This window comes from Mesorhizobium humile (genome assembly GCF_033977215.1).
Taxonomy (GTDB): domain Bacteria; phylum Pseudomonadota; class Alphaproteobacteria; order Rhizobiales; family Rhizobiaceae; genus Mesorhizobium; species Mesorhizobium humile.
Map to the genome: position 1 here is coordinate 167261 of NZ_JAVIIV010000008.1, position 55649 is coordinate 222909.

The 55649-nt window shown below is 63.5% G+C and carries 53 protein-coding genes and 2 tRNA genes (1 of these 55 cut by a window edge); 30 read left to right on the forward strand and 25 right to left on the reverse strand.

The window, feature by feature from the left end; translation table 11 throughout:
- Window positions 1–1546 carry the 3' portion of a cytochrome P450 gene (locus RFM52_RS14730; RefSeq protein WP_320295638.1) on the forward strand. The gene continues 2681 nt to the left of window position 1, outside the view, so the window shows 1546 of its 4227 coding nt (coding positions 2682–4227); the start codon falls outside the window, past its left edge; the stop codon is at window positions 1544–1546.
- A gap of 126 nt (window positions 1547–1672) precedes the next feature.
- Here RFM52_RS14730 and RFM52_RS14735 read toward each other — a convergent pair whose 3' ends face one another.
- Window positions 1673–2356: a Crp/Fnr family transcriptional regulator gene (locus RFM52_RS14735; RefSeq protein WP_320295637.1), complete on the reverse strand. Its 684-nt coding sequence runs from the start codon at window positions 2354–2356 to the stop codon at window positions 1673–1675.
- Between the two features lie 752 nt (window positions 2357–3108).
- Here RFM52_RS14735 and RFM52_RS14740 point away from each other — a divergent pair.
- From RFM52_RS14740 to RFM52_RS14750, 3 genes are all read left to right on the forward strand, one after another.
- Window positions 3109–6612, forward strand: a complete 3504-nt coding sequence (locus RFM52_RS14740; RefSeq protein ID WP_320295636.1) for a S8 family serine peptidase — start codon at window positions 3109–3111, stop codon at window positions 6610–6612.
- Entirely contained in the window at window positions 6605–8131 is a 1527-nt protein-coding gene (locus RFM52_RS14745; RefSeq protein WP_320295635.1) for an MBL fold metallo-hydrolase, read from the forward strand. Before RFM52_RS14740 ends, RFM52_RS14745 begins: the two co-directional genes overlap by 8 nt.
- A 99-nt stretch (window positions 8132–8230) precedes the next feature.
- Window positions 8231–8401 carry a hypothetical protein gene (locus tag RFM52_RS14750; RefSeq protein WP_320295634.1) on the forward strand — a complete coding sequence of 57 codons (171 nt, stop codon included), beginning with the start codon at window positions 8231–8233 and terminating at the stop codon, window positions 8399–8401.
- Window positions 8402–8491: 90 nt separating this feature from the next.
- On the opposite strand, the gene RFM52_RS14755 is transcribed toward RFM52_RS14750, so the two are convergent.
- Window positions 8492–8566: transfer RNA gene (locus tag RFM52_RS14755), tRNA-Val, on the reverse strand.
- Between the two features lie 119 nt (window positions 8567–8685).
- Window positions 8686–9366 carry a phosphoglycolate phosphatase gene (locus RFM52_RS14760; RefSeq protein WP_320295633.1) on the reverse strand — a complete coding sequence of 227 codons (681 nt, stop codon included), beginning with the start codon at window positions 9364–9366 and terminating at the stop codon, window positions 8686–8688.
- 177 nt (window positions 9367–9543) lie between these two features.
- Here RFM52_RS14760 and rpiA point away from each other — a divergent pair, with 177 nt between their 5' ends.
- The 3 genes from rpiA (at window position 9544) to gor (ending at window position 12385) form a co-directional block, all read left to right on the forward strand.
- Window positions 9544–10239, forward strand: coding sequence for a ribose-5-phosphate isomerase RpiA (gene rpiA, locus RFM52_RS14765; RefSeq protein ID WP_320295632.1), 696 nt, complete (start codon window positions 9544–9546; stop codon window positions 10237–10239).
- Between the two features lie 21 nt (window positions 10240–10260).
- Window positions 10261–10878 (forward strand): DUF2059 domain-containing protein, encoded by a 618-nt coding sequence (locus RFM52_RS14770; RefSeq protein WP_320295631.1) that lies wholly within the window; start codon window positions 10261–10263, stop codon window positions 10876–10878.
- A gap of 118 nt (window positions 10879–10996) precedes the next feature.
- Window positions 10997–12385 (forward strand): glutathione-disulfide reductase, encoded by a 1389-nt coding sequence (gene gor, locus RFM52_RS14775; RefSeq protein WP_320295630.1) that lies wholly within the window; start codon window positions 10997–10999, stop codon window positions 12383–12385.
- Between the two features lie 53 nt (window positions 12386–12438).
- On the opposite strand, the gene mgtE is transcribed toward gor, so the two are convergent.
- The 3 genes from mgtE to RFM52_RS14790 all read right to left on the reverse strand — a co-directional run bounded on the left by mgtE (window position 12439) and on the right by RFM52_RS14790 (window position 16836).
- Window positions 12439–13803: a magnesium transporter gene (gene mgtE / locus RFM52_RS14780; protein ID WP_320295629.1), complete on the reverse strand. Its 1365-nt coding sequence runs from the start codon at window positions 13801–13803 to the stop codon at window positions 12439–12441.
- A 382-nt stretch (window positions 13804–14185) separates the two neighbouring features.
- Window positions 14186–16078, reverse strand: coding sequence for an ABC transporter ATP-binding protein/permease (locus RFM52_RS14785; protein WP_320295628.1), 1893 nt, complete (start codon window positions 16076–16078; stop codon window positions 14186–14188).
- Between the two features lie 356 nt (window positions 16079–16434).
- Entirely contained in the window at window positions 16435–16836 is a 402-nt protein-coding gene (locus RFM52_RS14790; protein ID WP_320295627.1) for a DUF6252 domain-containing protein, read from the reverse strand.
- A 253-nt stretch (window positions 16837–17089) separates the two neighbouring features.
- Between RFM52_RS14790 and RFM52_RS14795 the strand changes: the two genes are divergently transcribed.
- Window positions 17090–17524, forward strand: a complete 435-nt coding sequence (locus tag RFM52_RS14795) for a hypothetical protein (protein ID WP_320295626.1) — start codon at window positions 17090–17092, stop codon at window positions 17522–17524.
- An 82-nt stretch (window positions 17525–17606) separates the two neighbouring features.
- Here RFM52_RS14795 and RFM52_RS14800 read toward each other — a convergent pair whose 3' ends face one another.
- Window positions 17607–18287: a DsbA family oxidoreductase gene (locus RFM52_RS14800; RefSeq protein ID WP_320295625.1), complete on the reverse strand. Its 681-nt coding sequence runs from the start codon at window positions 18285–18287 to the stop codon at window positions 17607–17609.
- A 107-nt stretch (window positions 18288–18394) separates the two neighbouring features.
- On the reverse strand, window positions 18395–20215 hold the full coding sequence (locus RFM52_RS14805) for an extracellular solute-binding protein (protein WP_320295624.1): 1821 nt from the start codon (window positions 20213–20215) through the stop codon (window positions 18395–18397).
- A gap of 294 nt (window positions 20216–20509) precedes the next feature.
- On the opposite strand from RFM52_RS14805, the gene RFM52_RS14810 reads away from it, so the two are divergent.
- Window positions 20510–21130, forward strand: coding sequence for an invasion associated locus B family protein (locus RFM52_RS14810; protein ID WP_320295623.1), 621 nt, complete (start codon window positions 20510–20512; stop codon window positions 21128–21130).
- Between the two features lie 93 nt (window positions 21131–21223).
- Here the strand turns inward: RFM52_RS14810 and hspQ are convergent, their stop codons facing one another.
- Window positions 21224–21547 (reverse strand): heat shock protein HspQ, encoded by a 324-nt coding sequence (gene hspQ, locus RFM52_RS14815; RefSeq protein WP_164772605.1) that lies wholly within the window; start codon window positions 21545–21547, stop codon window positions 21224–21226.
- A 310-nt stretch (window positions 21548–21857) separates the two neighbouring features.
- Between hspQ and RFM52_RS14820 the strand changes: the two genes are divergently transcribed.
- Window positions 21858–22820: an AEC family transporter gene (locus tag RFM52_RS14820; protein ID WP_320295622.1), complete on the forward strand. Its 963-nt coding sequence runs from the start codon at window positions 21858–21860 to the stop codon at window positions 22818–22820.
- On the opposite strand, the gene RFM52_RS14825 is transcribed toward RFM52_RS14820, so the two are convergent.
- Window positions 22797–24008, reverse strand: coding sequence for a UbiH/UbiF family hydroxylase (locus RFM52_RS14825; protein ID WP_320295621.1), 1212 nt, complete (start codon window positions 24006–24008; stop codon window positions 22797–22799). The genes RFM52_RS14820 and RFM52_RS14825 overlap by 24 nt on opposite strands.
- Window positions 24009–24109: 101 nt before the next feature.
- Between RFM52_RS14825 and RFM52_RS14830 the strand changes: the two genes are divergently transcribed.
- The 8 genes from RFM52_RS14830 (at window position 24110) to RFM52_RS14865 (ending at window position 32535) form a co-directional block, all read left to right on the forward strand.
- Window positions 24110–25000, forward strand: coding sequence for a DUF2182 domain-containing protein (locus tag RFM52_RS14830; protein WP_320295620.1), 891 nt, complete (start codon window positions 24110–24112; stop codon window positions 24998–25000).
- Window positions 25001–25013: 13 nt separating this feature from the next.
- Window positions 25014–25628, forward strand: a complete 615-nt coding sequence (locus RFM52_RS14835; protein WP_320295619.1) for a DUF1326 domain-containing protein — start codon at window positions 25014–25016, stop codon at window positions 25626–25628.
- Window positions 25625–26443 carry a phosphatidylcholine synthase gene (gene pcsA / locus RFM52_RS14840; RefSeq protein ID WP_320295618.1) on the forward strand — a complete coding sequence of 273 codons (819 nt, stop codon included), beginning with the start codon at window positions 25625–25627 and terminating at the stop codon, window positions 26441–26443. Before RFM52_RS14835 ends, pcsA begins: the two co-directional genes overlap by 4 nt.
- A 135-nt stretch (window positions 26444–26578) precedes the next feature.
- Window positions 26579–27556, forward strand: a complete 978-nt coding sequence (locus tag RFM52_RS14845; RefSeq protein ID WP_320295617.1) for a quinone oxidoreductase family protein — start codon at window positions 26579–26581, stop codon at window positions 27554–27556.
- A 247-nt stretch (window positions 27557–27803) separates the two neighbouring features.
- A complete protein-coding gene (locus RFM52_RS14850; RefSeq protein WP_320295616.1) occupies window positions 27804–29369 on the forward strand; it encodes an ABC transporter ATP-binding protein in 1566 nt (521 codons plus the stop codon).
- Complete coding sequence (locus RFM52_RS14855; RefSeq protein ID WP_320295615.1) at window positions 29366–30496, forward strand: ABC transporter permease; 1131 nt, start codon at window positions 29366–29368, stop codon at window positions 30494–30496. Before RFM52_RS14850 ends, RFM52_RS14855 begins: the two co-directional genes overlap by 4 nt.
- Window positions 30496–31416: an ABC transporter permease gene (locus tag RFM52_RS14860; protein ID WP_320295614.1), complete on the forward strand. Its 921-nt coding sequence runs from the start codon at window positions 30496–30498 to the stop codon at window positions 31414–31416. Before RFM52_RS14855 ends, RFM52_RS14860 begins: the two co-directional genes overlap by 1 nt.
- Before the next feature lie 51 nt (window positions 31417–31467).
- Window positions 31468–32535: a BMP family ABC transporter substrate-binding protein gene (locus RFM52_RS14865; RefSeq protein WP_320295613.1), complete on the forward strand. Its 1068-nt coding sequence runs from the start codon at window positions 31468–31470 to the stop codon at window positions 32533–32535.
- An 83-nt stretch (window positions 32536–32618) separates the two neighbouring features.
- Here the strand turns inward: RFM52_RS14865 and rimO are convergent, their stop codons facing one another.
- The 3 genes from rimO to RFM52_RS14880 form a co-directional block, all read right to left on the reverse strand.
- Window positions 32619–33932, reverse strand: a complete 1314-nt coding sequence (rimO, locus tag RFM52_RS14870; protein ID WP_320295612.1) for a 30S ribosomal protein S12 methylthiotransferase RimO — start codon at window positions 33930–33932, stop codon at window positions 32619–32621.
- Between the two features lie 181 nt (window positions 33933–34113).
- Window positions 34114–34800 carry a TerC family protein gene (locus tag RFM52_RS14875; protein WP_320295611.1) on the reverse strand — a complete coding sequence of 229 codons (687 nt, stop codon included), beginning with the start codon at window positions 34798–34800 and terminating at the stop codon, window positions 34114–34116.
- A gap of 168 nt (window positions 34801–34968) precedes the next feature.
- Window positions 34969–35376 (reverse strand): DUF930 domain-containing protein, encoded by a 408-nt coding sequence (locus RFM52_RS14880; protein ID WP_320295610.1) that lies wholly within the window; start codon window positions 35374–35376, stop codon window positions 34969–34971.
- Window positions 35377–35671: 295 nt separating this feature from the next.
- Between RFM52_RS14880 and RFM52_RS14885 the strand changes: the two genes are divergently transcribed.
- A complete protein-coding gene (locus tag RFM52_RS14885; protein ID WP_320295609.1) occupies window positions 35672–35803 on the forward strand; it encodes a hypothetical protein in 132 nt (43 codons plus the stop codon).
- A 143-nt stretch (window positions 35804–35946) separates the two neighbouring features.
- Here RFM52_RS14885 and RFM52_RS14890 read toward each other — a convergent pair whose 3' ends face one another.
- The 3 genes from RFM52_RS14890 to RFM52_RS14900 all read right to left on the reverse strand — a co-directional run bounded on the left by RFM52_RS14890 (window position 35947) and on the right by RFM52_RS14900 (window position 37057).
- On the reverse strand, window positions 35947–36144 hold the full coding sequence (locus RFM52_RS14890) for a hypothetical protein (protein ID WP_320295608.1): 198 nt from the start codon (window positions 36142–36144) through the stop codon (window positions 35947–35949).
- Between the two features lie 78 nt (window positions 36145–36222).
- Window positions 36223–36822: a hypothetical protein gene (locus RFM52_RS14895; RefSeq protein ID WP_320295607.1), complete on the reverse strand. Its 600-nt coding sequence runs from the start codon at window positions 36820–36822 to the stop codon at window positions 36223–36225.
- A gap of 145 nt (window positions 36823–36967) precedes the next feature.
- Window positions 36968–37057 (reverse strand) — tRNA-Ser (locus tag RFM52_RS14900).
- Window positions 37058–37665: 608 nt separating this feature from the next.
- On the opposite strand from RFM52_RS14900, the gene RFM52_RS14905 reads away from it, so the two are divergent.
- From RFM52_RS14905 to RFM52_RS14935, 7 genes are all read left to right on the forward strand, one after another.
- A complete protein-coding gene (locus tag RFM52_RS14905) occupies window positions 37666–38931 on the forward strand; it encodes a septal ring lytic transglycosylase RlpA family protein (RefSeq protein WP_320295606.1) in 1266 nt (421 codons plus the stop codon).
- A gap of 128 nt (window positions 38932–39059) precedes the next feature.
- Window positions 39060–40238, forward strand: coding sequence for a D-alanyl-D-alanine carboxypeptidase family protein (locus RFM52_RS14910; RefSeq protein ID WP_320295605.1), 1179 nt, complete (start codon window positions 39060–39062; stop codon window positions 40236–40238).
- A 72-nt stretch (window positions 40239–40310) separates the two neighbouring features.
- The gene (gene tmk, locus RFM52_RS14915) at window positions 40311–40985 is read left to right on the forward strand and encodes a dTMP kinase (protein ID WP_320295604.1); all 675 of its coding nucleotides are present in this window, start codon (window positions 40311–40313) and stop codon (window positions 40983–40985) included.
- Window positions 40982–42037 (forward strand): DNA polymerase III subunit delta', encoded by a 1056-nt coding sequence (locus RFM52_RS14920; protein ID WP_320295603.1) that lies wholly within the window; start codon window positions 40982–40984, stop codon window positions 42035–42037. Before tmk ends, RFM52_RS14920 begins: the two co-directional genes overlap by 4 nt.
- Before the next feature lie 90 nt (window positions 42038–42127).
- Complete coding sequence (gene metG, locus RFM52_RS14925; RefSeq protein ID WP_320295602.1) at window positions 42128–43675, forward strand: methionine--tRNA ligase; 1548 nt, start codon at window positions 42128–42130, stop codon at window positions 43673–43675.
- Entirely contained in the window at window positions 43675–44469 is a 795-nt protein-coding gene (locus tag RFM52_RS14930) for a TatD family hydrolase (RefSeq protein WP_320295601.1), read from the forward strand. Before metG ends, RFM52_RS14930 begins: the two co-directional genes overlap by 1 nt.
- 3 nt (window positions 44470–44472) lie before the next feature.
- Window positions 44473–45285 carry an MBL fold metallo-hydrolase gene (locus tag RFM52_RS14935; protein WP_320295600.1) on the forward strand — a complete coding sequence of 271 codons (813 nt, stop codon included), beginning with the start codon at window positions 44473–44475 and terminating at the stop codon, window positions 45283–45285.
- 25 nt (window positions 45286–45310) lie between these two features.
- Here the strand turns inward: RFM52_RS14935 and RFM52_RS14940 are convergent, their stop codons facing one another.
- Both RFM52_RS14940 and RFM52_RS14945 read right to left on the reverse strand, forming a co-directional pair.
- The gene (locus RFM52_RS14940; RefSeq protein ID WP_320295599.1) at window positions 45311–45703 is read right to left on the reverse strand and encodes a Rid family hydrolase; all 393 of its coding nucleotides are present in this window, start codon (window positions 45701–45703) and stop codon (window positions 45311–45313) included.
- Between the two features lie 59 nt (window positions 45704–45762).
- Complete coding sequence (locus RFM52_RS14945) at window positions 45763–46638, reverse strand: LysR family transcriptional regulator (RefSeq protein ID WP_320295598.1); 876 nt, start codon at window positions 46636–46638, stop codon at window positions 45763–45765.
- Window positions 46639–46861: 223 nt separating this feature from the next.
- Between RFM52_RS14945 and RFM52_RS14950 the strand changes: the two genes are divergently transcribed.
- Window positions 46862–47779, forward strand: a complete 918-nt coding sequence (locus RFM52_RS14950) for an NADP-dependent oxidoreductase (RefSeq protein WP_320295956.1) — start codon at window positions 46862–46864, stop codon at window positions 47777–47779.
- Window positions 47780–47816: 37 nt separating this feature from the next.
- On the opposite strand, the gene RFM52_RS14955 is transcribed toward RFM52_RS14950, so the two are convergent.
- Together RFM52_RS14955 and RFM52_RS14960 are read right to left on the reverse strand one after the other, a co-directional pair.
- A complete protein-coding gene (locus RFM52_RS14955) occupies window positions 47817–48134 on the reverse strand; it encodes a hypothetical protein (protein ID WP_320327853.1) in 318 nt (105 codons plus the stop codon).
- A 49-nt stretch (window positions 48135–48183) separates the two neighbouring features.
- The gene (locus tag RFM52_RS14960) at window positions 48184–48744 is read right to left on the reverse strand and encodes a lysozyme inhibitor LprI family protein (RefSeq protein WP_320295596.1); all 561 of its coding nucleotides are present in this window, start codon (window positions 48742–48744) and stop codon (window positions 48184–48186) included.
- Between the two features lie 106 nt (window positions 48745–48850).
- Between RFM52_RS14960 and RFM52_RS14965 the strand changes: the two genes are divergently transcribed.
- Complete coding sequence (locus RFM52_RS14965) at window positions 48851–49762, forward strand: agmatinase (protein ID WP_320295595.1); 912 nt, start codon at window positions 48851–48853, stop codon at window positions 49760–49762.
- A gap of 184 nt (window positions 49763–49946) precedes the next feature.
- The gene (locus RFM52_RS14970; RefSeq protein WP_320295594.1) at window positions 49947–50708 is read left to right on the forward strand and encodes an outer membrane protein; all 762 of its coding nucleotides are present in this window, start codon (window positions 49947–49949) and stop codon (window positions 50706–50708) included.
- A 74-nt stretch (window positions 50709–50782) separates the two neighbouring features.
- On the opposite strand, the gene RFM52_RS14975 is transcribed toward RFM52_RS14970, so the two are convergent.
- From RFM52_RS14975 to RFM52_RS14995, 5 genes are all read right to left on the reverse strand, one after another.
- Window positions 50783–51193 carry a hypothetical protein gene (locus RFM52_RS14975; protein ID WP_320295593.1) on the reverse strand — a complete coding sequence of 137 codons (411 nt, stop codon included), beginning with the start codon at window positions 51191–51193 and terminating at the stop codon, window positions 50783–50785.
- A 3-nt stretch (window positions 51194–51196) separates the two neighbouring features.
- A complete protein-coding gene (locus tag RFM52_RS14980) occupies window positions 51197–52072 on the reverse strand; it encodes an aldose 1-epimerase family protein (protein WP_320295592.1) in 876 nt (291 codons plus the stop codon).
- A gap of 177 nt (window positions 52073–52249) precedes the next feature.
- Window positions 52250–52966, reverse strand: a complete 717-nt coding sequence (locus RFM52_RS14985) for a Bax inhibitor-1/YccA family protein (protein WP_320295591.1) — start codon at window positions 52964–52966, stop codon at window positions 52250–52252.
- Window positions 52967–53001: 35 nt separating this feature from the next.
- Window positions 53002–53775, reverse strand: a complete 774-nt coding sequence (locus RFM52_RS14990) for an anti-sigma factor family protein (RefSeq protein ID WP_320295590.1) — start codon at window positions 53773–53775, stop codon at window positions 53002–53004.
- Window positions 53772–54305, reverse strand: coding sequence for a sigma-70 family RNA polymerase sigma factor (locus tag RFM52_RS14995; protein WP_430699254.1), 534 nt, complete (start codon window positions 54303–54305; stop codon window positions 53772–53774). The genes RFM52_RS14990 and RFM52_RS14995 overlap by 4 nt, the downstream gene beginning before the upstream one ends.
- Before the next feature lie 133 nt (window positions 54306–54438).
- On the opposite strand from RFM52_RS14995, the gene RFM52_RS15000 reads away from it, so the two are divergent.
- Window positions 54439–55623 (forward strand): amino acid aminotransferase, encoded by a 1185-nt coding sequence (locus RFM52_RS15000; protein WP_320295588.1) that lies wholly within the window; start codon window positions 54439–54441, stop codon window positions 55621–55623.
- Window positions 55624–55649: the final 26 nt, after the last annotated feature.

Below are 55649 nucleotides of genomic sequence, written 5' to 3' on the forward strand. Positions count from 1 at the left end.
GGCCACCGGCAACGAGGCGCGCGACTGGCTGAGCCTGTTCGGTTCGCTGCCGCGGCCGCAAGCACAGCCGGCGGACGCGACCAGCCTGCCCGAACCACCGGCTGCGCCGCTCGAGGAGCTGGAATCCGGGGAAATCCAGTCCATTTTCTTCGGACCCTTCGGCGCGCTCGGCTATGCGCATATGCTTGCGATCCAGGTGCCGGAAGGGTTGACCGCGGCGAGGCGCAAGGCCTGGCTCGATTCCGTCATCGACAAAACCAGCTTCGGCGACGGCGTGCCTGCCGGCCGCGCCATGACCGTGGCGTTCGGCCCCAACGGGCTGCGCCGGCTTGGGCTGGAAGGCGGCGTCGACGACGAGCCGCTGGACACGTTTCCCGTCGCCTTCCGGCAAGGCATGGGAACGCCCGAGCGCAGCCGCATCCTCAACGACACCGGCCCCGACGCGCCCGACAAATGGCAGTGGGGTTCGGCCGACAAGCCCATCGACATCGTCATCGTCTGCTACGCCGAGACACCGGCCACGTTGAAGGCCGAGATCTCGGCCATGAAGCGACAGACGACGAGCGCCGGCATGTCCGTGGCCGCCGAGCTGCCACTGATGGTGCGGCGCGACGGCAAGCGGGCGGTCGAGCATTTCGGCTTCGTCGACGGCGTCTCGCAGCCGATCGTCCGGGGCACGCAGCGCGCCGCCAAGGGAGCCGCGCCCATGCATCTGCTGGCACCGGGCGAGTTCCTGTTCGGCTATCGCGACGAGCATGGCTTCTACCCGGCTTCGCCGTCTGTGGACGCGGCGCTGGATCGGACTGGCATCCTTTCGCAGGTGCGGCGCAACCGCCAGATACCGGGGCAGCCGCCTCCGCCGCGCGATTTCGGCCGCAACGGCACCTTCCTCGTCGTGCGCCAGTTCGAGCAGCATGTCGAATTGTTCGACGATTATTGCAGGAAAGCGGCGACGCAGGCAGCCGAGGAGACCGGCGACGCCGCCATCGATCAACGCTGGGTGGCGGCAAAGATGCTGGGCCGCTGGCAGGACGGCAGCTCGCTGGTGCGCAATCCGAACGGACGCCCGGGCCGCGGCATCGACAATGATTTCGCGCTCGGCGCCGAGGACCCGCAGGGGCATGCCTGTCCGCTCGGCTCGCACATACGCCGGTCCAACCCGCGCGATTCGCTTGGCGAGGACCGCGAGACGCAGATCAGGATCGGCAAGCGCCACCGCATCCTGCGCGTCGGCCGCACCTACGAGAAGAAGGACAAGGGCGGCAAGACCGAGAAGGGCCTGCTCTTCATGTGCCTCAACGCGGATATCGAACGCCAATACGAGTTCATCCAGCAGACCTGGGTCTCATCGAACTCGTTCCAGGGCCTGGTCGGCGAGACGGACCCGACGATCGGCGCGCGAGGCGGCGGCGGCCGGTTCTCGATCCCATCCTGGGAAAAGGTCACCGTGCTTAAGGATGTGCCGCAGTTCGTCTCCACCAAGGGCGGCGGCTATTTCTTCATGCCGAGCCGCTCGGCGCTGCGCTATATGATCTCGCGGCTCTGACGGGGTGCGTTGAAAGCCGTTCGTCGCTTCCGGATGCGGTGAGCCGACGGAGCTGCGGCGAAACTGCCGAGAAGGCTACGGCCGAATCGCCGAGCCGGCTACGGCGAAAACGCCGAGCCTGACTGCTCAGTCGTCGTCTTGCGATTCGGCGATCTGGTTCAGGGCGGCGGCGTTGGTGATGCGCAGGCCACCGCGCCGGATGGCGATCATCTGCCGGCTGCGCCAGTCGTTGAGCGTCTTGTTGACGGATTCACGCGTCGCGCCGAGGAATTCGCCGAGCTCCGACTGCGAAATCGGAATCCAGCCGGCGCTGTCGGCCATGACGCCGCTCAGGAACACCAGCCGCTTTGCCAGCCTGGCCTCGATGCCGAAAAAGGCCTGGTCGCCCAGCTCGCCGCTGACCCAGCGCAGCCGCGCGCATAGCAATTCGATCATCCCGCGTGCCAGAGGCGGATTTTTCTCAATGCGGTCAAAGAGTTGCGACCGGCTCAGCGAAACCAGCTCGCATGCCGTGAGGCAGATGGCTGTCGCCGTGCGTGGGCGTCCATCCAGCGCTCCGATCTCTCCGACGAGACTGCGCGACAGCTCGATATTGGCCACCAGCTTCTGCCCGCCGGGCGAGTAGATCGAAATCTCGACAGTGCCGCTCATCACGCCATAGATGCGGTCTGATGTATCTTCCTGGACGAACAAATGCTGGCCGGCGGCATAGCGCTCCAGCTTGCAGCCGCCGAACAGCAGGTCGAACTGGCGCGGGTCGATGCGCGCCAGGCGCGGCAGGTTCCTGTCGTCCGCGCCGTTTGTAGCCATGATACGATTCCGCCTCTCGTTAGACGGAAATTGTAGGATAAGTGCGTGCTCGATCAAAGCGTCGTCTCCTTCTATGGTGGCTGAACGAACTCGGCAGGCGGCGGACAGAGTTTCGATGTCACGCCCGACACGCCGAAAACGGACAAGCCGGCAAACTGTAAGGAGACCGGGCGCACTGGCGGTTGCGGGCCGATCCTTGGACGCCGTCCGCGCGCTTGGGTGGGAGGTGCCCAGCGCGCAGACAGCAAACCTGAAAATGGCTAGGTGATCGAAATCTCTCCTCGAGAACCGCATATCCGGCAGCAGCTTCGGACGCCGTACTTGGTAGGAGTCGTCGACGCCACCGTTACAACATCTGAGCGCAAGCGGTGTTCGACGTATGTGAAGGTGCTCACAGATATGCGCGTCGGGCGGACCGATGGTTATTTTAGAAATGCATGGCCCACGCCTCGACCGATCTTTTCGTCGCAGCCGGCATGGTTGCCTAGTCGGCAAAAAGATCAGTCGAAGCGTGGCTGGAACCTTGGCTTGACCGCAGCGGACGGTCGGGCGCCATGGTTCATTTTGGGGGAGGGCACGCCGTGGCAGCCGCGAAGGGACTCCTTGTAAAGGTTCGTGGCGACGGCGCGGGACTCTCGGTGCGAGGCGGGCCACCGCGGATTGGCGGGATCGAAGCCGAGCCGATCCTTACTCTCCCACCCAGCCCTCTAAGCGCCGGTACGGCCGCGGCCGCGGATCGCGGCGCCACCTGGTTGCGGTTGGCCACGGATGCCGCCGATAGCGACAATCCCTGGGACCACGCCCACGACCTTGTCGCACGGACTCCGGCGCTGGCGGCCGCAGGCGCCGAGGTGCTCGCGGTCGAGCCCGATATCGTGCAGCAATGGGACTACAAGGACAGCGCCGGCGATCGCGGCATGGCGGCGAGCGCGGCTCCGACATGCGCTTTCGACGACCAGGATCCGAGCGGTGGACAGGCGACGGTGTCGGGCCGGATCGCCTGGAATGCCGCGCCGGACTTCAGCCAGTTCAAGGCGGCGCGCGAAAGGGTCGGCGCCAAGCAGGCCAACATCACCATCGCCCATCTGGACACCGGCTTCGACCCCGGTCATGAGACCCTTCCGGCAGGACTTCTTACAGCGCAGCAGCGCAATTTCGTTGATAAAACCCGTCCGAACGATGCGACGGACCGCGCGCCAGCCGGCACGCTGACCAGCAATCGCGGCCACGGAACCGGCACGCTCAGCCTGCTCGCCGGCAACAAGCTCGACGGCACGTCGCCGCACTGGCCGGGCTTCACCGATTTCGTCGGCGGCGCACCGCTGGCGAAGATCCTGCCGGTGCGCATCGCCGACTGGGTGGTGCGGCTGACCACCGGCACCATGGTGCAAGGCATCGACTATGCGCGCCAGCAGGGCGCGCAAGTGTTGTCGATGAGCATGGGCGGCCTCGCCTCGCAGGCTCTGGTCGATGCAGTCAACCTTGCCTACGACCACGGCCTTGTCATGGTCACGGCGGCCGGCAACAATTTCACCGTCACGCCCAGCAGCATCGTCTATCCCGCGCGCTACAACCGGGTGCTCGCGGCCTGTGGCGTGATGGGCGACGGGCGTGCCTATGCCGGGCTCGCCCTCGGTACCATGCAGGGCAATTACGGGCCGCCTTCGAAGATGGATACGGCGCTGGGAGCCTACACGCCGAACGTGCCCTGGGCCGAGATCGATTGCCGCAAGGTGGTCGACATGGACGGCAGCGGCACCTCGGCCGCGACGCCGCAGGTCGCTGCCGCGGCCGCTCTGTGGCTGGCTGAGCATTGGGACGTGGTGAAGGATTATCCCGAGCCGTGGATGCGGATCGAGGCGGTACGCAAGGCGCTGTTCGCGAAGGCCTCGAAATCGACGGCGAAGATGAATGCGACCGAGACGAAGCAGAAGATCGGGCAGGGCGTCTTGCGGGCCTTCGATGCGCTGGACGTCCCGCCGCCGGCGGCGAACAGCCTGACGAAGCTCGCTCGAGCCACCTACACATGGAGTTGGCTGGACCTTTTGACCGGTGGCAACTCTTTGGCGGCGCCCCCGCCGGCGACGCTTCGGCAGCGGATGATGTTTGCGCTTGAATTGACGCAGATGGCGCAAGGCGCCGCGGCAGTCGAACAGGCGATCGCCGACCCGGACGGCGATCCCGGCAATATTTCGGCCGCGGCGCGCAACCGCTATCTCGAAGCGGCGCTCGACCAGGGCAATCCATCAAAGCCGCTGAAGGCCTTTCTGGAAGGTTTGCTCGGCCGTCCAGGCGCCAGCGCGGCGGTTCCCGTGCCGGTCATGGGCCCCGCGCCAGCCATCAGGCGCAAGCCGCGGCCGCTGCCGCCGCCGCAACGGCGCCTGCGCATCTACGCGCTCGATCCTTCCGTGGCGAAACGGCTGGACTCGGTTTCGGTCTACCAGGCGACGCTTTCGGTGCCGTGGGACGACGAGCCGTCGACCGACAGGCCGCTGCTGCCGGGCCCGATCGGCGAATATCTCGAGGTGGTCGATGTCGACCCCGCGTCCGACCGCGTCTACGATCCGGTCGACCTCAACGACAAGGTGCTTCTGGCGCAGGACGGCCTGCCGCCTTCTGAGGGCAATCCGAAATTCCACCAGCAGATGGCCTACGCCGTCGCCATGACCACGATCGGCCATTTCGAGCGCGCGCTTGGCCGGCGGGCGTTGTGGGCGCCGCACTATGCCGAGGCTCCCGGCCGGACCGGCGACATGACCGTGAAGGCGCACTACGTGCCGCGCCTGCGCATCTATCCGCATGCGTTGCGCGCCGAGAACGCCTATTACAGCCCGGAAAAGAAGGCGCTGCTGTTCGGCTATTTCCCGGCGACCAGCAGTGAGGGCGACGTCACCACGCCCGGAACGACGGTGTTCTCATGCCTTTCCAGCGATATCGTCGCGCATGAGATGTCGCACGCATTGCTCGACGGGCTGCATCGCCGCTTCCAGGAGGCGTCCAACCCGGACGTGCCGGCCTTCCACGAGGCTTTCGCCGACATCGTCGCGCTGTTCCAGCATTTCACGCTGAAGGAACTGGTCAGCTTCGAAATCGGCAAGGCGAGGGGCGAATTGTCTGCCGCCTCGCTGCTTTCCGGTATCGCCAAGCAGTTCGGCGAAGGCAGCGGCAGGGCCGGGCCGTTGCGCGAATATGGCAGCGCCGGCATGGCCGATCTCGACTACGACAAGACTTTCGAGGCGCATGACCGCGGCTCGATCCTGGTCTTTGCCGTCTACCAGGCCTTCCTGGCGATAGCCGATCGGCGGACCGACGACCTGATCCAGCTGGCCACTGGCGGCTCCGGCATCCTGCCGGCGGGAACCCTGCATCCGAGCCTGGTCGAACGCCTGACCGACGAGGTCGCCAAGACCGCGAAGCAGATGCTGACCATGTGCATTCGCGCGCTCGACTATTGCCCTGCCGTCGACATCACCTTCGGCGAATATCTGCGCGCGCTGATCACCGCGGACCGCGACGCTTATCCCGACGATCCGCTGCACTACCGCCTGGCCTTCCAGGAATCGTTCCGCAAATGGAAGCTTCTGCCGCGCGACGTTCGCACCATCTCGGAAGAGACGCTCGCCTGGAGCGCGCCGGAGGATCCGTCGCCGGCCTGGCTGAAGGGCCTGCTCGGCAAGATCGACCTTGGCTGGAACCAGAAGCTGAAGCGGGCCGAGATCTTCGCGCTCAACGACAAGAACCGCTACGCGCTGTGGAAGGCGATGCACAAGGCCTTCGCCTCCAATCCGGACCTCTACATCCAGTTCGGCCTGCTACCCGATCTGCCGCGCTACAATGAGGACGGCACGGTCATGCACCCGCCGAAGAAAGGCGAGACGACCTTCGACATCTATAGCGTGCGCCCGACGCGACGCGTCGAGCCGGACGGCTCGTTCCGCGTCGAGGTCGTGGCGGTCATCCAGCAGCGCATTCCGGTCGCGCTCGACGGCACGGCGATGCCGCAAGGCATGACCAAGGGCGACGGCTTCTTCTGGTTCCGTGGCGGCGCGACGATCATCATCGACCCGCGCGAGGGTTTCGAGGAGATCCGCTACGCGATCATCAAGAACACCGGCAGCGTGGACCGGCAGAAGCGTCAGGCCGGCACAATGGCGGCCAATTACCTGTCGCCGCTGCGAGCGCTCTATTTCGGCGGCGAGGTGTCGGAACCGTTTGCCTTGCTGCATGCCAGCGATGGAGACGACGACCATGTCTAGAACGCCAGCGACGAGGACAAGGCCGGCAACAACAGCGCCCACAGCGACGCAGCAGGCTGCGGGCGTCACTGTGCGGCACTACTGCCAAGGTATCGGCGATTGCCATCTGCTTACCTTCAAAAAGGCGGACGGTACGCCGTTCTGCATGCTCATCGATTGCGGCATCCACGTTTCGATCACAGGCGGCCCGGCGCTGGTCAACGATATCGTCGCCGACATGAGGAAGGAGACCGGCGGCAAGATCGACATCCTCGTGGTCACGCACGAGCATTGGGACCATGTCTCAGGCTTCCTGACGGCAAAAGACCTCTTCAAAGACTTTGTTGTCGCCGATGTCTGGATGGCATGGACCGAGAATCCCGCGGACGCCGAGGCCGCGGAGCTGGACAAGTTCAAGGGCCAGGCGATCGCCGCGCTGCAGGGCGTGGGCCAGAAGCTCGATGGAATGCAGGGGCTCAGTTCCTACATGGCCGGCGTTCGTGACGGCCTGCAGTCCGTGCTCGGCTTCCAGTTCGGCGCCGCCGGCGAGCGGGTGCGCTCGGCCCGCGACGCGGCGGCGAGGCTGTCGCAAAAACCGTCACCGACCTATTTCGAGCCCGGCGGGCCGCCGGTGTCGATCGACGGGTTGCCCAACCTGCGCGTCTACGTGTTGGGCCCGCCGCGCGACAAGGCGGCGCTGCGGCTGGAGGAGAAGGCGAGCGAGATGTTTCCACTGGCCAGCGGCGGACCGTTTGCGCGGGCGCTGGTGAGCGGCCTCAAGATGAACGAGGCGGCCGACGCCAATTACGTCGACGAGCTCAGTCCGTTCGAACGCAATGTCGGTACGCCGCTTTCCGCCGCGCTCAACGGCGACAAGGGCAGCGACCCGGCCATCGATATCGGCGCCTATGTCCGCAAGCATTATTCCGGCCCGGTTTCGGCCACGGCGGCCATGGAAGACCGCGACCAGTCCTGGCGGCGCATCGACGCCGACTGGATGGGGATCGCCGCCGACCTTGCCCTGCAGCTCGACCGCGGCGTCAACAACACCAGCCTGGTGCTTGCCTTCGAGTTCATCGACTCAGGCCGGGTGCTGCTGTTCCCGGGCGACGCCCAGATCGGCAACTGGCTGAGCTGGAAGGAGCTGAAATGGCCGGTGGGGCAAGGCACCGTCACATCGGCCGATCTTCTGGCGCGCACCATCTATCTCAAGGTGGCCCATCACGGCAGCCAGAACGCGACACCGCAGAAACAGGGTTTCGATCTGCTGACGAGCGCGGACCTTTCGGCTTTCATCCCGACCAACAAGGTCGATGCGGTGAAAGTGCATTGGGGCGAGATGCCCTATGACGGCATCCTGACCGCGCTGGAGACGAAGACAAAGGGCCGCGTCATCCGCGCCGATGATCCATGGCTGGCCGACAAGAACGGCAAACCGGCCTTTGCCGCGCCGTCCGGCTCGATCCAGGCGGTGCGCAGCGCACCGCGCGATGCTGCCCGGGGGCCGGGCGGGTTGTGGGTCGAGGTGGACCTGGTTTGAGTGCTCGCCAGCGAGCCGATTGCGAAAAATCGAAAACCGCTCTATGGAGCATGCGGCTGAATGAGGGCGGCCACTCAACACATTGCACAAGGTCGTCCCATGCCCGATGCATTCTCGCGCGTCATCGCCTTCCTTGCCGTGGTCACCGCCCTGCTATTTGCCGGGCTGCATTTCCACCAAGGCCACATCATAGCCACGCTCTATTTCATGACCGGCGCCGTTCTGGTGACGGCCGTGACGAGTATGAATGTGCGGAGAGGGCTGATTTAGGCGTTGGCATGCATCCATGCCCAAGCATGTATGCAGCAATGCTTGAGAAACTCTTTGGGCCGGATCATCCAACATATACAGGGAGTTGGATGGTGGGCGATGCAGGGATTGAACCTGCGACCCCACCCGTGTGAAGGGTGTGCTCTCCCGCTGAGCTAATCGCCCGCCTGCGGCCCGAAGGCCGAAGCGAGCCGCGATATAAGGTAGGCGGATGCGCGAAGTCAAGGCGATGCGCCGACGATCTTGGGACTGAATTTTCCGGGCCGGAGGCCGTGGAGCGCCGCTCAGCGCGCCGCCGCGATCAACCGCTCGGCCAGGTCCGGCGTCAGCGTGTCGAAATGCGAGATCACCAGCGTGGGTTCGAATTCGCGCACATGGCGATCGGTGTAGCCGAAATCGACCGCGACCACGGGAATGCCGGCCGCCTTGGCGGTGTCGATGTCGGTCTGCGAATCGCCGACCATCACGGCGCTGTGCGGATCGCCGCCGGCCAGGCGGATCGTCTCGGTGAGATGGCGCGGATCGGGCTTGCGGAAGGCGAACGTGTCCTGGCCGCAGATCGCGGCAAAATAGTTCGACAGGCCGAGCGCGCCGATCAGCGCTACTGAATTGGCTTCGTATTTGTTGGTGCAGACCGCCATCAGGTAGCCGGCGGCCTGAAAACGGTCGAGCGCGGCAACGACGCCAGGGTAGGGCTGGGATTTGCCTGGAATGTTCAGCGTGTAATGGTCGAGAAACAGCGTCAGCAGCCGGTCGTGCTCCGCCGCCACCAGTGCCTTGTTCTGCGCGGCATGCGCGCGTTCGATCATGACGCGTCCGCCATGGCCGACGAAGCGCCTGAAACCGGTCTCGTCGACAGCGGCGAGGTCGCTTGCCGCCAGGCTGTGGTTGAGGCTGTCGAGCAGATCCGGCGCCGTATCGACCAGTGTTCCATCCAGGTCGAAGACGATGATCGGGCGCGGCATGGGTAGTTCCTGTAGCGATTGAATTGCCGCAGCCGATACAGGTTGGGCCGGGTTCAAGCAAGAAGCCTCGATCGGTCCACAGCGCGGCATTTGATGGGGGCCTTTGAGGGCGAACCTTTGACGCGACAGGCAAAAATGCTAGGAGGCGCGCGAAACCGGCAAAATCGGGGCCTCCCAATGGATGCAAGGCAGTTGAAGGTCGAAGCCGCGCGGGCAGCGCTGGCCCATGTCGGCAGCGGCATGCGGCTCGGCATCGGCACCGGCACCACGGCGGAAGAATTCGTGCGGCTCTTGGCCGAGAAGGTTGCGACCGGTCTCAAGGTCATCGGCGTGCCGACTTCGGAGCGAACCGCGGCACTCTGCCGCGAGCTCGGCGTGCCGCTGTCCACGCTAGAGGACACGCCGGAACTCGACCTTACCATCGACGGCGCCGACGAGGTCGATCCGGACCTGACACTGATCAAGGGCGGCGGCGGCGCGCTGCTGCGCGAGAAGATCGTCGCGGCGGCGTCCGAGCGCATGATCGTCATTGCCGACAAGTCCAAGATGGTCGCAACCCTCGGCCGGTTCCCGCTGCCGATCGAGGTCAACAAATTCGGCCTGCGCGCCACCGAGATCGCGATCGGCGCCGCGGCGGCAGAGCTCGGGCTTTCCGGCCCGGTTACATTGAGGATGACGGGGGGCCAGCCATTTGTTACAGACGGCGGCCACTTTATCCTCGATGCATCTTTTGGCCGCATTCCGGATACAAGAGCGCTTTCGAATGCTCTCTTCGCCATTCCTGGCGTTGTCGAGCACGGTCTATTCATCGGGCTGGCGTCAACGGCCATCATCGCCGGCGGCGACGGTATCGAAACCGTCCATGCAGCCTGAAACCAGGGAGTTCTACCGACTATGATGTTGCCTAAACGAGTTCGCCGCCTTTCGACACTTCTGGCGGCCTCGGCCGTCCTTGCGCTGTCCTCGCCGGTGTTTGCGCAGGACGTCAGCGAATCGCATCTGAAGGCCGCCCGCGCGGCTGTCGCCGCGATCCACGCTACGGACTCGTTCGACAATATCCTGCCGCAGGCGGCGGCTGCGCTGGAATCGCAGCTCATCCAGAAGAACCCCGACATGCAGGAGCTGATCGGCAAGACCGTGACCGAGAAGGCGCTCGGCATGGCTTCGCGGCGTGCCGACCTCGAAAAGGAGGCGGCGCTCGCCTATGCCAAGGTGTTCTCCGAGAAGGACCTCAACGATATCGCCACCTTCTATAGTTCCGATGCCGGCAAGAAGCTGCTCGACAGCGGCCCCGCGGTGACGCGTGATCTCGTGAAGGCGGCCGACATCTGGCAGAATGGCGTTGCCCGCGATCTCGCGCAGCAGGTCGGAGAGACGCTTGCCGCGGCAGCCAAGGCCGCGGCGCCGGCAGCGCCGGCTCCGGACGCCACTGCGCCCGCCGACGGTTCCGCTCCGGCGGACAATTCGGCGCCCGCCGACAATTCTGCCCCTGCTGACGACTCGCAGAACTGATCCGCGTCTGCCGGCCGACGACTGCTGGACCACAAAGCCCGGGCTTGCCCGGGCTTTTCTTTTGCCGCTTTGCAGCCTACCTGTGACCCCGTCTTTCTCATCCGCAGGAGCCCACGCGATGGCTGGTTATGACTATGATCTGTTCGTCATCGGCGGCGGCTCGGGCGGGGTGAGGGCGGCCCGGGTGGCGGCCGCTCTCGGCAAGCGCGTCGCCATCGCCGAGGAATACCGCTTCGGCGGCACCTGCGTCATCCGCGGCTGCGTGCCGAAGAAGCTCTATGTCTATGCCTCGCAATTTCCCGAGCATTTTGCCGACGCCGCCGGCTATGGCTGGACCGTGCCCGAGGCGAGCTTCGACTGGCAAACGCTGGTCGCCAACAAGGACAAGGAGATCGCGCGGCTCGAGGCGATCTACAAGAGGAATGTCGAGGGCTCCGGCGGTGAGACCTTTCACTCGCGCGCCGTGGTCGTCGACCACCACAGCATCTATCTGGTTGCCGAGGACCGCACGGTCAGCGCCGACCAGATCCTGATCGCGACCGGCGGACGTCCGGCGCCGCATCCGGCGCTGTCAGGCCATGAATACTGCATCTTCTCCAACGAGGCCTTCGATCTGAAGCAATTGCCGAAAGCGATCATGATCGAGGGCGGCGGCTACATCGCCGTCGAATTCGCCAACATCTTCCATGGCCTGGGCGTCGACACCACGCTGGTCTATCGCGGCCAGGAGATCCTGAGCCGCTTCGACATGGATCTGCGCCGTTCGCTGCACGAGACCATGGAGAAGAAGGGCATCAAGATCCTCTGCCCCGCGGTTTCGGAGTGGGTGCGCAAGAACCCCGAAGGCAGGCTGGATGTGCTGCTGTCGAGCGGCCAGACGCTGACGGTCGACCAGGTCATGCTGGCGATCGGTCGTATTCCCAACACCGAGAATATGGGCCTGGAAGGCGTCGGGGTGGAGCTCGGTAAGACGGGCGCGATAGTCGTCGACAAATATTCGCGCACCAATGTCGACCACATCTGGGCGATCGGCGACGTCACCCATCGCGTGCAACTGACGCCGGTCGCGATCCACGAGGCGATGTGCTTCATCGAGACCGCCTTCAAGAACAATCCGACCGCGCCGGACCACGACACCATTCCGACGGCGGTGTTCTCGCAGCCGGAGATCGGCACCGTCGGCCTCTCGGAGGACGACGCGATCAAGCGCTACCCCGATGTCGAGATCTATCGCGCATCGTTCCGTCCGATGCGGCACACGCTGTCCGGCCGCGACGAGAAGATGCTGATGAAGCTGGTGGTCGACAGTGCGTCCAGGAAGGTGATCGGCGCCCATATTATGGGTCCCGATGCCGGCGAGATGGCGCAGCTTCTCGGCATTCCGCTGAAGGCGGGTCTGACCAAGGACGATTTCGACCGCACCATGGCCGTCCATCCGACGGCGGCCGAGGAACTGGTGACGATGTACAAGCCGACCTATCGCGTGAAGAACGGCGAACGGGTCTGAGCCACGGATTGGAGGAGCGCCGCCGGCATGGCCGGCGGCGATAAGTCCCAAGTCTACAGCAGCGTGCCGCGCAGGATCACCAGCGCCACCGAGAAGTAGATCACCAGCCCGGTGACATCGACCAGCGTGGCGACGAACGGCGCCGAGGCGCTCGCCGGGTCGAAGCCGATGCGCTTCAGCGCGAAGGGCAGCATCGATCCCGACAGCGAGCCGAAGGTGACGATGCCGACAAGCGCCGCGCCCACCGTTGCCGCGATCAGCATCCAGTGCGGGCCGTAGTCGTAGAAGCCGAAATACTGCCAGAGCGCGATGCGGCAGATGCCGACGATGCCGAGGATCGAGCCGAGCACCACCCCGGTCGGCAGCTCGCGCAGCGCCACCCGCCACCAGTCGCGCAGCCCGATCTCGCGCAGCGCCAACGCGCGGATGACGAGCGACGTCGCCTGCGAGCCGGAATTGCCGCCGGAGCTCATGATCAGCGGGATGAACAGCGTCAGCACGATCGCCTTCTCCAGTTCGCCCTCATAGCTCTGCATGGCGTTGGCGGTCAGCATCTCGCTGAGGAACAACGCGCAGAGCCAGCCGGCGCGTTTCTGGATCATGGCGAGGAAGCTCATCTTCATGTAGGGCTCGTCGAGCGCCTCCATGCCGCCGAAACGATGCACGTCCTCGGTCGTCTCCTCGATCATCGTATCGATGATGTCGTCGACGGTGACGATGCCGAGGATCCTGCCATGGTCGACCACCGGCAAGGCGAGCAGGTCGTATTTCGAGATGGTCTGCGCCAGGTTCTCGCGATCGGTGAGCGGCGTCACCGTCACCGGCACACGATCGGGCGCCACCGACAGGATCGGATCTTCCGGATTGCCGGTGATCAACCGGCGCAATCCGGTCGCCCGCAGCAGGAGCTGCGTCTCCGGATCGACGATGTAGATGGCGTAGATGGTTTCGCGCGTGCGCTCGACCTTGCGGATGTAGTCGAGCGTGCGCCCGACCGTCCAGTCCGAGGGTACGCTGACGAATTCCGTCGTCATGATCGAGGCGGCGCTGCCTTCGGGATATCCCAGGATGGACAGCAGCGTCGCGCGCAGCGGCGGCGCCAAGGCGCCGAGCAGTTCCGAGCGGGCCGGCTCGTCCAGCTCGCGCAGAATGTCGGCGGCACGGTCGACCGACATCGCGGTCAGAAGCTTGCTTGCCTTCGGGCGGGGCAGGGCTTCGGCGAGTTCCGGCGCTGCTTCGAGCTCCGGCTGGTCGAAAATCTCGACCAGCCGCTCGAACGGCACGGCGCAGAGCAGCTCGATGGCTGTCTCGCGGGGCTCACGGTTGAGGGCTTCGACGACGTCGGCGACGTGATCGTTGGCAAGAACACGGGCGACGGCGACGGCTTCGTCGTCCAGTACGGGTGCGAATTCGATCATGGCTCACTCCTTGCCGTCCGGCAGGACGTGAGCCGTCAGGTCACGTCAGGGCGGACGGCGGTTGCGTTCGACTGTGACTGTCGCCAGGCATGGCGGGTTGACCTTTCTGCTCGCCGGGTTCGCGCATGATCCCGAAAATCGGCTTTCGATTTTCGGAAAGGATCATGCGCAAATTCTAAGTTTCTACAGCGTCCTTTGCGCGCCCAAGTGACGCGCGGCGCTGTAGGTTTGAATTCTGCGAGCGGGCGCAACATAGGAGCGGTTTTTGCCGAGTCAATCGCGGAACATTGGAAAACGCGCGCGGATAGCGCTGATCGCGAGACTGTGATCGGCGGCGCCTGCCGGCGCAGCCACCGTCTCACCCAAAGACTTGGTATGACTGCTATTTCTGCTTCAGGCGGCGCGAGAAGCGCAGCCATTTATCCTCGGTCGGACGGGGCTGCGCGAGAATGGTGGTGAGCTCGCGCGGCAGGCTGGGCGCAAGCGGCTTCTTGGTGGCGACGCCGTCGGCGATCGAAACCACGCTGTGATAGAATTCCTCGCCGGAAAGCGAGCGCGGCGCTACAGCCTCGTGCATGACGCTGATGACGGTGACGTTCGCACAATTGTCCTTGATCGCCTGGTGGAAGGCGACCTTGCCTTCGGGATCGAGCGCGCCGGTCGCCTCGTCGAGGAAGAGAAGTCCGGGCTGCTGCAGGATGATGCGCGCGACCACCAGCTTCTGCTTCTGGCCGCCCGAAAGCACCTGGTCCCAGATCTTGCCCTCGCGGCTCTCGTCGGCCAGATGTTCGATGAAGTCGCCGAGGCCGGCCTTGTGCAGGGCCGCCGCGACCTGCATGTCGGCATGGTCGTGCTCGGAACCTGGTAGGCAGACGAGCTGCTTCAGCGAAACCTGCTGCAGCTTGACCTCCTGGGCGGCGTAGAAGCTCGCCACGCCCTCCGGAAAGACGATGGTGCCGCGGCCATATGGCCACAGGCCGTTGATCGCCTTGATCAGCGAAGTCTTGCCACAGCCGGACTCGCCCTTAAGGAAGGTCCATTCGCCGCGGCGGAAACGCAAATTGGCGGCGCTGAGGAACGGCGTCGCGTCCTCGCCCTGATGCGCCAGCTCCAGCTTCTGGATGGTCAGGCCGAACACCGGGTTCTGGGCAGCGTAGCTGAAGTCCGAGCGGCCGGTCTGCTGATAGAATTCGCGCGGATGCTGGACGCTTTCGATGGCGTTGGCGAGTTCGGTGACGCGCTGGCTGTTGGCCCTGAGCGTCGCGATCGCCGGCATCACATGGATGAACCACGAGCACTGGCTGATCAACTGGGCGACCATTTCGGAGCCGGTGATGTAGCCCTTGTAGTCAAGGCGGTTGTGGATGAACGACACGAGGCCCGGCGCGTAGGCAACGATGCGGGCGCCGACGAAATTGTAGATCAGCTCGAACGACGTGTAGCTGGTGTTGACGACGTTGAGCCGCCCCCATGTCTTGTCGATGTCGACATAGAGCCGGTCATGCATCGACTTCTGCACGCCCTCGCCATGCGAGGCGGCGACGTGGAAGCTGCGGCGCAGGAATGTCGTCAGCTCGCTGCGGTAGCTGCCCTCGGCCTGCTGCATGCGCACATTGAGCCGCTCGAGCAGGCGGCCGAGCTTGACCGCGATCCAGGTGTTCAGCGGCACGTAGGTAGCGACGGCGAGGAAAGCCAGCACGGCGGTGCCGTAGCTGCCCAGGAATTCCAGGCCCTTGACCTCCACCGAGGACCCGATCAGGTTTTCGCCGATGAAATAGAGCGAAGTCGCTACACCCAGCACACCCATGGCAAGCCCGATCGCGCCGCCGGTCATATCCTTGATCGATTCCTGGATGCGCTGGTCGATGTTGTCCGGAGCGACGATGCCGCCGGCGGCCGAACCGTGCTGGGCATGGAAATGGGTGTGGTTGCCGTCGAGCAGGGCCTGGTTGAACTGATTGTTCAGCCAACCCCGCCATTTGCGGTGCAAGGTCGTTGAAACGAGATTGCGCACGCCGGTGAAGACGGCATCCTTCAGCACGACCAGCAGCACCAATATGCCGGCATTGGTCAGGATGGTCTGCAACGGATGGGTGTTGGCGGCGTCGTGGAGGAAGGCGATCGAATTGCCCAGCTCGCCCAGCGCCACGGCAAACCAGACGCCAGCCTTGCTGGACAATGCCGTCAGCAGCGCGATGACGATGGTGAGGGTCCAGGCTTCCTTCCACCGGTCAGAGAACCAGTAGGCTCGCATCAGCCCCCAGAATGTACGCATCGACGATACCGGCGTCAGGGACGAGGTCCTTGCCTCGTTGGATGTTTGCTCCGGTACTGTACGTCGCGGTCTACCGACCCCAGTCACGATCCCGCCCAAACCTTTCTAGTTTTGTTACACAGGGTAACACCAATTGATCATTTTCCATTAATTTTCTGCCGGGGAATGTGAACAGGGTTACCCGCCGTGGCGCGATGGCAACAGGCGGGCAGCGCCGATTGACCATCAATCGCGCCGATTTCGTCTTTTATTCCAGCGCGTTAACAGTGATTGCGCCAAGTGGCGAAAAGCTTCCCTTACGGAAGCGAAAAACACGGGTTTGTGAACGAAAAAGAGGCGCCGATCAGCCGAAATGGCTACTGCGCGGTGACCGGAATGCCCGAAAACTTACCGTCAGTGAGCTCTTCAGGTTTTCCCGATTCGTCTTTTCCGGAGGCGTTGAAATGGCCGGAAATGGTCTTGCTGGCAGCGTCGTATCTGTCGATGACGATCTCGCCGCTGCCGAAACGGACATGGCCGACCATGGCGCCGGAATCGAGGATGTTGAAGTTGGCGCTATTCGCGGCTGAGCCGGCCTTGAGCGCATAGCTGCCGGCAAGGTCGTTCGGATCCTTCAAGACCAGCATCGAATTGAAGGTCATGGTCGGCGAGCCCTGTTCCGTCCCCGACAGGTTCAGCATCGGCTTGCCGCCCATCTGCATCGTCTGGGCCAAGGTAAAGGACGCTGTCCAGGGTTTGCCTTCGAAGGTGGCCGACATGACGGCCTCCTCGGCGGACACGCGCTGCAATGCCAGCGGAAGCCCGAGGGCGAAAGGCAAGCACAATAGCAACAATGCGCGACGCCTGACGGCCATTCAGTGCCCCCTCAAATCAGCTAAACCCACGCGATTCTAGCTCGGCGCGGCGTAGAAGGCGATTCACCAGATCGTGTTTCGAGACGGAACGGGGTTTGACAACGTGGCCCAGCGGGCCGAACCTGCCAGATGTTGGTCTATGTCGGAGGGGGATGACATGCCTGCACGTTCAGTTGCGGCCGCGCTGCTCACCGTTTTCACCTGGATGTCCGCGGCACATGCCGCCAGCCAGAGCATTCCGGCAAGCGCCGGGGGCCAGATCGAGTTCAACACCCCGTCCGGCAATATTGGCTGCATCTATACGCCGAAGGGCGGCACCAGCACCTACCAGCCGCGGGATGGCGGGCCGGAGCTTTCCTGCTCGCGCGTCGAGCCGAGCTACGTGACCGTGATATTGGGGCCTAAAGGCCCAGCGACACTGATCAAGAATCCCGGCGAGCAGGGCTGTTGCGGCGACGTAACCAAGCTTGGCTACGGCAACAGCTGGAGCAGGGGGCCGTTTTCCTGCCAGTCGTCGACAAAGGGGCTAAGCTGCACGGGCGGCGATGGTCATGGCTTCTTCCTGAGCAAGGCCAAAGCGACCGCGAAGTAGGAGCACGATTCCAGGAAAGCGCATGGCGTCAGGTACGGCGGCTTCGCCGTAACCTTCCGTCCCGATTGCGCTGACGGATTATTCAGCTCGCGGTTTCCAGCTCGCCACGCGCCTTGGCCTGGGCCACCTGGCGGATGGCGTCGGCAAGCGTGTCGGCATCCTGCGCGCCCATCACCGCGTATTTGCCTTCGAGCAGGAAGCAGGGCACGCCGGTGATGCCCATGCGCGAAGCGGTGGCGATCTCGTTGCGGACTGCCTCGACATCGGCATCGGTCGGCAGCAGCGTCTCGACCACCGACGCATCCATGCCGGCCTCGCCAGCAGCCTTCACCAGCACGGCATGGTCGCCGATGTTCACGCCTTCCTCGAAATTCAGCTGGAACAGGCGGCGCACCAGCCGGTTCTGCACATCTTCACCCGCGGCGCCCGCCCAGCGGATGACGCGATGAGCGTCCAGCGTGTTGGCAGCGACCTTGATGGCGCCAAAGGCAAAATGGATGCCCTCGGCCTCGCCGAGCGGCTCGATGCGCGCGTGGATCTGTTGGATGCGTTCCTCGCTGCCGAACTTGCCGAGCATGTATTGGCGGCGATCCATGCCCTGAGGCGGGATGGTCGGATCGAGCTGGAACGGCCGCCAGCGGACATGCACCTCGATATCGCTTGCGGAAGCAATGGCCTTGTCCAGCCGCTTCTGGCCGATGAAGCACCAGGGGCAGACGACATCGGACACGACATCGACGGTGATGGAGGTCTCGGCGCTCATGCTCGTCTCCTGTTCGGTCCCGATTGGGTTCGGCTCTCAATCAAAGAGATATAAAGCATGATGTCGTCCGAAAACCGCTTCACACTTTTCGGCATCACGCTCTGGCATCAGTTGGGCTTTCGCCACCAGGTCGGCAGCTGATAGCCGAATATGGGGGTCTTTTGCGGATGTTCCAGATAGCTCCAGTAGGCGAGCCATTGCTGCGTGTTGTATTGCATCGGCACGATGTAGTTGCCTGAGATCAGCAGCCGGTCGAGCACGCGCACCGCCGCGACATAGTTTTCCTTGGTGCGGGCGTTCAACATGGCGTCGATCGCGGCGTCGATGGCCGGATCGGCGACGCCGGCGAGATTGAACGATCCTTCCGTCTTCGCGGCGACCGATCCCCAGCGACCGAGCTGCTCGCTGCCGGGCGACAGCGAATTGCTGAAGCCGCTGGTGCCGATCAGTACCTCGAAGTCATAGCGTTGCTTGCGCGACTGGATCTGGTCGCCGTCGAGGGTGCGGATGCCGACGCCTATGCCGATCTTCTCCAGGGTGCGTTGGTAGATGGAAGCCAGCCGCTCCTCATCCTGCGACGAGGTCAGGATCTCGAAGCTGAAGGGGTTTCCCTGCGGGTCGAGCATCTTGCCGTCCTGCACGCGGAAGCCGGCGCTCCTCAACAATTCGAAGGCGGCTTTGAGCACCTTGCGATCCTGACCCGAACCATCGGTCACGGGTGGGTGCCAGGTGCCGTCCATCACATCGGGCGGCACGCGGCCTGGATAGGGGGCAAGCAGCGCCTTTTCGCGGTCGTCGGCCGGGTGGCCGAGCGCGGACAGCTCGGAATTCTGCCAGTAGCTCATGGTGCGGTTGAACTTGCCGCCGAACAGGTTCTTGTTCGCCCATTCGAAGTCGTAGAGCATGCCGAGGGCGCGGCGCACGACCGGGTTGGCGAACTTCGGCAGCCTGGTGTTGAACAGGAAGCCGGTCACCACCGGGGGGATGCCGGTGTTGAAATATTCTTCCTTAACGTCGCCCCTTCGGAAGGCGGGAAAGTCGATGTCGCGCTCACGCTTGACCGGATCGGTCTCGTCGTCGAGGGCGCAGATTCCTTTCTTGAACGCTTCCGTCTTGGCGTTGGCGTTCAGAAAATACTCGATGGTGATCTGGTCGAAATTGTCGAAGCCGCGTTTCGACGGAGTGTCCTTGCCCCAATAATCCGGGTTGCGCTTGAAGACGATGCGCTGCCCCGGCAGCACCTTGTCCACGGTGTAGGGCCCGCTGCCGATCAGCGGCTTAAGCGTGGTCTTGTCGAACGTGTCCTTGTCGAAGGCATGCTTCGGGACGATCGGCGTCAGCGCGACGATCAGCGGGAATTCTCGGTTGGCCTTGTCATTGAAGGTGAATTTCACGCTGTGGTCGCCGGTCTTCTCCAGCTTGGCGATCATGCTCATGCGGTCGCTGTAGGGCGGGCGGCCCTTGTCGGTGAAGACGTCATAGGTGAACAGCACGTCCTCCGGCGTCACCGGCTGCCCGTCCGACCATTTTGCGTTGGGGTTGAGATGGAACTCGATGCTCTTGCGCTCCGGATCCATGTCGGCGCTGTCGGCAAGCAGCCCATAGAGGCTGAAAGGCTCGTCATAGCTGCGCTGCATCAGCGGCTCGAAGACGAGATTGCCGTAAACGGTGTCGATCATGCCGCGCGCCGTGGTGCGCAGGCTTTTCAGGATGAAGGGGTTGAGGTTGTCGAAGGAGCCGACGACGCAATAAGTGACGCTTCCGCCTTTCGGCGCGTCCGGATTGACGTAGTCGAAATGCTGATAGTCGGGCGGCAGTGCCGGCTCGCCTTGCATGGCTATGCCGTGCTTCGGCTCCGACTGTGACGGAAGGAGCGAAAGAGCCAGAAACGAGGTCGCGGCGATCAGCCGAACGAGAACGCGGTCCATGACCGTCTCCTTGCCGGGCGGCTTTGTGATTCGCCATGCACCGTAGAGCATTTCCTTACCCGATTGAATCGGTGCCCGAATGGGAATCGGGTTCAGCCGCTCCCGCGCTGACCGACGCTCGCCATTGGGAGAGGAACCGCGAAGAAATCGCGGAAACCGGGCTGGATTCGGCGCCGCTGGCAGTGTAACACGCGCTCCGAAGTCATCCTGTTGCCTCATTTGGGCAACAGGTAGCTGGACCACACGGCGCGAAGAAGCCGGTCCCCGGGATCATTTGAGAGGAAAGTGCACCATATGACGATCAACGCGTACCGCCTTTCGGTGCTGGCCGCAGGCGTGGTCGGCGTTCTGGGCGCCGGGCTTGTCACCGCCTCGGCCCAACAGCAGCCGCAGATTCCTCAGGGCTGGTTCAAGGCCTGCACCAAGCAGGAAGACGTCGACATCTGCAATGTGCAGAACATCGTCACGGCCGGCAACGGCCAGCTCGTCACCGGCGTCAGCCTGATCGAGCTCAAGGGCAAGGTGAACCGCAAGGTCTTCCAGGTCACGGTCCCGACCGGCCGCCTCGTGCCTCCCGGCATTGCGCTGCAGATCGATGCCGGCAAGGCGCAGAAGCTCGACTATGTGATCTGCTTCCCGGACCGTTGCGTGGCGGAAGTGCCGCTGAGCGACCAGCTCGTCGCTTCCTTCAAGAAGGGGCAGGGCATCACGCTCACCTCGATCAACTTCCAGAACCAGCCGAACCCAATCAAGATCGCGCTCAGCGGCTTCAGCGGCGCCTATGACGGCCCGCCGCTGCAGCAGTCGGACATCGAGGACCGGCAGAAGAAGCTGCAGGACTTCGTCGCCAAGAACAACCAGGACTTCGCCAAGAAGCTCAAGGACGAGCAGGACAAGGCCAAGACCGCGAACTGATCGCGTCAGCGCGTTTCTCGGAAAACAAAAAGCGGGGCACGTGCCCCGCTTTTTTGTTGTCGCCGCGCCGCGCGTTGGCAACATTCGTTGGCTTCAGTGCTTCGACTGGCGTTTCGGCTCGTAGCGGCCGTCCGGCAGCTTGTCGAACATCTCGCCGATCTGCGGATGCCGTACCGGTTCGCCCGACCGGTCCTCGAGCAGGTTCTGCTCGGACACATAGGCGATGTACTCGGTCTCCGAATTTTCCGCCAGGAGATGGTAGAAAGGCTGGTCCCTGCGTGGACGCACGTCGGCGGGAATGGCCTCGTACCATTCCTCGGTGTTGGCGAATTCGGGATCGACGTCGAAGATCACGCCGCGGAACGGAAACAGCCTATGGCGAACCACTTGTCCGATCGAGAATTTGGCCGTTTTCATCACGTTCACCACCTGCAGCGCCGCGCGTCCTCTCGGACGCGCAAAGAATGCTGCAGCACTTTAGTTTTGCGCATGATCCTCTTCGAAAATCGATCCGATTTTCGGGCCATGCGCTGTTCCGAGGCGCCTGTCGTGGCTGCGCGCAAGGCGCCTAAGATCTTGAATTTACACGTCACCCGGCCAGAAATCGACCCCGACTTTCGGCTTGGTGCCTATTTGGCGCAGGCGCGGCGGCAATTCAATAGCCAACGCCTTGACCTCAGCCGAAGCAACGGGTTAGCCCGCACGGGAGTTTTCTGCCCGAGCGAAAATGTCTGACGTCATCGGTCTCGTCCTTCCATTCTTCGGCATGATCTTTGTCGGTTTCCTGGTGGCGCGCATCACCAGGCAGCCGCTGGAAGCGCTCGGCTGGATGAACATTTTCATCGTCTATGTCGCGCTGCCGGCCCTGTTCTTCCAGTTGCTCGCCAAGACACCGTTCGAGCAGTTGACGGAGTGGAGCTTCATCCTTGGCTCGCTGATCGCCACCTATGGGATCTTCACACTGATGTTCGCCTGGTCGGTCTTCGTTTCCCGCGGCGGGATCGCGCCGGCGACGATCACCGCCCTTGCTGCGGCTTACGGCAACATCGGCTATATGGGACCGGGGCTTGCCTTGCTGGCGTTCGGCGAGCAGGCGGCGGTGCCGGTGGCGCTGATCTTCTGCTTCGAGAACATCGTGCATTTCACCGTGGCGCCGATGATGATGGCGTTGTCGGGCAAGGAGAAGGCGCCGCCGCTCCAGCTGGCGCTCGGCGTCGTGAAGAAGATCGCGCTGCATCCCTTCATCATCGCGACGGCGCTTGGCGTCGCCGCCGCCTATGTGGAGTTCCGCCCGCCGCTGCCTGTCGATCGCTTCCTGGACTATCTCGCCCGCGCGGCCGCGCCCTGCGCCCTGTTTGCCATGGGGGTGACGCTGGCGCTCCGACCGCTCAACCGCGTGCCGCATGAACTGGCGTTGATCGCCGGGCTGAAGCTTATCGTCCACCCGCTGCTTTGCTATGTCGTGCTGAGCTGGATCGGCAATTTCTCGCCGACCTGGGTCTTTTCCGCCATGCTGCTGGCGGCGCTGCCGACGGCGACCAACGTCTTCGTGATCGCGCAGCAATATGACGTGTGGGTGCAGCGGGCTTCGGCCAGCGTGCTGATCACGACATGCCTTTCGGTGGTGACGGTGACCGCGCTGCTCTACGCGATCCGGCACGGAATCCTAGCGGCCGACCTCTTTCCTTAACCCGCCGGCAATCGCGCGAAAACCGCTGCCGGGCCGCAGTCCCTCGCGCATGAAGAAGGCGCGCAGCGGCGCGAAGCCGCCAAGCGCATTGAGGCCGGCGCTGCGCGCCAGCTGCGCCGGCAGCATGTCGGACAAGAGCGACATGTTAAGCAGGTTCACCGCGCCGCTACGCGCCCATATGTCGGGCCGGCGCCTGGTGTCATAGACGGCGAGGCTCCCGTGCGATCCGGGGTCCGCGCTGTTTTCACTCGCGATTCCAATCAGATCGTCGATATCCCTGATACCGAGGTTGAGGCCTTGGGCGCCGATCGGCGGAAACACGTGCGCCGCCTCGCCGACCAGCGCCACGCGGTTTTGCGCGAAACGGCCGGGCGAGGCCGCCGACAAGGGATAGACTTGGCGACCCGGCTCGACCGAGACGCGGCCAAGCATCGATTGCATCTGTTGCTCAACACGCTCCGACAGGGTTGCATCGTCGAGCGCGGCAAGCTCCAGCGCCGTTTCCGGCTTGACCACCCAGACAAGGCTTGAACGCCTGCCGGGTAGCGGCACCTGCGTGAACGGCCCTGTCTCGGTGTGGAACTCGGTCGAAACGAAGCCGTGCTCGCTGCGGTGGCCGAAATTGAGCACGAGCGCCGACTGCGGATAGGGCCGCGCAAAGGCGCGAATGCCGGCGGCTTCCCGTGCCGGGGACAGGCGTCCGTCGGCGGCGACCACCAGGGACGCGGAGATTTCGCTGCCGTCGGCTAGCCGGGCGTGGGCCTGATCGGCGTCGAGGCGCCATGACTCGACGATGGATTTCAGCCATTCGACGCCGCGATGGGCCGAAACGGCCTTGGCGAGGATCGGTATCAGAACCTTGTTCGGCAAATTGAGCCCGAACTGTTCCTCGCCGATCTCGCTGGCGCGAAAGGTCACGGTCGGGCTTCGGATCAGCCGGCGGGTGGCGTCGACGATGCGCATCACCTTGAGCGGCGCGGCCTGCGGCTTCAGCTCGGCAAGGACGCCCAGCCGTTCAAGGACCTTCAGCGCCGGATTCATGAGGGCGGTGGTGCGGCCGTCGGCGCTGTTGGCTTCGGGGCCGACCAGCGTCACGCCGAAACCGGCCTCGGCGAAGCCGAGCGCCGCGATCAAGCCGGCCGGACCGCTGCCGGCAACCAGGATGCGGGCTTTGTCGTTGTGCTCCACGCCAGGCTTCCACAATGCGAGGCGACCCTTCGGGCCTTTGTCTGGATATAGGGCAGATCAGCCGGCTTGATCAACGCGGCGATTCAGCCCATTCGATTGCCATGAGTGGTGAGCAGCACGATTTCAGCCATCTCGACCGGGCGGGCCGAGCGACGGCAGGCGTGGCGCGCAGCCCGCGCCTTACGGTCATGCTCACGATCGGCGTCGGGATAGGCCTTGCCTGGCTCCTGCTTGGCGCGATGGCGATCCGCGGCGCTGAAAACAGCCCCGTCGGCGGCCCCGGCGACATGCTGCTGAAGAATCTGCCGAGCCTGCCGTTGCCGGGTTTCCTGGACCGGTTCTTCGCTCTTTGCCTCGCTCCGGCACCGCTTGCCGGCCCGGCCGGCCTGCAAGCGCCGGCGCTGGTGCTGATGTGGTTCCTGATGGCCGTGGCGACGATGCTGCCTTCGGCGGCGCCCTTGATCCGCACCTATTGTGAAATCGCCGATACGGCGAGGATCAAGGGCGAACTCGTCGCTCATCCGCTGGTGCTTGTCGCCGGATACCTTGCCACATGGCTTGGCGCATCAGTGGGCTTTACGCTGTTGCAGCTCGCGGTCTACGCGTTTGCCGGTTCCGGCCGGATACTCGACCCCGCCATCGGCATTGCCGGCGCCGCCGCGCTGCTCGTGGCCGGTCTCTATCAGTTCAGCGGCCTGAAACAGGCATGCCTGGAAAAGTGCCGCAACCCGTTCTCGATCCTGTTCGCCAACTGGAGCGCGAAGCCGGCCCGCGTCTTCCGTTTGGGACTGGAGCAGGGCATCTGGTGCCTCGGTTGCTGCTGGGCGCTGATGCTGGTGATGTTTGCCGTAGGCGCCATGAACGTCTTCTGGATGGCGCTGATCGGCCTGTTCACCCTGATCGAAAAACAGACCGGCGGCAGGGTGGCCAGCCGGGTTGCCGGTACGATACTGCTTGTGTGGGCGGCTGCCCTGCTATTAGTTTCGGCGTGAGGGGGAGAATTCGATGACCGACCAAAGCTGGGCAATGAAAGGGGAGTTGGTACTCTCTTGCAATTGCACGGTTTTCTGTCCCTGCGTGCTGTCGCTCGGTAGCCATCCGCCGACCGAGGGCTATTGCCAGACCTGGGCCGGGTTCCGCATCGACGCGGGCCATTTCGGCGACGTCGACCTGTCGGGCCTCAATCTCGGCCTGATCATGGAAATCCCCGGCTATATGAGCCGCGGCAACTGGACGGCCGGCCTGTTCATCGACAAGCGCGCTTCGGTCTATGCGGTGAAGGCGCTGACCAAGATCTTCACCGGCAAGGCCGGCGGCACCACCGCATTGTTGTCGATTCTGGTCGGAAAATTCCTCGGCGTCGAGCAGGTGCCGATCACCTACGAGACGCGCGACAAGACGCGCGTCTTCCAGATACCGAAGATCATAGACGGCGCGGTGACGCCAATTCCCGGCAAGGATCGCGAGAAGGATACGGTGATCACCAATTCGGAATATTGGATTGCGCCTGAAATCATCGTGGCGAAGTCCGACAAGAGCAAGATGCGCGCCTTCGGCCGCAACTGGAATTTCGCGGGCCGCTCGGCCGAAATCTGCAAGCTGGACTGGCGGGGACCGTGAGCAAGAACACAGCGGCCAGAAAAGCAGCCAAGAAGATCGCGGAGCGGATTCCGCTGCCGAAGAAGAAGGTGACGTGGCCGCAGGCGCGCGCGTTCTCCGTCCATCTGCTCACCGCATCAGGGTCGTTCCTTGCCTTCCTGTCGCTGGTTGCGGCGAGCGAGGAACGCTGGACGGCGATGTTCTGGTGGCTGGGGCTGGCGCTGTTCGTCGACGGCATCGACGGCCCGATCGCCAGGAGGCTCGAGGTCAAGGACATCCTGCCGACATGGTCGGGCGAGCTCCTCGACAACATCATCGACTATGTCACTTACGTGCTCATACCGGCCTTCGCGCTCTATCAGCGCGGTTTCATGGGCGAGAACCTGTCCTTCCTGTCCGCGGCCATCATCGTGGTCTCCAGCGCGATCTACTACGCCGACACCGGCATGAAAACGAAGGAGAACTTCTTCAAAGGGTTCCCCGTCGTCTGGAACATGGTGGTTTTCACGCTCTTCGTCATAGAGCCCGGGCAATGGGTGTCTTTCGCTGTTGTGGTGGTCGCCGGCATCCTGACCTTCCTGCCGATCAATTTCATCCATCCTGTGCGCGTCGTGCGGTTGCGACCGCTCAATCTCGGCATGACGCTTTTGTGGTGCGCCTTCGGCGCGCTGGCGCTGGCGCAGGCGGCACTTGCCACCTTCTATGACAAGATCGGCGTGCTGGGAGAGCAGGTCAGCGACTTCACCAAGATCGGCATCACGATCACCGGCCTCTATCTCGCCTGCATCGGAGGCATCATGCAGATGTTTCCCAGTCTGGGCGCCAAGAAGCCCTGATCCTGGATCAGGATATTTTTGGTCGAATGGTCATCCTGGCCTGGCTGTCCATCGGCGCACGGCCTTCCGGAAACCGCTTCTCCGTTTCGGGATCAAGTTTCCGGATTTTGTACGTACCTTTCAGAGAGTTGAGCGATGTCCAAGGCAATCCGTATCCACGCCAATGGCGGTCCCGAAGTCCTGGCCTATGAAGACGCCGATCCCGGCCAGCCGGGAGAAGGCCAGATCCTGATCCGGCACACCGCGATCGGCCTCAACTTCATCGACGTCTACTACCGCTCCGGGCTCTACCCGCCACCCGGTGGTTTTCCGCTGATTCCGGGCGGCGAGGCGGCGGGCGTCGTGCTGGCGCTCGGCACCGGCGTCAACTGGCTGAAGCCCGGCGACCGCATCGCCTATGCCGTCAATGTCGGCGCCTATTGCGAGAAGCGGGTGATCGCCGCCGATCGTGTGGTCAAAGTGCCGGACGGCATCAGCGATGAGCAGGCGGCGGCGATGATGCTGAAGGGCATGACCGCCGAATACCTCTTGCGCCGCACTTTTCCGGTCAAGGCCGGCGATACGATCCTCTACCACGCGGCCGCCGGCGGCGTCGGCCTGATCCTCGGCCAATGGGCAAAGCATCTCGGCGCGACCGTGATCGGCACCGCGAGTTCCGCCGACAAGATCGAGCTCGCGCGGGCGCATGGCTTCGATCACGTCATCAACTACAAGGAGCAGGATTTCGTCGCCGGAGTCGCTGCGCTTACGGGCGGGAAGAAATGCGACGTCGTCTACGATTCCGTCGGCGCCGACACCTTCCCGGCATCGCTGGATTGCCTGCGGCCGCTGGGCATGTTCGTGAGTTTCGGCCAGTCGTCCGGGCCGATCCCGCCTTTCTCGATGTCGCTCCTGGCGCAGAAGGGCTCGATCTTCGCAACCCGGCCGACGCTGTTCGTCTACAACGCCAGCCGCGAGGATCTGGTGAAGTCGGCCGAAGCGCTTTTCGACGTGGTCATGAGCGGCGCCGTCGAGATCAAGATCAACCAGCGCTATGCGCTGAAGGATGCGGCAAAGGCGCAAGCGGATCTCGAGGCCCGCAAGACGACGGGAACGACTGTCCTCATTCCTTAGAGCTTTCGGCATCACGCCTTAGCCGACTGCCCTGTTTTTCAGCGACTTGCCGTGCCCGAAGGCACGGCTTGCCTGAAAAGCGCTGCGGATTTGCCTGCGTTCTCTACAGGCCTATCTTAGCCCTTGAGTTTCCGCTGAAATTCTTGAAGCTCTTTCAAGTAGGGTGCTGCTTTCCGATGGGAGCCGGCCGCGCATACCATGCTTTCGGGAACACAGAACATATCCGGGAAACCGGGTGGGAGGCACTGTGAGTGCAAATCATGACGGGGCGAACCTGCTCGAGGTTCGTGGCCTTACCAAGATTTTCGGCACGCTGACTGCGTGCGATCACATCGATCTCAATATCGCAAAAGGCGAGATCCACGCGTTGCTCGGCGAGAACGGCGCCGGCAAGTCGACGCTGGTCAAGATGCTGTTCGGATCGCTCGAACCGAACTCGGGCGAAATCTTCTGGGACGGCAAGCCGGTCAAGATCACCAGCCCGGGCATGGCCAAGAAGCTCGGCATCGGAATGGTGTTCCAGCATTTCTCGCTGTTCGAAGCGCTCACTGCGGCCGAGAACATCGCGCTTTCGCTCAATGACGGTTCGCCGATCGGCAGCATCGCCGCGAAGGCGAGGGCGCTGTCCTATAGCTACGGCTTGCCGCTCGATCCGGATTCGCTGGTCGGAGACCTTTCGGTCGGCGAACGCCAGCGCATCGAGATCATCCGCTGCCTCCTACAGACGCCGCAGCTCATCATCCTCGACGAGCCGACCTCGGTGCTGACGCCGCAGGAGGCCGACAAGCTGTTCGAAACGCTGGAGCGGCTGCGCGCCGAAGGCAAGTCGATCCTCTACATTTCGCACCGGCTGGAAGAGGTCAAACGCATCTGCGACCGCGCCACGGTGCTGCGCCACGGCAAGGTTGTCGGCCATTGCAACCCGCGTCAGGAGACCGCCGCGTCGCTTGCCCGCATGATGGTGGGCAGCGAGGTGAAGGCGGTGGTGCGCGCGCCGGCGGAAGGGATCGAAACGGCGCCGGCGCTGCTGGAAATCCGCAACCTCAGCCGCAAGCCGGCGACGCCCTTCGCAATACCACTCAAGAACATCAATCTCAGCGTGCGCGCCGGCGAAGTGATCGGCATCGCGGGTGTGGCCGGCAACGGCCAGGGCGAGTTCTTCGAATCCGTTTCCGGCGAAGTGCTGCAGCAGGATGCCGGTTCCGTGCGCATTCGCGGCAAGGATGCCGGAGGCCTGCCGATCACCCGTCGCCGCCTGATGGGGGCCGCCTTCGTGCCCGAAGAGCGCCTCGGACATGGCGCGGCGCCGCGCATGAAGCTTTCGGAGAACCTGCTTCTGTCGCGCCACGCCACCGACGGCAAGGCCTTCGTCGGCTCGGGCGGCATGGTCAAGAACGGCGCCGTCTACAGCGCCGCCCAGCGCATCATCACCGCCATGGACGTGCGCAAGAGCGCGCCGGATCCGGAAGCGGCGGCGCTGTCGGGCGGCAATCTGCAGAAATTCATCGTCGGCCGCGAGCTCGACCGCAAGCCGAGCGTCATGATCGTCAACCAGCCGACCTGGGGCGTCGATGCCGGCGCCGCCGCCCATATCCGCCAGGCGCTGATCGAGCTGGCGCGCAGCGGATCGGCGGTGCTGGTCATCAGCCAGGACCTCGACGAATTGTTCGAACTGTCGGACGCGATCGCCGTCATGCACAACGGTGAACTGTCGGTGCCGCTGCCGATCGCCGAGGCGACTTTCGAGAAGATCGGCCTCTTGATGGGCGGCGCCGAACCCGGCCACGCCGAACACGGAATGGAGGTGGCATGATGCGCATCGAACTCGTCAAACGCCCGCAACGCTCGGCGCTGTTCTCGATGCTGTCGCCCTTCATCGCCTTCGCGCTGACGATCATCGCCGGCGCCATCATGTTCGCCTTGCTCGGCGTCAATCCGCTCAACGCCTTCGAGATCTATTTCGTCGAGCCGATCAGCCAGGTCTGGCAGCTGCACGAGCTGGCGATCAAGGCGGCACCGCTCATTCTGATCGCGGTCGGCCTGTCGGTCTGCTACAGGGCCAACATCTGGAACATCGGCGCCGAAGGCCAGTTCATATTCGGCGCAATCTTCGGCTCGATCATCCCGGTGCTGTTCCCGCAATTCGAAGGTCCGCTGGTGATCCCGCTGATGCTTCTGCTCGGCATGGTCGGCGGCGCGTTCTACGCATCCATTCCGGCGCTGCTCAAGACACGCTTCAGCACCAACGAGATCCTGACCAGCCTGATGCTGGTCTATGTCGCGCAGCTCTTCCTCGACTGGCTGGTGCGCGGTCCGTGGCGCGATCCGCAAGGTCACGGCTTCCCGCAGACGATCCAGTTCGGCGATTCCGCTGTGTTGCCCGAGCTGATGCCCGATGCCGGCCGCGCCAATTGGGGCTTTGTCTTCGCCCTGGTGGCCGCCGTGCTGGTCTGGCTGATGATGAGCCGCATGCTCAAGGGTTTCGAGGTCCGCGTGCTGGGTTCCAGCCCAAGGGCAGGGCGCTTCGCCGGCTTCGGCTTCAACCGGATGGTGTTCTTCACCTTCCTTCTGTCTGGCGCACTGGCCGGCCTTGCAGGCATCTCGGAAGTCTCCGGCGCCATCGGCCAGTTGCAGCCGGTGATCTCGCCCGGCTACGGCTTCACCGCCATCATCGTCGCCTTCCTTGGCCGGCTCAATCCGCTGGGCATCGTGGCCGCGGGCCTAGTGCTGGCGCTGACCTATCTCGGCGGTGAGGCGGTGCAGAGCGCACTCGGCATCTCCGACAAGGTGGCGCGCGTCTTCCAGGGCATGCTTTTGTTCTTCGTGCTCGGCTGCGACACGCTCATCCACTACCGCATTCGCCTGATCGGCATGGCGTTAACGAAGCCGAATGGCGCGACGAAACTCGAAGCAGCGCCCAAGCTCGAGGAGGCCCGCTGATGGACATCACCGTCAACATCCTTTTGACCATCGCGACCGCCGCAACGCCGCTTCTGATCGCGGCGATCGGCGAGCTGGTGGTCGAGCGCTCCGGCGTGCTCAATCTGGGCGTCGAAGGCATGATGATCATGGGCGCCGTCGGCGGCTTCGGCGCCGGCTACCTCACCGGGTCGCCATGGATCGGCCTGCTTGCCGCGATCATCGTCGGCGCGCTGTTCTCGCTGCTGTTCGCCGTCATGACGCTGTCGCTCGCCACCAACCAGGTGGCGACCGGCCTGTCGCTGACGCTGCTCGGCCTTGGCCTCTCGGGCATGATCGGCACCAGCTTCGTCGGCCAGCCGGGCGTGAGATTGCCAAATCTCGACATCCCGGTGATCAGCTCGATCCCGGTTGTGGGCAAGCTGATCTTCGGCCAGGATCCGGTCTTCTATATCTCGATCGCGCTGACCGCGGCGGTGATGTGGTTTCTGTTCAAGACGCGCACCGGCCTGACGCTGCGCTCGATCGGCGACAGCCACACGTCGGCGCATGCGCTCGGCATCAAGGTCATCCGCTACCGCTATCTCGCCGTGATGTTCGGCGGCGCCTGCGCAGGCCTTGCCGGCGGCCACCTGTCGCTGGTCTACACGCCGCAATGGGTGGAGAATATGAGCGCGGGCCGCGGCTGGATCGCGCTGGCGCTGGTGGTGTTCGCTTCCTGGCGTCCGTGGCGGGTGCTGGCCGGCGCCTACATCTTCGGCGCGGTGTGGATCGGCCAGCTTCATGCACAGGCTTTTGGCATTCCGGTACCTTCGCAGTTTCTTTCTTCGCTGCCCTATCTGGCAACCGTCGTGGTTCTCGTTCTAATCTCCCGCAACAAGCGGCTGACGATGATGAACACGCCGGCTTCGTTGGGGCAGCCATTTGTTCCGGATCGTTGACGACAACAAAAAGACGGGAAGCTCCAAGGCTTAACTCAGAGAGGTAACACAATGAAAAAACTGCTTATAGCGTTGATGACCACGGCTGCGGCCCTGTCGCTGGCGGCAACCGCTGAAGCTGCCGACAAGCTCAAGGCGTGCTGGGTCTATACGGGTCCGATCGGCGACTTCGGCTATTCCTACCAGCACGACCAGGGCCGCCTCGAGGTCGAGAAGGCGCTCGGCGACAAGGTCGAGACCGCCTATCTCGAAAACGTATCGGAAGGTCCGGACGCCGACCGCGCTTTCGAGCGCCTGGCGCGCGAGAAGTGCAAGATCATCTTCGGCACATCCTTCGGCTTCATGGACGCCGAAGTGAAGGTCGCCAAGAAGTTCCCAAAGGTGATGTTCGAGCATGCCACCGGCTTCAAGACCGGCGACAATCTCGGCATCTACAATGCGCGCTTCTATGAAGGCCGCTATGTGCTCGGCCAGATCGCGGCCAAGGAATCGAAGAAGGGCCTCGCCGGCTACATCGTCTCCTTCCCGATCCCGGAAGTGGTGATGGGCATCAACTCCTTCATGCTCGGCGCGCAGTCGGTCAATCCCGACTTCAAGGTCAAGATCGTGTGGGTGAACTCCTGGTTCGATCCGGGCAAGGAAGCCGACGCCGCCAAGGCGCTGTTCGACCAGGGCGCCGACATCATCGTCCAGCACACCGACTCGACTGCCGCGCTGCAGGTCGCCGAGGAGCGCAAGCTGCACGGCTTCGGGCAGTCGTCCGACATGATCAAGTTCGCGCCGAACGCGCAGCTGACCTCGCTGACCGACGAGTGGGGGCCGTACTACATCAGCCGCGTCCAGGCTGCTCTCGACGGCACCTGGAAGCCGGACAATGTCTGGCTCGGCATCAAGGACGGCGCCGTCAAGCTTGCGCCCTACACCAACATGCCCGACGACGTGAAGGCGATGGCGGAAGCGACCGAGAAGAAGATCGCCGGTGGCTGGAACCCCTTCACCGGACCGGTGTCCAAGCAGGACGGATCGCCCTGGCTGAAGGACGGCGAGGTCGCCGACGACGGTACGCTGCTCGGCATGAATTTCTACGTCAAAGGCATCGACGACAAGCTGCCGCAGTAAGCAGCAAGCAGCTGAACCGAAACGGAAAAGGGCGCCTCCGGGGCGCCCTTTTTTCTTTGAAGCTGCCTTGTTCGTGTGGGCTGTCAGACCGCCGAACCGTAGAGATCGTAGGCGTCGGCGCGGTCGATCTTGACCGTGACGATCTCGCCGGCGCGCAGCGGCCGCCGCGACTGGATGTGCACCGAGCCATCGATCTCCGGCGCGTCGTATTTGGTGCGGCCCTTGGCCGATGTGCCATGCGCCTCGTCGATCAGCACCGGCAGGCGCTTGCCGACCTTTTTTGCCAACTGCGCTGCCGAGATCTTCTGCTGGCGCTGCATGAAACGGTGCCAGCGCGCTTCCTTGATCTCCTGCGGCACCTGCTCCAGCCCGAGGTCGTTGGAGCGGGCGCCCTTCACCGGCTCGTATTTGAAACAGCCGGCGCGGTCGATCCTGGCTTCGTCCAGCCAGTCGAGCAGCATCTGAAAATCATCTTCGGTCTCGCCGGGGAAACCGACGATGAAGGTCGAGCGGATGGCGAGGTCGGGGCAGACCTCGCGCCAGCCGCGGATGCGGTCCAGCGTCTTTTCGCCATGCGCGGGGCGCCGCATGTTCTTCAGCACCTGCGGCGAGGCGTGCTGGAAGGGGATGTCGAGATAGGGAAGGATCTTTCCTTCCGCCATCAGCGGAATGACGTCGGCGACATGCGGGTAGGGATACACGTAATGCATGCGTATCCAGATGCCGAGCTTGCCGAGCTCCTCGGCGAGGTCGAGGAATTTCGCCCGCACCTCGCGATCGCCAAACATCGATGTCTGGTATTTGATGTCGATGCCGTAGGCGCTGGTATCCTGCGAGATGACGAGGATCTCCTTGACGCCGGCCTTGGCGAGCTTTTCGGCTTCGCGCAGCACATCCGCGGCCGGGCGCGAGACGAGATCGCCGCGCAATGCAGGGATGATGCAGAAGGTGCAGCGGTTGTTGCAGCCCTCGGAAATCTTCAGATAGGCGTAGTGGCGCGGCGTGAGCTTCACGCCCTGCGGCGGCAACAGGTCGACATAGGGATCATGGCTGGGCGGAGCCGCTTCGTGGACCGCCGCCATCACGCTCTCATAGGCCTGCGGGCCGGTGATCGCCAGCACGTTGGGGTGCTTTTCGCGGATGACCTCCGGCTCGGCGCCGAGGCAGCCGGTGACGATGACGCGGCCGTTTTCGGAAAGGGCGGAGCCGATGGCGTTGAGCGACTCGTCGCGCGCGGAATCGAGGAAGCCGCAGGTATTGACGACGACGAGGTCGGCGCCGTCATGCTTGCGTGCGATCTCATAGCCTTCGGCGCGGAGCCGCGTGATGATGCGCTCGGAATCGACGAGCGCCTTCGGGCATCCAAGACTGACGAAACTGACGCGTGGGGCGGACATAAACTTTGTTTTCCAAGAGATGAGAGCGAGATCGAGGATTGAGCCACAGGCTCCGAAGATCGATCTACGTGCGCGGCTTTGAGCCATTTCGCGCGGGCGCAATAGCACGCTTCGGCACAGAAGCAAACCTGCCAGCCGGCCAGGACGAGAGGCGCTGCGCGGACGCTCGCCAGAAAGAGCGTCAGTGGCCGCCCGGCCCGAACCATGGTGCCAGGAAGGCAAAATGGTCGGGAAACTGCTGCACGGCGCCTCCGAGAAGCATGTTCACCGCGACGTAAAGAATGATCAGCAGGCCGATATAGGCGATCCAGCGATACTTGTGCAGAAGGCGTGCGACAAAGGATGCGGCGAAGCCCATCAGCGCGATCGAAAGGGCCAGCCCGATGATCAACACAGTGGGGTGCTTCATGGCCGCGCCGGCGACGGCGAGCACGTTGTCGAGCGACATCGAAACGTCGGCGATGACGATCTGCCAAGCGGCTTGCGAGAAGGTCTTGCGCTTGCTCTTGCCGGAGACCGATCCATCCTTGTTGTAATCGCTGTTCGACAGCGCTTCGGTGGCGTCGCGCTCGTCGTCGTGGCTGACGCGCAATTCGCGCCACATCTTCCAGCACACCCACAGAAGCAGAAGCCCGCCGGCGATCAGCAACATCGGGCCGATGGTCAGCAGCCATTGCGTGATCAGGGCAAAGATTATGCGCAGGACCGTGGCCGCCGCGATGCCGACAAGGATGGCGCGCTTGCGCTGATCCGCAGGAAGGCCGGCTGCCGCGAGGCCGATCACAATCGCGTTGTCGCCGGCCAGCGCGAGATCGATTGCAACGACCTGGAGGAGAGCTGAAAGGCCTGCGGCAGTGAATATTTCCATCGACTAGAAATCCTTGCCTGAAATGAGCGTAGCCCTTATCCAGACGGCCCTAAAGGCATGGTCCATCGGCGTCAAGGCACAGGCTTGGACATCGCCGGAAAACAACGCCGGCGGCGCAAGCCCTCAAGGATTTCGGGTGGTCGTCGGCAAGGCGGGCATGGCGGAAAACTAATCGTAGAGATTATATTTGGCCCAGTCGGATTCCGGGATTTCGTCACCGATCTTGTAGCGGAACTGCAGCACTTCCATATGGTCCGGCCCGGTCTGGCATTTGAACTTCAGCCGGTACCATTGGCCCTTGCTGCGGAAGGCCGCGCCCGAGCTCTTGATGGCATCGGCGCTCATCTGCGGCGTGGCGAAGGCGTAGGCCACGACGCGGTCGGCCTTGTAGTTGTGATCATCGTGACTGATCCGGTCGAGGACTTCGGCGTCACACCGCTGCTCGAGGCGAGTCTGCGGGTCGAGTTTCATCAGGCCGGCGCGCAACGCATTGTCCATCGCCTTGGCCGGCAAGACCAGCGTCAGCGACGCCAGAACCATCAGGCAGAGCTTTTTCATGGGCGCGACAAGCAGCATATTTTGTCTGAGAAATCAAATGAACGCTGCTTCACCAACCGTTGACCGGCGCGCCAATGCGCGCCGCAAAACAATTCGGTCCTTCAATCGTTGCACCCGGCGTACCACTCTCGGTGGCTAGGCTTGCAGAATCGCCAATGTTCGCGAAAACACTCGGGTCTGTGTGAGGTGCCGCGTTCATGCGTCTTCCTTCAATCGGGTCGCGATATGCCCAGAAAAGTCAGCCGCTCCAGGACGCATTCGACCGCGTGCGTGGCGCGCCTCGCATGGCGGGGCTGACCGGGACATCGATCCGGTGAATGCGCAGGCATGGGGCCGCGCAGCCTGGGTGCACGAGTTCGAGCCGGACCGCTCGGTGAAGCCAAGTTTCCAGGCGGCTCCGGGCACCTCCTTCGTCATCCAGGGCGCCTCGGCAATGCGGGCCTGAAAATGAACTGGAGCTCGAACACTTCGATGTTCGCCGCTTTCGACGGCAAAGTTGGCGACGGCTTGCAGAGCTATGGCGGCCACCGGCCGATAGTCCGCCGGATCGCGAGGCGGCGGTTGTTCGCAGGGAACGCCCGTATCCTTTCACAATCCTTCGCCCTGGGCATTGGGGACGCCGCTGCAGACGATCCAGTTGCGCGGGGCGCGCGGCAGGCACATGACAGATTTAGGCTTCATCTTCGGCCCCGCGGCGCAACCCGCGTCGCCGGAGTCGGCGGCGTGCGCGAAGGCCGCCGAACCCAGGAAGATTGCCAAGGCGAAGGCTTGTGTTTGCCTGGCCATCACGGATCGCTCCTTGGAAAGTTTAATTTCCTTCGGGCCAGGGCACCCAACGAAACGTCATCCTAGTCCGGATTGGCGCTACTCCTCCGAGACCGGCTTGTAAGTTTCGCATGCCTTTGGGTCGGTTCGGGTCAGCGCAAACGTCCGGTCCTCCTTGCCGAGCGTCATGCTGTGGCTTTCCTCGTCGGCGCTGTTGCCCTCGACATAGATCGGGCTCTGCAGGAAAAGCGTGAGCGATTGGCCGTCCTGCGCCGGGTCGATCAGGCCGTAGCCGGCTTCCTCGGCGGACTCGTCTTCCGTCACGATGCAGTCGAATCCCGCCGGCCCGTTGAAGTTGGGGATCATCTTGTGATCCGAAGTGTCGATCCCGGCACCCTGCCGCCAGTCGCAGGCCGCATAGATGCGTTTTTCCGGGCCCGTGCGCGGCCGCAGCACGATGGTGACGAAGCCCTGCTCGAAGGCCAGGAGAATGGACTTGGTCGTCTGCCTGGGGTGCTGTGCGAGATGCGCGGCGGAGTAGTCGCGCTCAAAGCAGAGGACTGAGCCTTTGGTTGTGGTGAGCGGTGAAAGCGGATCGCTCAGTTCTTTCGCGGCGGCTGGTCCGCCGAGCATGACGGCCAGGCCGGCTGCCAAAACGAGCGGACGACCGAAGCTCGTTCTTTCCATCGACGATTGCATGACAAGCCTCCAGACGTTTCTCATCTCAGAGCATTGGTCGCAGCGCCCGAGCAATCGGTTCATGCTCTGATTTGAAATTGGTCTGTAGGCTGTAATTTGCGCTGTTTTTGACGCGTTTCCATGAGCGCTGCCTTTGGCGCTTTGCTGGCGGAGGGAGTGGGATTCGAACCCACGGTGAACTTGCGCCCACGCCGGTTTTCAAGACCGGTGCCTTAAACCGCTCGGCCATCCCTCCATCGTGATCTTCACGAGGGCGCTTCCGTCTCGTTGGCCACAGGGGCTGTGTCGATAGGACTGCGCGCCATGCTCTAGTGCGTCGCGCAAAGACCTGTCAATCGCAAGGAGCCAATCATGCGCAAGAAGCAATCAGGCGGGCCACCGTCGAGCCGCGAGGCATTCCATCGAATCGGCTGCATTGACAATTCGGCGCAAGGTCGGCCAATGTCGACTTGCTAATATTTCAAGCAGGGGGAAGCTGTGAAGAAAGACTACGAGAAGCCGGTCCTAACGAAGCGCGAGATGCTGTCGCGCGCGACTGCTCAGCAGGCTTCGTCCGCACTGCCACAATAACGGACGAGCGTCTGTTCGCCTGCAGGTTTTGGCTCGCCGATGATCCTTCCTGGCGGTGCGGATATTGCCGGCGTAGCCTCTCGGAATCGGGGCAGGCGGCTTGCCGGGGGTATGGCCCGGCATTCTCGCCATAATCTCGCCCTGTTGCTGCCATAATCGATTAACATCGTGATAAGCAATTCCGGTGCAAAAGGGATTGGGGATCAAGGTGTTGGCCTGGTAGGCGACTTCTGGCCCCGTCGGGTGGCAGTACGGTAGGGGACAATCGAGAACATGCAGACTCCGGCGCGCCCGCGTCTTCGTCGCGCTTCTGCTTTCGCCTTGTGCGCCCTTTCGGGCCTCATTTTGGCTGCCTGCGCCTCGCAGCCCGAACCGAAGGGCATGGTCTACAAGAAGGCTCGCTCCAAGGAATATTTCGCCGAGTCCGAGTATGGCGTGAAGGCAAGCCCGCGCGTGCAGTTCATGCGGCGGGGCGGCGGTCGCGACCAGCTCGGCAAGCCCTACCAGGTGCGCGGCAAGTGGTACTATCCGAAGGAAGATAAGAAGGGCTTCACCAAGGTCGGGCTGGCGTCCTGGTATGGTGACGCCTTCCACGGCCGTTTGACCGCCAATGGCGAAGTCTACGACATGACGCATCTTACCGCGGCGCATCCGACGATGCCGCTGCCGAGCTATGCCCGCGTCACCAATCTGGAGACCGGCAGCTCGGTGATCGTGCGCGTCAACGATCGCGGTCCCTACCATGAGGGCCGCATCATCGACGTCTCCGAGCGCGCGGCGCAGATGCTCGACTACGACAAGGTCGGCACGGCCAGGGTCAAAGTCGAATATGTCGGCCGCGCGCCGCTCGACGGTGACGACGATCAGTATCTGGTGGCCTCCTATCACCCTGGCAACAACCGGCCGGATCCGTCGGACGGTCTGCCGACCGGCGTGATGGTGGCCATGAACGGCCCGTCGCCGAGCTTGTCGACGGGCGTGCCGCCGGCCGCCGTGCCGTTCCCTGGACAGTTGACCAATTCGGGGCAGGCTTTTGCCGCGCAGCCGGGCCTGTCGGACCAGCCGACCGTGCAACCGGCGGCGTTCTCGACACAGGGCGCGAGCGATGTCGTGCTGCCCGATTTCGGACCGATCGTGCCGGTACGGCCGGACCTCGCCCTGCCACCGAACTCACCCTTCGCCGTGGCTTCGCTGTCCTATGCGGATGAGCGGGTGCAGCGTGCCGACGTCTTTGCCGCGCTCGATGCCGGCGGCATGTCGCCTGCCGATGTCCTGCAGTCGTGGCGGAAATCGAACCGCCAGGAACAGGCGCCGGCATCCGACTATGTCGCCGCCGGTTCCTTCGACGAAGCCGCGGAGGCAAAGCGCGTGGCCTCGGCGCTCGAGCCATTCGGCCGGACCGAGATCCAGCGCACCGAACTCGACGGCAATGACTGGTATGCGGTCAATGTCTATCCGGACGGCCATGGCAGCGTCGACGACCTGCTTCAGGCGGCCTGGTCGCATGGCGCGCCGGACGCGCTGGTTGTGCGTAACTGATCAAATTCGCGCTGCCCGTTGATCCGGCCGAAAAAACCCTGATAGCTTGGCCGCGGGGTAGTCTTTGCGCAATTCCGGGCGAAAACCGTTCAATGTCTCCGGTGTTGCTCAGATTGGGTCGACATTTCATGCAACTGCGCATTTTTCCGCCTTTCGCCAGCCTTCTGGGATTGGTGCTGGCGCTGCTTTGCGCGGTCCCGGCAAGCGCGCAGCTTTTCGAGACCAAGGCGACGCAGGCGTTCATGATCGATGCCGACACCGGCACCGTGCTCTTCGCCAAGGATCCCGACAAGCCGATCCCGCCGGCCTCGATGGCCAAGCTGATGACGATGGAAATGGTCTTCAACGCCATCAAGTCGAAGCGCATCACGCTCGACGATACTTTCGTCGTCAGCGAAAACGCCTGGCGCACCGGCGGCGCGCCGTCCGGAACCTCGACCATGTTCGCCAAGCTCAAATCCGAGGTCCGCGTCGGGGATCTGATCCAGGGCGTCACCGTGCAGGCCGCCAATGACGGCTGTATCGTGCTCGCCGAGGGCATGGCCGGCTCGGAAGCGAATTTCGCCGCGCAGATGACCGATCGCGCCCGCCAGATCGGTCTTCAGAAATCGAGCTTCGTCAATTCGACCGGCCTGCCGGCCGACGGCCAGCAGACGACGGTGCGGGAGTTGACGATGCTGGCGCTGCATCTGTGGCGCGACTATCCGGAATTCTTCCACTATTACAGCCAGCCGGACTTCACCTGGAACAAAATCGCGCAAAGAAACCGCAATCCGCTGATCGCCATGGGCATCGAAGCCGACGGCTTCGTGGCCGGCGCCAGCGAGCAGGCGGGCTTCGGCCTGGTCGGCACCGTCAGCCACAACGGCACGCGGGTGATCGCCGCTCTCAGCGGACTGGCAAATGACCGCGAACGCTCCGAAGAGGCGCGCAAGCTGCTCGACTGGGGCTCGCGGTCATTCCAGAAGACCGAGATATTCGCCCAGGACGAGGTGGTCGGCGAAGCGCAGGTTTTCGGCGGCGCCAAGTCGGGCCTGGCCTTGAAAGCGAAAGGTCCGGTCGACATCTTTCTGCCGATCGCCAATCGCGACAAGCTGACCGCCAGGATCGTCTACCAGGGTCCGGTATCGGCACCGGTCGAGGAGGGGCAACCGGTCGGAGAATTGCGCGTTTGGATAGGCGATACGCTGAGCCAGCAGACGCCGCTCTATGCCGCCGAGTCGGTTAAAGTGGGCACGCTGCCGCAGCGTGCGCTCGACGCGGCCAAGGAACTCGCTGTCGGCTGGCTGCGTCAGAAACATTTGTGATCGGGCAAGTTCGTGGACCTTTTGTCGGACGGGAGCTATGACAGCGGCCAGCACGGGCAAAGGCAGTCTCGATTGGCGAGCGGATTTTTCATCACCTTCGAGGGCGGCGAAGGAGCAGGCAAGTCGACGCAGATCGAGCGGCTGGCGCGGCGCATGCGCGCCAAGAAATATGAAGTGCTGGTCAGCCGCGAACCAGGCGGATCGCCCGGCGCCGAGGCCGTAAGGCATGTGCTTCTGTCGGGCGCGGCCGAGCCGTTCGGCCCAAAGATGGAGGCGATCCTGTTCGCCGCCGCGCGCTCCGACCATGTCGAGCAGGTGATCCGGCCGGCGGTCGAGCGGGGCTCGATCGTGCTGTGCGACCGCTTCATCGATTCCTCGCGCGTCTACCAAGGCGTCACGGGCGGCCTCGATGCTGATTTCATGAAAGCGCTGGAGGCAGTGGCCATCAACGGCATGATGCCGGACATGACGCTGATCTTCGACATCGATCCGGTCGAGGGCCTGAAGCGGGCCACGGCGCGGCGCGGGGCAGGGGACGCCGCCGATCGCTTCGAAAAGGAGACCTTGGCCATTCACCGGCGACGGCGCGAGGCTTTCCTTGCCATTGCCGAGGCGGAGCCGGAGCGCTGCATCGTCATCGACGCTTCCGCCGATCCCGATACGGTGGAGAATGTCGTCACCGCCGCCGTCTTCACGGCGCTGGAAGAGCGAATGCCGGCGCAAAGGATTGAGACGGCGCCGGCATGATCTTCGAGCGCATCGCTCCGGAACAGCATGACACGCTGGACGGCGTGCCCGAGCCGGCTGAAACGGCGCGGCTGGTTGGCCACGCGACGGCGGCCGGGATGCTTGCGAGCGCCTACCGCGGCGGCAAGCTGCCGCACGCGCTGATTTTCACCGGGCCGCAAGGCATCGGCAAGGCGACGATGGCCTTTCACATGGCGCACCATCTTCTGAGATATCCGGATTTCAAGACGGCGCCCGACATGCTTGCCGTTCCCGATCCGGCCTCCTCGCTGTTTCGCCAGATCGCCACCGGCGCGCATCCTTCGGTGCTGCACCTCACCCGTCCGGCCAACGACAAGACCAAGAGCTTCAAGACGGTGCTGACCGTCGACGAGATCCGCAAGGTCAGCCGCTTCCTGTCGATGACCTCGCATGACGGCAGCTACCGGGTCGTCATCGCCGATCCGGCCGACGACATGAACACCAACGCCGCCAATGCCTTGCTCAAGAATCTCGAAGAGCCGCCGGCGCGCACATTGTTCATTCTGATCGTGCACGCGCCGGGCAGCCTGTTGCCGACGATCCGCTCGCGCTGCCAGATGGTGCGGCTGGCGCCGCTGGCCGCCGACGAGCTGATGACGGTGCTGGAGAATGTCGAGCCGCCGCCGCCGGACGATCCGGCCGCGCGCGCGGCGCTTGCCGAGCGGGCAGGGGGCAGCGCCCGCAACGCGATCCTGCTCACCCAGTATGGCGGGCTGGAGATCGCCGGCGCGCTCGATACGCTGGTGGCGGCCAGGAAGCCTGACATCGCCGGCGCCCATCGCCTTGCCGAAGCCGTGGCCGGACGCGACCAGGCGATCCAGTTCGACATCTTCAACCGCCGCGCGCTGGACCTGCTTTCGGTCGCCGCCAGCGAGGCGGCTTTGTCCGGCGATCTCGCCAGGGCCAAAACACTGTCCGAGGCTTGGCACGAGGCGCTGAACACGATATCTGAGGCAGAGACCTACAATCTCGACAAGAAGCAGCACGCCCTGACCATGATCGACCGCCTGAATTCTGCGATGCGAATGTGAATGCGCCCTTGTCCTCGGGATGGCAATCGCCGTCTCGATGAGATATCCACCGCCACACTTCCCATTCAGACATTCATGGCGATTTCATCCATGGCACGCGAAAAATTCTACCTGACCACTCCGATCTTTTATCCGAATGGCAAGCCGCATATCGGCCATGCCTATACGGTCATTGCCAGCGACGCACTGGCCCGCTTCCAGCGGCTGGACGGCAAGGACGTGTTCTTTCTCACGGGCACTGACGAGCATGGTCTCAAGATGCAGCAGACGGCCGAGAAGGAAGGCATCACGCCCTTGGAGCTTGCCGACCGCAATTCGGCAATCTTCCGCTCGATGACCGAGACCCTCGGCGCCTCGAATGACGAATTCATCCGCACGACCGAGCCACGCCATTACGCATCCTGCCAGGCGATCTGGAAGGCGATGGCCGCGAACGGCGACATCTATCTGGACCGCTACAGCGGCTGGTACTCGGTGCGGCAGGAGGCCTATTTCGACGAGAGCGAAACCACGCTCGGCGAGGATGGCGTGCGCCGCGAGCCGCTTGGGTCGCCGGTCGAATGGAACGAGGAGGAAAGCTATTTCTTCCGGCTGTCCGCCTATCAGGACAAGTTGCTGGCGCTGTATGAAAGCCAGCCGGATTTCGTCGGCCCTGCGGAACGCCGCAACGAGGTGCTCAGCTTCGTCAAGTCCGGCCTGAAGGATCTGTCGATCTCACGAACCACCTTCAAGTGGGGCGTGCCGGTGCCCGGCGACGACAAGCATGTGATGTATGTGTGGGTCGATGCATTGACCAACTACATCACCGCCGTCGGCTATCCCGATACAAAGTCAGAGAAATGGAGCTTCTGGCCGGCCACGCATATCATCGGCAAGGACATCGTGCGCTTCCATGCCGTCTACTGGCCGGCCTTCCTGATGTCGGCGGGGATCGCCCTGCCGAAGCGCGTTTTTGCCCACGGCTTCCTGTTCAACCGCGGCGAGAAGATGTCGAAGTCGGTCGGCAATGTCGTCGACCCGTTCACCATGGTCGAACACTACGGTCTCGATCAGGTGCGCTATTTCTTCCTGCGCGAGGTGCCGTTCGGCCAGGATGGCAGTTATAGCCACGAAGCGATCGTCAACCGCACCAACGCGGATCTCGCCAACGGCCTCGGCAATCTGGCGCAGCGTTCGCTGTCGATGATCGCCAAGAACTGCGGCGGCAAGGTGCCGGCGCGTGGCGACCTCACCGAGGCCGACACGGCGATCCTCGACCAGGCCGTGGAAGCGCTTGCCGTCGCGCGCAGGGCAATGGCGGAGCAGGGCATCCACCTGGCGCTGGCGGCGATCTTTGGCGTGGTGTCGGAAGCGGATCGCTATTTCGCTTCGCAGGAGCCGTGGGCGCTGCGCAAGACCAATCCGGAGCGCATGGAAACCGTGCTATGGACGACGGCCGAGGTGGTGCGTCGGGTGACGGTGCTTTGCCAGCCCTTCGTTCCCGGGTCGGCTGCGAAACTGCTCGATCTGTTGGCCGTGCCTGCGGACAAGCGCAGTTTCGAGCATGTCCATGCCGACCATGCGCTGGTCCCTGGCACCGCCTTGCCGGCGCCTGAGGGCGTGTTTCCCCGTTACGTCGAGCAGGATGCCAAAGCCTGATGCTGGTCGACAGCCATTGCCATCTCGACTTTCCGGACTTCGCCGAGGAGCGGGCGGCTATCGTCGCCCGCGCCCTCGCCGCCGGAATCGGCCGTATGGTCACGATCTCGACGCGCGTGAAGCGCTTTCAGCAAATCGTTGAAATCGCTGAATCTTTTGGCGATGTTTATTGCTCGGTCGGCACCCATCCGCACAATGCCGCGGAAGAACTGGACGTCACCGCCGACGAGTTGGTGCGGCTTTCCGGCCATCCAAAGGTTGTGGCGATCGGCGAAGCCGGGCTGGATTACTATTACGACAAGGCGCCGCGCGATGCGCAGGCGCAAGGCTTTCGCACCCATATCGCCGCCGCGCGCCGGACCGGCCTGCCGCTGGTCATCCATTCGCGCGATGCCGACGACGACATGGCGTCGATCCTCGAGGACGAAACAGGGAAGGGCGCCTTCCCCTTCATCCTGCACTGTTTTTCGTCCGGACGCAGGTTGGCCGAAGTGGGCGTGGCGCTGGGCGGCTATGTCTCCTTTTCCGGCATCCTGACCTTCAAGAACTCGGCCGAGCTGCGCGCCATCGCCGCCGACGTCCCGCGCGAGAGGCTGTTGGTCGAGACCGACGCGCCCTACCTTGCGCCAATCCCGTATCGGGGAAAACGCAACGAACCAGCCTATGTGACGAACACGGCGAAGGTGCTGGCCGAGACCATTGGCGTCAGCGAGACCGAGATCGCCGATATCACCACCGGGAACTTCTTTCGGTTGTTCACCAAGATACCGCGTCCCGACATAGCGGCGGGCTGAGGCATGGGCGATCGGCTGCGCTTTACCGTTCTTGGCTGCGGCTCATCGCCCGGCACGCCACGCATCACCGGCGATTGGGGCAATTGCGATCCCAAGAATCCAAAGAACCGGCGCATGCGCACGGCCGCGCTGGTCGAGCGTATTGCCGGCAACGGCGCGCGCACCACGGTCGTCATCGACACCGGGCCGGATTTCCGCGAGCAGATGCTGTTGGCCTCCGTCAAGCGCATCGACGCGGTCGTCTACACGCATCCGCATGCCGACCATATCCACGGCATCGACGACCTGCGCGGCTATGTGCTCGAGCAACGCCATCGCATCGATGTCCATGCGGACGAGCCGACCATGCTGCGGTTGCGCCAGGCGTTCGGCTATTGCTTCGAGACGCCGCCGGGCAGTTCCTATCCGCCGATCGTCAAGCCGCATCTTATCGACCACGCCAGGCCGGTGGTGATCGAAGGCGAGGGGGGTCCCCTCACCCTTGAGCCGCTGCCGCAGATCCATGGCGACATCATTTCGCTGGGCTTTCGCGTCGGCGGGCTCGCCTATTGCCCTGACATCAGCGACTTTCCGGCCGCTACCGCGCAACGTTTGCACGGCCTCGACATGCTGGTCATCGACGCGTTGCAGTACAGCACGCATCCCAGCCATCTGTCGCTCGGCCAGGCGCTGCAGTGGATCGAGAAGCTGGCGCCCAGGAATGCCGTGCTGACACATATGCATGTGCCGCTGGATTATGCCGTCGTGATGGCTGAAACGCCGGAGCATGTGGTACCGGCCTATGACGGTATGGTGATCGAAATCGCTTACGAGTGAGATTGAGACGGTCGACGGAGAACGGTCAGCCAGAGCGATGCGCCACGACCCTTAACTCGATCACCACGGAATCGGAGGCAAAACCCGCGACCTCAATCGCCGTCCATGCAGGGTAAGGTTCGCGCACGAATTGCGCCCATATCGACTTGAATTGCTCCAGATGATGGCGAAGCCCGACGTGATACGAAGTGACTTCGACAACGTCTCCGAACGTGAGCCCGCCTTCTTGGAGCACCATCTGCACCTGGATGAAAGCGTCCCATATCTGCTCGGAGGGGTCAGCTGACAGAGTGCCGTCCAACCGTATTCCATTGAACCCGGTGAGAAACACGAACCCACTGCACTCCAGTCCGGGCGACATTCTCCAGTCGCGATAGAGCGGTTCCATCCCTGATGGGATAATTGCCTTCTTTCCCATGTGCTTCCCGCCACTTCCGGCCAATGCGTCAGTTCCATAATATATCTTATGCGACTTTCTCACGTCCACGCATGGTGCTCGACCAGCATGCGGAATTGCTGCAACGCCGATGCTGTTCCCGACCCCGAAATGGACTGGAATGCGACGGTGCGAGACAGCTCGAGCGTATCGACCGGACGTAGCGTCAGACCGCTCACGATTGCCGAGCGCTCAGGCAACATGCAGACACCTGCGCCCTCTGCCACAGCCTGTTGGATCAAATCCTCCCGTTCGGATCGGAGACGCGGGATCATGACGATCGCGCGCTTATGCAGGTGGTTTTGCACGCGCGTGCGGAATTCGCATTGAAGCCGATCGAGGTACGGTTGCTCCGACAGGTCCGAAAGCGAAACCGAAGTCCGACTTGCCAGGCAGTACCCTTGTGCCATTGCCAGCAGCAGCCGCTCGCTGAACATTTCGACGGTGGCGATCTTTGTGTTTCCGAGGGTTGGGTCAGTGCAGAAGCAGCCATCGATCTGGCCGCTAAGAAGACGCTCCAGCCCCTCGTCGCGCGTGATCGGCTGGAGAATCAGTTCCAGCATTGGCATCTGTTGAAGCGCGTGCGAGACGAACCCGGTGATCAGCGCTGGCGCGATCGTGTTCACGATGCCCAGCGTCAAAGTCTCGCGGCGGCCGCGAACCCTGTTCAGCGATATCGCACGAATCCGCTGTTCGCTGTCCGCGATCGCAACGAATTCGGATCGGATGTCGCGGCCAAGCGTTGTCAGTCGACTGTCTTTCCCATCGCGATACACCAATGTTCCGCCCAGCTCTTGTTCGAGTCGCTGGATCGCGCGGGTGAGCGTGGGCTGGGAGACCCCGCTGCGCATGGCGGCTTCGGTGAAGTTGAGAGTGTCCGCCAGGTTCAGGAAATATCGAATCTGGTTGAGTTCCATTGTTCTGCCCTCGCCGCTCTCCCTGTGCCGCTTCCGAGCGAGCCAGCGCCATCGCGCGAAACAATTACCAACCGGCATGGAAACTATACATGCCGGCTATTGGCAATTTTTATCCGGTGCTGCGACAGTCGAAATCATCAATGAACGCAACCCGCATGCCATTCATACCGGCCAGCGGGCAGCATTTCCACCGAAGAGACAGACCAGAGAAAAGGCAATTCCGATGAAAGCAATCGTTGTCACGGAGCAGGCTTCGGGAACGGCCGGGATGAAACTGGTGGAGCGGCCCGAGCCGCAAGCCGCGATAAACGATGTCGTCGTTCAGGTTCATGCGGCGGGATTCGTCAACACCGAACTAGAGTGGCCTTCGACCTGGGCCGATCGGGCCTTCCGTGACCGGACGCCGTCGATCCTCGGCCACGAGCTGGCCGGTGTGATCACTGCCCTCGGCTATGGGACAACCGGGCTTTCGATCGGTCAGCGGGTATTCGGCCTGTCGGACTGGCATCGCGACGGCACACTCGCCGAGTATGTCGCCATGGAGGCACGCAACCTCGCGCCGCTGCCCGGCGATGTCGACTTCACGGTTGGCGCGAGCCTGCCGATCTCGGGCCTGACCGCGTGGCAGGGCCTGTTCCAGCATGGCCGTCTTCAGGCCGGGCAGAGCGTGCTTGCGCATGGCGCCGCCGGCGCCGTCGGTTCGGTCGTGACGCAACTTGCACGAGAGGCGGGAGCCTATGTCATCGGCACAGGCCGCGCCGCCGACCGCCAGAAGGCCCTCGACTTCGGGGCAAATGAATTCGTCGACCTCGGGAACGACAGCCTGGAAGACGTCGGCGGCGTCGATCTGGTGTTCGACGTCATCGGCGGCGATGTCCAGAAGCGGTCGGCAGCGCTGATCCGCGCCGGAGGAATGCTTGTGACTGCCGTCGGACCGACGGATATTCGACCTGCCGACGGCCTGACGATCGACTTCGTCGTCGAGGCTGATCGCGCCCAGCTTTCGGAGATAGTTCAGCGGATCAGGGACGGAAGATTGCGGACCAACATTGGCAAGGTCTCGTCCCTGGAAGATGCAATCGCTACCTTCAATTCGACTGAGCGACGGGCCGGAAAGACGGTCATCCGCGTTCGCTCGTGAGAAGTCGGGAGGACCGATCGTATTCACAGTCCTCGCGTTAGTAATAGTCGAGAAGTCCGCTGAAGGCAGCTGCGACCGCGACGAGATGGGCAAGGCCAATCGCCAGCCATCGGATGCTGCCGCCGGGGGCAACGAATGCTCCATAGGCAGGAAACTGTGCCAGGGCCAGCCCCACGGAGAGGCCGGTGACGGTTTTGTCGGTCAAGAGTGTCACCAGCATGGGTACCGGATAGAGCGCGCGCGCCAACACCCAGTCGCCGTGCCCCGATCCGGCGGAGAAGAGCGCCAGCAGCAGGGCGACAGGCGTTGCGCACAGGCCGAAAATGAGCCCTGCCCGCCATGAGAATTTTGGCATCATACCTCCGGAAACGATAATAGCCTTCGACACCTCTCGCTCGGCCCGATTACTGCAGATCCGACAGCTCGTCATCGAGGATGAGCGCCTGCCGGGCCGTCGCGTCAAGCGCGCAGCTGACGATGATGTTGCCCTGACGATCGCTGTTGACGGTTTCGGCGGACCCTTCCGCCGCGCACCTCGCATCGCGGTAGGCGATCCAGGCGCGCTGCATCTTGCGATAGCCTTCACGCGCCTTGGGCGCGGCCTTGGCCATCAGCGCCGCATCGGTGGTGTTGAGACGATCCTCCCACACGCTGACCTCGCGGTTGGCGCAATCGATCAGTCCCAGTTGCGACCGGCCGTCATCGCTCTCGAAGGAACACAGCTCTGTCACGTAGTTGATGCATGAGGCAGGCTCGTGCCCGGCGAGCTTGATCGCGTTGTCGATATGGATGGCCGGCCTCGGTGTGTCGTTCACCCCAGGGACATCGCCGGGAAAATCGGCGACATATTTCAGGCATTCGGCAAGCGCTGCCTTGTCCGAAGCGCGCAGTTTCTCATCGGCCACCGCCGGCGATAGGGTGGCAAGAAGCAACCAGCACCCCGCAAGCATCAGAACACTCTTCATCGCCGCACCCCATCTTGTCGCCGAGATGAGAATTGTCGCAAAACTCCGGGCTAAAGCAACTACCCTGCCCGTCGCGCTGCGGCGCAACAACAAAGGCATCCAGAAAATGACCGCCTCGCCTTCCTTTCTCGATCTTCCGGATCAACTCAGTGACGGGCATTTGCCCAGGGCGGTGATCTTCGGGGCCAATCACTGCAGCGCTTATCCCGGCGAGCACAGTGGTGGCGATGTCTCGGCAGCCGACGCCATCCGCGGGGCGAGCCAGGAGGATGCCCCGCTGGTCGAGCATTGGGATTTCGATCTCGGCGGTCCGCTGTTCGCCGGCCGGCCGGTCTGCTGCGTCGATGTCGGCAACGTCGCGACCGCCATCAATGACAATGCCGGCAACAGGAGCCGGATCGAGGCAAAGACGCGGGAGGTGCTGTCCATGCCGGCCGTACCGATCCTGCTTGGCAGCGACTGTTCGGCCACCATCCCTTTCCTCGCCGGCTTTGCCGATCACAGGCCGGTCTGGGTCCTGCAGATCGACGCCCATATCGACTGGCGCGACGAGGTGCGTGGCGAACGCTACGGCTATTCGAGCCCGATGCGCCGGGCGAGTGAGATGCCGCATGTCGCCGGCATGGTGCAGGTCGGCCTGCGCAGCGTCGGCAGCGCGCGTCTCGCGGACATCGAAGCGGCGCGGCGCTTCGGCAGCCGCTTCGTCACGGCCCGCGAGGTTCATGCCCACGGCGTCGAAGCCGCTTTGCGCCACATTCCGGAAGGCGCGCATGTCGTCGTCACCCTCGACTGCGACGGTCTCGATCCCTCGATCATGCCGGGCGTGGCCGCCCGCACGCCTGGCGGCCTCACCTACACGCAGGCGATCGACCTGATCTCGGGGCTCGGCAAGCGGGCCAGGATCTCGGGGTTCGACCTCGTCGAATTCTACCCACCCGCCGACATTGACGGCCTCTCCGCCCTCACCGCTTCACGACTTCTCGTCAACGCGATCGGCGCTATCGTTCGCCAAATGTAGAAACTTCTTGATATTTGGACGGTCAAGACTAGTTCTGCCATGATATATTAGTTCTTACTGTTTTAGAAACACGTGTGTGAGTCATTCTGATTTATAAACGGTGCGGCTAATTCATCACACTTTATTTTCAAATATTCGTCTATGTTAAAGCTCCGATGGGATTTGGGTGGATCGGAGGAATTCAGTGAAGAGACTTATCGCAATTGCCGCGCTGGCGGGGCTCAGCGCGACCGCCGCTTCGGCTGCGGATATGGCTGGCCCGGTTGCAGGCTCGGCCTATGACTGGAGCGGCTTTTATGCCGGCGCGCATATCGGTGTTGCCAACGGCCACATCAAAGCGACGGATATACAGCAGCCGGACGGTGGATTTTTCACTGATACCATCACTCCGGGCGGGCCAGGCTCAGACTTCGGCTTCAGCGATACGAATATCGCGGGTGGCGCGCACATCGGCTACCAGTCCCAATGGGACCAGTTCGTCTTCGGCGGCGAGGCGACCTGGACTGCCACCGGCATCGACAAGACCATCACCAGCCCCTACTTCCCGGATAGCGACACCGAGACCGGCAAGCTGAAGCACTACGCAACGGTGGTCGGTCGAGTTGGCTATGCCTTCGATCGCTTCATGGTCTATGCCAAGGGCGGCTACGCGGGCGGTGAAGTCAGCTTCAACGCCCACGACTGCTGTTATGCGAACCGGGGCGTGAGCTACGACCAAAGCGGATGGCAAAACGGCTATGCGATAGGCGCGGGTATCGACTACGCCCTGACCGACAAGTTGATCCTTGGGATCGACTACACGCATATCGATCTCGGATCCAAGACCGGCACGGGACCGAATGTCTATGACGATAACGGCCAGCACGGCAACAATCCGGAGACTTTCAAGATCAAAGCCCGGGCCGATGCGGTCATGGCGCGGCTGAGCTACAAGTTCGGCAACTGACGATCGATCAGGACTGCCTACTGTAAGCCCGGCCCTCGCGCCGGGCTTTCCTTTTGGAGGCAGACATACGGTCGCTAGAAAGAGCTATCGAGAAACGCGGCCGCCCCGTCTGAGATGCCGACGATCTTGTTCGTCGCCTGGCGGTAGAATTTGAAGTTGAGCTCGGTCTCGGGCCGGCCGTCCTGCCAGTCCCTGAAGCGCTTGAGCTCATTGCGGCCCAACCGTTTCGTCGCCAGGGCGGTACGGCGGACGGAGACACTGACGCGCGGGGTCTGCCGTTCGAGATCGGGACGTCTCGGGGTGGCCTCCGATGAGGTCACCACGCCCCGCGCGACAAGCCCCTGCCCGCCTTCATTCTCGCTGGCGAACAGGAAGATGACATCGCCTTCCGCGATGTGCTTGCCGCCATACATGGTCTTCTGGGCGGCGAAGACGAAGGTTTCCGCCCGCGGGTCCTCGATCTCGGCCTTGATGGCGTATGCCATGCTCTACGGTTCCCGGCTAAGGCCAATCCGGTAGCTCAGCACGCGCCGGGCGCCCAGCTCGATCCGCATGACGCCAGGCTTGTCGGCAAACTCGCCGTCGAAGTCGATGGGACTGGCGATGCCGTGCCATGGCTCGATGCACAGGAACGGCGCGCCGCCGGGCTTGGACCATATGCCGAGCTCGTTGAACCCTTGCCATGACATCTCGATGGCCGGCCCGCGCTCGGCGGCGTAGCGCACGCTGTTGCTCACCGGCTTGTCGAGGATGACGGCGTCGTCGACGAACAGTTTTTCGGACAGCGGCAGCGTCTTTCCCTCGATGGGAGTGGTTTGCGGGTCCGGCAGCAGCAGGCCGTCCTTCAGGCGGCGCACCGGCGCCGCTTCATTGTCGGCGAAGGTCAGCCGATAGGCTTCCTTGGGCAGTTCCGGCAGTAGCGGCCAGTTGAACGCCGGATGCGCGCCGATCGAGGCCGGCAGCGGCTCGTCGCCGGTATTGGTGATCTCGAAGGTCACGCCGAGCTGCCGGGGTTTCAGCTCGTAGCCGATGGCGAGACGAAAGGCGAAGGGGTAGTGCGTCCGGGTCTCGGCGTCATCCGACAGGACCAATGTGCAGGAGGCGGGCCCCTGCTCCGTCCAGGCAAAGCGCCGGTCGCGGGCAAAGCCATGCTGCGTCATCGGATAGGTTTGGCCCCGATGGCGCAGCTGATCGCCCTTCAGGCGGCCGACGATCGGGAACAGGACCGGCGAATGGCGGCGCCAGGCCGGCCCTGCCTGCCACAGAAGCTCGGTGCCGTCGCCATCGCGCAGCGAGACCAGCTCGGCTCCCTGCCCGACGATGGTCGCCGAGATCCCGTCAGCGTGAAGCGTCACCTGTTCCATTGCGTCCTCGCCGGCTGGCTGGTCTGGCCGTCAGGCTAGCAAAAGGCCGCGGGTGGACTCAAGCGCGGCAGGCAGATCCTACCTTGGTCGCGGACGCTTTGGGCGCGGGACAAAAACGGCCGGAGGTTCCCCTCCGGCCACGCCGAGGTCCAGCAGTGTTGCCTGCTACGGCCCGGACTATTCGCGCTCGCCGGTGAAATTCAGGAGCAGCTGGAAGATGTTGATGAAGTTCAGATAGAGCGAGAAGGCGCCGAAGACGGCGAGCTTCTGCTGCGATTCCGCGTCGAAGTTCTCGGCGTACTGCTCCTTGATCGTCTGCGTGTCCCAGGCGGTGAGGCCGATGAAGACGGCAATGCCGATCACCGAGATGGCGAACTGCAGCGCGGTCGAGCCGAGGAACAGGTTGACCAGGCTGGCGATGACCACGCCGATCAGGCCCATGATCAGGAAGGACGAGAACTGCGTCAGGTCGCGCCTGGTCGTATAGCCGTAGAGGCTGGTGGCGCCGAACATCGTGGCGGCGATGAAGAAGGTGCGCGCGATGCTGGTCGAGGTGAAGACCAGGAAGACGGAGGCAAGCGACAGGCCCATCACGGCGCAGAAAGCCCAGAACATTGCCTGCGCGCCCGAGGCCGACATGGTCTGCATCCTGAACGAGAAGAGCATGACGAAGGCGAGCGGCGCCAGCATCACCACCCACTTCAGCGGGCTGGAGAAGATCGGCACATAGAGCGCCGGCGTCGAAGCCACGAAGAAGGCGACGAGGCCGGTGACGACGAGACCGAGGCCCATATAGTTGTAGACGCGCAGCATATGCTTGCGCAGGCCCTCGTCATAGACGGCTCCGGCCTGGACGCCGGTGCCCATTCGGTATCCCAGATTGGGGCTGTTCATTTGGTTCTCCTTGGTTCTCGGTAGTGGGTCTGTTTTCAATAGAGAGTTCTGGCTAGCTTTTCGGCGGCACGGTCGAGAGTGCCGGCGTCGCTACGTCCGACCACCGCATACGCGACCTCGCCGATCTGGAAATACGCAGTTGAAATGTCATCGGAGGGCGCGACCGTCGGCTTCACGACGTCGAACGTGCCCGGCCTGATGGCGAACAGCGAGACAAGACCGAGGTCCTTGGTCTCGACCGCCACCTCGACGCTCGGCCCGAATTGCGAGGGGTAGACCTGGACGTCGCGGATCTTCCAGTCGCCGGGCAGCGACGGCATGACGATCGCCGTGGCGGCGCGGATCTCGTCGGCATCGTAGCCCGGCGCCTCCTGCTGCGACGGCATCGTCTCGCGCACCAAAGTCGTCCGGTGCGCCCTGACCGCATCCTCGACATAGGCCGGTGGCTGCGTCGAGGCGACCACCTTGGTGACAGTGATCGGCCCGAAAATGCCGTTGGCCAGCCAGCCCGCCGCGACCAGCACGGCCGCGGCCGCTGCCCGCTGCAGCACGGCGAGGATACGCCCCCTGGCAAGCGCCCTTTCCAGTCGCCGCGCCGCTTCGGTCGTGGCCGGACGCGCCCTGCCGACCGGTCCGGCAAGCGCGACGCGCAACTCGTCGCGCGTCCTCAGGTCGGACATTACACGCGCGGCCACTTCCGGGCGCGCGGCGAGGTGCGCCTCGACCTCTATGCGGCGGGCGACATCCAGCTGATCGTCGACATAGGCGTCGAGGTCGGCATCGGTTACGGGGTCGACAATGGCGGTCATTGATCGTCTCCCACGATCCTGAGATGAGGCTTGGCTTTCGGCGCCGCGCCCTCTTCCATTTCACGCAGCGCGGCACGCCCGCGGCCGATGCGCGACATCAAGGTTCCGAGCGGCACGCCGATGGCTTCGGCGGCCTGCTGATAGGACAGCCCTTCGATGGCGACGAGGTGCAGGGCCGAGCGTTGTTCTTCGGGGAGCGAAAGAAACGCTTCCCGGACCTGCGACAGGCGCACCGAATGGTCCTGCGACGCCGGCACGCTTTGGTCGGCGACAAGGCCGGCCTGTTCGATGCGCGCCGCCTCGGAGCGGCGCGAGCGCATGCGGTCGATGAAGATGTTGTGCGTGATCGCCAGGAGCCAAGCGCGCAGATTGCCACCCGAGCGAAAGGTCGCGCGCCGCTCATAGGCGCGCACCAGCGCGTCATGGACGAGATCCTCGGCCTCAGTGCTGTCGCGCGTCAGCGAGCGCGCATAGCGCCGCAGCGACCCCAACTGCCCGACAATATCGAAGCGTGCCATCGACCGTTTCATGCCCTGTTTACGGAGCATGTAGGGATTTTAATCCCCTGCCCGGCCTTCTTTTGTATGTCGCCGGCGCGGAGGAAACCGCTGGCGCGGCGGGATCGATTTGCGTATCACTTCGCCGCCATTGGAGTCCTTTTCGATGTTCGAGACCCTGCAGCCCGCGCCCGCCGACAAGATCCTCGCCCTGATCGGCCTCTACCGCAGCGATCCACGGCCGGGCAAAGTCGACCTAGGGGTCGGCGTCTACAAGGACATCAACGGTAGGACGCCGGTGATGCGCGCCGTGCGCGAGGCCGAGAAGCGGCTGCTGGCCAGCCAGGACACCAAGACCTATCTCGGCCTTGCCGGCGATACCAGCTTCAACACCGCCATGATCAATCTCGCCTTTGGCGAAAAGGCCGACCATTCGCGCATCCGGGCGGCGCAGGCACCGGGCGGATCCGGCGCGCTCAGGCTGGTTGCCGAGCTTCTGCAGCGCACGCGTCCCGGCGCGACTGTCTGGCTGTCCGACCCGACCTGGCCGAACCACCTGCCGGTGATGCGCGCCGCCGGTTTGCAGGTCCGCGACTATCCCTATTTCGATGCCGCTTCGGGCACCGTCCGCTTCGACGAGATGCTGGCGACGCTCAGGAGCGCCAACAGCGGCGATGTCGTGTTGCTGCATGGCTGCTGCCACAACCCGACCGGCGCCAATCTCGATGCCGCTCAGTGGGCCAAGGTCGCCGATGTTCTCCTGGAGCGCGGCCTGCTGCCCTTTGTCGACATTGCCTATCAGGGTTTTGGCGAAGGCCTGGACGCCGACGCCGCCGGCCTGCGGCTGCTGGCCGGCAAAGTTCCGGAAATGGTCGTCGCCTCGAGTTGCTCGAAGAATTTCGCCGTCTATCGCGACCGCGTGGGCGCCGCGATGATCATGGCCAAGGACGGCCCGCAGGCGGATGTGGCGATGAGCCAGATGCTGGCGGCGGCGCGCGCGCTCTATTCGATGCCGCCTGATCACGGCGCGGCGGCGGTGCGCATGGTGCTTGAAGATGCCGGCCTGAAGAAGGATTGGGAGACGGAGCTCGAGGAGATGCGATTGCGCATGCTCAGGCTGCGCGTCACTTTCGCCGAGGCTTTGCGCCGGCAGTCCAACTCCGATCGCTTCGACTTCGTCGCCAGCCATCGCGGCATGTTTTCAAGGCTTGGGCTGACCGAGGCGCAGGTCGAGCGCCTGCGCACCGAGCACGCCGTCTATATGGTCGGCGACAGCCGCATCAACGTGGCCGGTCTGCCGGAGGATGGCATGGACGATCTCGCCAAGGCGATCGTCTCGGTGCTCGACTAGAGCCCGCGCGCAACTGTGGACAATAG

Excerpts from the sequence above, each read along its gene's own strand:
- RFM52_RS14895 (WP_320295607.1), bottom strand. The coding sequence starts at position 36,822 with ATGCAATCGTCGATGGAAAGAACGAGCTTCGGTCGTCCGCTCGTTTTG.
- gor (WP_320295630.1), top strand. The coding sequence starts at position 10,997 with ATGGCTGGTTATGACTATGATCTGTTCGTCATCGGCGGCGGCTCGGGC.
- RFM52_RS14990 (WP_320295590.1), bottom strand. The coding sequence starts at position 53,775 with ATGACCGCCATTGTCGACCCCGTAACCGATGCCGACCTCGACGCCTAT.
- RFM52_RS14735 (WP_320295637.1), bottom strand. The coding sequence starts at position 2,356 with ATGGCTACAAACGGCGCGGACGACAGGAACCTGCCGCGCCTGGCGCGC.
- RFM52_RS14800 (WP_320295625.1), bottom strand. The coding sequence starts at position 18,287 with ATGAGCGCCGAGACCTCCATCACCGTCGATGTCGTGTCCGATGTCGTC.
- RFM52_RS14790 (WP_320295627.1), bottom strand. The coding sequence starts at position 16,836 with ATGTCGGCCACCTTCGAAGGCAAACCCTGGACAGCGTCCTTTACCTTG.
- mgtE (WP_320295629.1), bottom strand. The coding sequence starts at position 13,803 with ATGATCGAATTCGCACCCGTACTGGACGACGAAGCCGTCGCCGTCGCC.
- RFM52_RS14930 (WP_320295601.1), top strand. The coding sequence starts at position 43,675 with ATGCTGGTCGACAGCCATTGCCATCTCGACTTTCCGGACTTCGCCGAG.
- RFM52_RS14975 (WP_320295593.1), bottom strand. The coding sequence starts at position 51,193 with ATGGCATACGCCATCAAGGCCGAGATCGAGGACCCGCGGGCGGAAACC.
- RFM52_RS14750 (WP_320295634.1), top strand. The coding sequence starts at position 8,231 with ATGCCCGATGCATTCTCGCGCGTCATCGCCTTCCTTGCCGTGGTCACC.
- RFM52_RS14820 (WP_320295622.1), top strand. The coding sequence starts at position 21,858 with ATGTCTGACGTCATCGGTCTCGTCCTTCCATTCTTCGGCATGATCTTT.
- RFM52_RS14805 (WP_320295624.1), bottom strand. The coding sequence starts at position 20,215 with ATGGACCGCGTTCTCGTTCGGCTGATCGCCGCGACCTCGTTTCTGGCT.
- RFM52_RS14865 (WP_320295613.1), top strand. The coding sequence starts at position 31,468 with ATGAAAAAACTGCTTATAGCGTTGATGACCACGGCTGCGGCCCTGTCG.
- RFM52_RS14985 (WP_320295591.1), bottom strand. The coding sequence starts at position 52,966 with ATGAACAGCCCCAATCTGGGATACCGAATGGGCACCGGCGTCCAGGCC.
- RFM52_RS14995 (WP_430699254.1), bottom strand. The coding sequence starts at position 54,305 with ATGAAACGGTCGATGGCACGCTTCGATATTGTCGGGCAGTTGGGGTCG.
- RFM52_RS14980 (WP_320295592.1), bottom strand. The coding sequence starts at position 52,072 with ATGGAACAGGTGACGCTTCACGCTGACGGGATCTCGGCGACCATCGTC.
- RFM52_RS14940 (WP_320295599.1), bottom strand. The coding sequence starts at position 45,703 with ATGGGAAAGAAGGCAATTATCCCATCAGGGATGGAACCGCTCTATCGC.
- RFM52_RS14795 (WP_320295626.1), top strand. The coding sequence starts at position 17,090 with ATGCCTGCACGTTCAGTTGCGGCCGCGCTGCTCACCGTTTTCACCTGG.
- rpiA (WP_320295632.1), top strand. The coding sequence starts at position 9,544 with ATGGATGCAAGGCAGTTGAAGGTCGAAGCCGCGCGGGCAGCGCTGGCC.
- hspQ (WP_164772605.1), bottom strand. The coding sequence starts at position 21,547 with ATGAAAACGGCCAAATTCTCGATCGGACAAGTGGTTCGCCATAGGCTG.
- RFM52_RS14875 (WP_320295611.1), bottom strand. The coding sequence starts at position 34,800 with ATGGAAATATTCACTGCCGCAGGCCTTTCAGCTCTCCTCCAGGTCGTT.
- RFM52_RS14905 (WP_320295606.1), top strand. The coding sequence starts at position 37,666 with ATGCAGACTCCGGCGCGCCCGCGTCTTCGTCGCGCTTCTGCTTTCGCC.
- RFM52_RS14945 (WP_320295598.1), bottom strand. The coding sequence starts at position 46,638 with ATGGAACTCAACCAGATTCGATATTTCCTGAACCTGGCGGACACTCTC.
- RFM52_RS14955 (WP_320327853.1), bottom strand. The coding sequence starts at position 48,134 with ATGCCAAAATTCTCATGGCGGGCAGGGCTCATTTTCGGCCTGTGCGCA.
- metG (WP_320295602.1), top strand. The coding sequence starts at position 42,128 with ATGGCACGCGAAAAATTCTACCTGACCACTCCGATCTTTTATCCGAAT.
- RFM52_RS14770 (WP_320295631.1), top strand. The coding sequence starts at position 10,261 with ATGATGTTGCCTAAACGAGTTCGCCGCCTTTCGACACTTCTGGCGGCC.
- RFM52_RS14785 (WP_320295628.1), bottom strand. The coding sequence starts at position 16,078 with ATGCGTACATTCTGGGGGCTGATGCGAGCCTACTGGTTCTCTGACCGG.
- RFM52_RS14830 (WP_320295620.1), top strand. The coding sequence starts at position 24,110 with ATGAGTGGTGAGCAGCACGATTTCAGCCATCTCGACCGGGCGGGCCGA.
- RFM52_RS14935 (WP_320295600.1), top strand. The coding sequence starts at position 44,473 with ATGGGCGATCGGCTGCGCTTTACCGTTCTTGGCTGCGGCTCATCGCCC.
- RFM52_RS14880 (WP_320295610.1), bottom strand. The coding sequence starts at position 35,376 with ATGCTGCTTGTCGCGCCCATGAAAAAGCTCTGCCTGATGGTTCTGGCG.
- RFM52_RS14890 (WP_320295608.1), bottom strand. The coding sequence starts at position 36,144 with ATGGCCAGGCAAACACAAGCCTTCGCCTTGGCAATCTTCCTGGGTTCG.
- RFM52_RS14860 (WP_320295614.1), top strand. The coding sequence starts at position 30,496 with ATGGACATCACCGTCAACATCCTTTTGACCATCGCGACCGCCGCAACG.
- RFM52_RS14810 (WP_320295623.1), top strand. The coding sequence starts at position 20,510 with ATGACGATCAACGCGTACCGCCTTTCGGTGCTGGCCGCAGGCGTGGTC.
- RFM52_RS14920 (WP_320295603.1), top strand. The coding sequence starts at position 40,982 with ATGATCTTCGAGCGCATCGCTCCGGAACAGCATGACACGCTGGACGGC.
- RFM52_RS14760 (WP_320295633.1), bottom strand. The coding sequence starts at position 9,366 with ATGCCGCGCCCGATCATCGTCTTCGACCTGGATGGAACACTGGTCGAT.
- rimO (WP_320295612.1), bottom strand. The coding sequence starts at position 33,932 with ATGTCCGCCCCACGCGTCAGTTTCGTCAGTCTTGGATGCCCGAAGGCG.
- RFM52_RS14950 (WP_320295956.1), top strand. The coding sequence starts at position 46,862 with ATGAAAGCAATCGTTGTCACGGAGCAGGCTTCGGGAACGGCCGGGATG.
- RFM52_RS14745 (WP_320295635.1), top strand. The coding sequence starts at position 6,605 with ATGTCTAGAACGCCAGCGACGAGGACAAGGCCGGCAACAACAGCGCCC.
- RFM52_RS14965 (WP_320295595.1), top strand. The coding sequence starts at position 48,851 with ATGACCGCCTCGCCTTCCTTTCTCGATCTTCCGGATCAACTCAGTGAC.
- RFM52_RS14855 (WP_320295615.1), top strand. The coding sequence starts at position 29,366 with ATGATGCGCATCGAACTCGTCAAACGCCCGCAACGCTCGGCGCTGTTC.
- RFM52_RS15000 (WP_320295588.1), top strand. The coding sequence starts at position 54,439 with ATGTTCGAGACCCTGCAGCCCGCGCCCGCCGACAAGATCCTCGCCCTG.
- RFM52_RS14960 (WP_320295596.1), bottom strand. The coding sequence starts at position 48,744 with ATGAAGAGTGTTCTGATGCTTGCGGGGTGCTGGTTGCTTCTTGCCACC.
- RFM52_RS14845 (WP_320295617.1), top strand. The coding sequence starts at position 26,579 with ATGTCCAAGGCAATCCGTATCCACGCCAATGGCGGTCCCGAAGTCCTG.
- RFM52_RS14835 (WP_320295619.1), top strand. The coding sequence starts at position 25,014 with ATGACCGACCAAAGCTGGGCAATGAAAGGGGAGTTGGTACTCTCTTGC.
- RFM52_RS14910 (WP_320295605.1), top strand. The coding sequence starts at position 39,060 with ATGCAACTGCGCATTTTTCCGCCTTTCGCCAGCCTTCTGGGATTGGTG.